At 60.4% G+C, this 56,507-nt stretch carries 53 protein-coding genes and 1 tRNA gene (1 of these 54 running past the window's edge); 43 read left to right on the top strand and 11 right to left on the bottom strand.

The features are described 5' to 3' along the window. Both AQ996_RS04035 and AQ996_RS04030 read left to right on the top strand, forming a co-directional pair. On the top strand, positions 1-822 hold the 3' portion of the coding sequence (locus AQ996_RS04035; protein ID WP_055251267.1) for an undecaprenyl-diphosphate phosphatase. 156 nt of this gene lie to the left of the window's left edge; the window shows 822 of its 978 coding nt (coding positions 157-978); the start codon falls outside the window, past its left edge; the stop codon is at positions 820-822. A 293-nt stretch (positions 823-1,115) separates the two neighbouring features. After that, positions 1,116-4,016, top strand: coding sequence for an ATP-dependent helicase (locus AQ996_RS04030; RefSeq protein ID WP_070097124.1), 2,901 nt, complete (start codon positions 1,116-1,118; stop codon positions 4,014-4,016). Between the two features lie 535 nt (positions 4,017-4,551). Here AQ996_RS04030 and AQ996_RS04025 read toward each other — a convergent pair. Both AQ996_RS04025 and AQ996_RS04020 read right to left on the bottom strand, forming a co-directional pair. Continuing rightward, positions 4,552-5,484, bottom strand: coding sequence for a type I phosphomannose isomerase catalytic subunit (locus AQ996_RS04025; protein WP_055251265.1), 933 nt, complete (start codon positions 5,482-5,484; stop codon positions 4,552-4,554). 75 nt (positions 5,485-5,559) lie between these two features. Beyond that, positions 5,560-6,279, bottom strand: coding sequence for a GntR family transcriptional regulator (locus AQ996_RS04020; protein ID WP_055251263.1), 720 nt, complete (start codon positions 6,277-6,279; stop codon positions 5,560-5,562). Between the two features lie 304 nt (positions 6,280-6,583). On the opposite strand from AQ996_RS04020, the gene AQ996_RS04015 reads away from it, so the two are divergent. From AQ996_RS04015 to nhaA, 7 genes are all read left to right on the top strand, one after another. Beyond that, positions 6,584-7,984 (top strand): glycoside hydrolase family 1 protein, encoded by a 1,401-nt coding sequence (locus tag AQ996_RS04015; protein WP_055251261.1) that lies wholly within the window; start codon positions 6,584-6,586, stop codon positions 7,982-7,984. A gap of 120 nt (positions 7,985-8,104) precedes the next feature. Further along, positions 8,105-9,457, top strand: a complete 1,353-nt coding sequence (locus AQ996_RS04010) for a PTS sugar transporter subunit IIC (RefSeq protein WP_055251259.1) — start codon at positions 8,105-8,107, stop codon at positions 9,455-9,457. Between the two features lie 153 nt (positions 9,458-9,610). After that, the gene (locus AQ996_RS04005) at positions 9,611-9,913 is read left to right on the top strand and encodes a PTS sugar transporter subunit IIB (protein WP_055251257.1); all 303 of its coding nucleotides are present in this window, start codon (positions 9,611-9,613) and stop codon (positions 9,911-9,913) included. A gap of 9 nt (positions 9,914-9,922) precedes the next feature. Continuing rightward, entirely contained in the window at positions 9,923-10,255 is a 333-nt protein-coding gene (locus AQ996_RS04000) for a PTS sugar transporter subunit IIA (RefSeq protein WP_199412282.1), read from the top strand. A 240-nt stretch (positions 10,256-10,495) separates the two neighbouring features. Next, complete coding sequence (locus AQ996_RS03995; protein ID WP_055251255.1) at positions 10,496-11,449, top strand: ROK family protein; 954 nt, start codon at positions 10,496-10,498, stop codon at positions 11,447-11,449. Between the two features lie 127 nt (positions 11,450-11,576). After that, complete coding sequence (locus AQ996_RS03990) at positions 11,577-12,500, top strand: manganese-dependent inorganic pyrophosphatase (RefSeq protein WP_055251253.1); 924 nt, start codon at positions 11,577-11,579, stop codon at positions 12,498-12,500. Between the two features lie 267 nt (positions 12,501-12,767). After that, complete coding sequence (nhaA, locus tag AQ996_RS03985; RefSeq protein ID WP_055251251.1) at positions 12,768-14,126, top strand: Na+/H+ antiporter NhaA; 1,359 nt, start codon at positions 12,768-12,770, stop codon at positions 14,124-14,126. A 149-nt stretch (positions 14,127-14,275) separates the two neighbouring features. Here nhaA and AQ996_RS03980 read toward each other — a convergent pair whose 3' ends face one another. After that, positions 14,276-14,530 carry a hypothetical protein gene (locus AQ996_RS03980; protein ID WP_055251249.1) on the bottom strand — a complete coding sequence of 85 codons (255 nt, stop codon included), beginning with the start codon at positions 14,528-14,530 and terminating at the stop codon, positions 14,276-14,278. 150 nt (positions 14,531-14,680) lie between these two features. Here AQ996_RS03980 and AQ996_RS03975 point away from each other — a divergent pair, with 150 nt between their 5' ends. The 7 genes from AQ996_RS03975 to AQ996_RS03945 all read left to right on the top strand — a co-directional run bounded on the left by AQ996_RS03975 (position 14,681) and on the right by AQ996_RS03945 (position 21,622). Continuing rightward, complete coding sequence (locus AQ996_RS03975; RefSeq protein WP_055251247.1) at positions 14,681-15,985, top strand: aspartate aminotransferase type Ic; 1,305 nt, start codon at positions 14,681-14,683, stop codon at positions 15,983-15,985. 67 nt (positions 15,986-16,052) lie between these two features. Then, positions 16,053-16,367 (top strand): STAS domain-containing protein, encoded by a 315-nt coding sequence (locus AQ996_RS03970; protein WP_055251245.1) that lies wholly within the window; start codon positions 16,053-16,055, stop codon positions 16,365-16,367. Positions 16,368-16,520: 153 nt separating this feature from the next. Next, positions 16,521-17,090, top strand: a complete 570-nt coding sequence (locus tag AQ996_RS03965) for a twin-arginine translocase TatA/TatE family subunit (protein ID WP_172674605.1) — start codon at positions 16,521-16,523, stop codon at positions 17,088-17,090. Further along, positions 17,090-17,872: a twin-arginine translocase subunit TatC gene (tatC, locus tag AQ996_RS03960; protein ID WP_055251241.1), complete on the top strand. Its 783-nt coding sequence runs from the start codon at positions 17,090-17,092 to the stop codon at positions 17,870-17,872. The genes AQ996_RS03965 and tatC overlap by 1 nt, the downstream gene beginning before the upstream one ends. A 6-nt stretch (positions 17,873-17,878) precedes the next feature. Continuing rightward, positions 17,879-18,235 carry a hydrogenase maturation nickel metallochaperone HypA/HybF gene (locus AQ996_RS03955; RefSeq protein WP_055251239.1) on the top strand — a complete coding sequence of 119 codons (357 nt, stop codon included), beginning with the start codon at positions 17,879-17,881 and terminating at the stop codon, positions 18,233-18,235. Between the two features lie 54 nt (positions 18,236-18,289). Further along, on the top strand, positions 18,290-18,973 hold the full coding sequence (hypB, locus tag AQ996_RS03950; RefSeq protein WP_055251237.1) for a hydrogenase nickel incorporation protein HypB: 684 nt from the start codon (positions 18,290-18,292) through the stop codon (positions 18,971-18,973). Between the two features lie 54 nt (positions 18,974-19,027). Next, positions 19,028-21,622, top strand: coding sequence for a DNA topoisomerase I (locus tag AQ996_RS03945; RefSeq protein WP_055251235.1), 2,595 nt, complete (start codon positions 19,028-19,030; stop codon positions 21,620-21,622). A 142-nt stretch (positions 21,623-21,764) separates the two neighbouring features. On the opposite strand, the gene AQ996_RS03940 is transcribed toward AQ996_RS03945, so the two are convergent. Next, positions 21,765-22,748: a zinc-ribbon domain-containing protein gene (locus AQ996_RS03940; RefSeq protein ID WP_055251233.1), complete on the bottom strand. Its 984-nt coding sequence runs from the start codon at positions 22,746-22,748 to the stop codon at positions 21,765-21,767. A 206-nt stretch (positions 22,749-22,954) separates the two neighbouring features. Here AQ996_RS03940 and tmk point away from each other — a divergent pair, with 206 nt between their 5' ends. The 21 genes from tmk (at position 22,955) to nagA (ending at position 44,142) form a co-directional block, all read left to right on the top strand. Continuing rightward, on the top strand, positions 22,955-23,638 hold the full coding sequence (gene tmk, locus AQ996_RS03935) for a dTMP kinase (protein ID WP_055251231.1): 684 nt from the start codon (positions 22,955-22,957) through the stop codon (positions 23,636-23,638). 1 nt (position 23,639) lies between these two features. Beyond that, on the top strand, positions 23,640-24,767 hold the full coding sequence (locus AQ996_RS03930) for a DNA polymerase III subunit (RefSeq protein ID WP_055251229.1): 1,128 nt from the start codon (positions 23,640-23,642) through the stop codon (positions 24,765-24,767). Then, on the top strand, positions 24,758-26,458 hold the full coding sequence (locus AQ996_RS03925; RefSeq protein ID WP_055251227.1) for a PSP1 domain-containing protein: 1,701 nt from the start codon (positions 24,758-24,760) through the stop codon (positions 26,456-26,458). The genes AQ996_RS03930 and AQ996_RS03925 overlap by 10 nt, the downstream gene beginning before the upstream one ends. A 102-nt stretch (positions 26,459-26,560) precedes the next feature. Then, positions 26,561-27,367, top strand: coding sequence for a ComF family protein (locus tag AQ996_RS03920; protein WP_253274600.1), 807 nt, complete (start codon positions 26,561-26,563; stop codon positions 27,365-27,367). Positions 27,368-27,377: 10 nt separating this feature from the next. After that, positions 27,378-28,487, top strand: a complete 1,110-nt coding sequence (locus AQ996_RS03915; protein WP_055251225.1) for a hypothetical protein — start codon at positions 27,378-27,380, stop codon at positions 28,485-28,487. A gap of 750 nt (positions 28,488-29,237) precedes the next feature. Next, on the top strand, positions 29,238-30,245 hold the full coding sequence (locus tag AQ996_RS03910; RefSeq protein ID WP_055251224.1) for a substrate-binding periplasmic protein: 1,008 nt from the start codon (positions 29,238-29,240) through the stop codon (positions 30,243-30,245). Between the two features lie 317 nt (positions 30,246-30,562). Beyond that, entirely contained in the window at positions 30,563-31,147 is a 585-nt protein-coding gene (gene hpf / locus AQ996_RS03905; protein WP_035137685.1) for a ribosome hibernation-promoting factor, HPF/YfiA family, read from the top strand. A 79-nt stretch (positions 31,148-31,226) separates the two neighbouring features. Then, positions 31,227-32,180, top strand: coding sequence for a DegV family protein (locus AQ996_RS03900; RefSeq protein WP_055251222.1), 954 nt, complete (start codon positions 31,227-31,229; stop codon positions 32,178-32,180). Positions 32,181-32,278: 98 nt separating this feature from the next. Then, positions 32,279-33,358: an NAD(P)-dependent oxidoreductase gene (locus AQ996_RS03895; RefSeq protein WP_055251220.1), complete on the top strand. Its 1,080-nt coding sequence runs from the start codon at positions 32,279-32,281 to the stop codon at positions 33,356-33,358. 5 nt (positions 33,359-33,363) lie between these two features. Next, the gene (locus AQ996_RS03890; RefSeq protein ID WP_055251218.1) at positions 33,364-33,792 is read left to right on the top strand and encodes a hypothetical protein; all 429 of its coding nucleotides are present in this window, start codon (positions 33,364-33,366) and stop codon (positions 33,790-33,792) included. 15 nt (positions 33,793-33,807) lie between these two features. After that, positions 33,808-34,506, top strand: coding sequence for a HEAT repeat domain-containing protein (locus AQ996_RS03885; protein ID WP_055251216.1), 699 nt, complete (start codon positions 33,808-33,810; stop codon positions 34,504-34,506). 6 nt (positions 34,507-34,512) lie between these two features. Next, positions 34,513-35,598, top strand: coding sequence for an isocitrate/isopropylmalate dehydrogenase family protein (locus AQ996_RS03880; RefSeq protein WP_055251214.1), 1,086 nt, complete (start codon positions 34,513-34,515; stop codon positions 35,596-35,598). A 126-nt stretch (positions 35,599-35,724) separates the two neighbouring features. Continuing rightward, entirely contained in the window at positions 35,725-36,819 is a 1,095-nt protein-coding gene (locus tag AQ996_RS03875) for a hypothetical protein (RefSeq protein ID WP_055251212.1), read from the top strand. 631 nt (positions 36,820-37,450) lie between these two features. Beyond that, positions 37,451-37,894 (top strand): PTS sugar transporter subunit IIA, encoded by a 444-nt coding sequence (locus tag AQ996_RS03870; protein WP_035137680.1) that lies wholly within the window; start codon positions 37,451-37,453, stop codon positions 37,892-37,894. Further along, entirely contained in the window at positions 37,894-38,175 is a 282-nt protein-coding gene (gene yajC / locus AQ996_RS03865; protein ID WP_022094612.1) for a preprotein translocase subunit YajC, read from the top strand. Before AQ996_RS03870 ends, yajC begins: the two co-directional genes overlap by 1 nt. A 36-nt stretch (positions 38,176-38,211) precedes the next feature. Continuing rightward, positions 38,212-38,694, top strand: a complete 483-nt coding sequence (agaV, locus tag AQ996_RS03860) for a PTS N-acetylgalactosamine transporter subunit IIB (protein ID WP_022094611.1) — start codon at positions 38,212-38,214, stop codon at positions 38,692-38,694. A 90-nt stretch (positions 38,695-38,784) separates the two neighbouring features. Next, on the top strand, positions 38,785-39,585 hold the full coding sequence (locus AQ996_RS03855) for a PTS mannose/fructose/sorbose/N-acetylgalactosamine transporter subunit IIC (protein WP_022094610.1): 801 nt from the start codon (positions 38,785-38,787) through the stop codon (positions 39,583-39,585). Beyond that, a complete protein-coding gene (locus AQ996_RS03850) occupies positions 39,575-40,657 on the top strand; it encodes a PTS system mannose/fructose/sorbose family transporter subunit IID (RefSeq protein WP_055251210.1) in 1,083 nt (360 codons plus the stop codon). Before AQ996_RS03855 ends, AQ996_RS03850 begins: the two co-directional genes overlap by 11 nt. Positions 40,658-40,842: 185 nt before the next feature. After that, entirely contained in the window at positions 40,843-41,574 is a 732-nt protein-coding gene (locus tag AQ996_RS03845) for a GntR family transcriptional regulator (RefSeq protein WP_022094608.1), read from the top strand. A 114-nt stretch (positions 41,575-41,688) separates the two neighbouring features. Further along, on the top strand, positions 41,689-42,855 hold the full coding sequence (locus AQ996_RS03840) for an AgaS family sugar isomerase (RefSeq protein WP_055251207.1): 1,167 nt from the start codon (positions 41,689-41,691) through the stop codon (positions 42,853-42,855). A 117-nt stretch (positions 42,856-42,972) separates the two neighbouring features. Beyond that, positions 42,973-44,142 carry an N-acetylglucosamine-6-phosphate deacetylase gene (gene nagA, locus AQ996_RS03835; RefSeq protein ID WP_055251205.1) on the top strand — a complete coding sequence of 390 codons (1,170 nt, stop codon included), beginning with the start codon at positions 42,973-42,975 and terminating at the stop codon, positions 44,140-44,142. A gap of 74 nt (positions 44,143-44,216) precedes the next feature. On the opposite strand, the gene AQ996_RS03830 is transcribed toward nagA, so the two are convergent. Next, entirely contained in the window at positions 44,217-44,801 is a 585-nt protein-coding gene (locus AQ996_RS03830) for a flavodoxin domain-containing protein (protein WP_253274599.1), read from the bottom strand. Positions 44,802-44,957: 156 nt separating this feature from the next. On the opposite strand from AQ996_RS03830, the gene AQ996_RS03825 reads away from it, so the two are divergent. From AQ996_RS03825 to AQ996_RS03815, 3 genes are all read left to right on the top strand, one after another. Next, complete coding sequence (locus AQ996_RS03825; RefSeq protein ID WP_055251201.1) at positions 44,958-45,839, top strand: aldose 1-epimerase family protein; 882 nt, start codon at positions 44,958-44,960, stop codon at positions 45,837-45,839. 59 nt (positions 45,840-45,898) lie between these two features. Beyond that, positions 45,899-46,834, top strand: a complete 936-nt coding sequence (locus tag AQ996_RS03820; protein WP_055251199.1) for a hexose kinase — start codon at positions 45,899-45,901, stop codon at positions 46,832-46,834. A 197-nt stretch (positions 46,835-47,031) separates the two neighbouring features. Continuing rightward, positions 47,032-47,505 carry a NanQ anomerase/TabA/YiaL family protein gene (locus tag AQ996_RS03815; RefSeq protein WP_055251197.1) on the top strand — a complete coding sequence of 158 codons (474 nt, stop codon included), beginning with the start codon at positions 47,032-47,034 and terminating at the stop codon, positions 47,503-47,505. A gap of 215 nt (positions 47,506-47,720) precedes the next feature. Here the strand turns inward: AQ996_RS03815 and AQ996_RS03810 are convergent. After that, a tRNA-Thr gene (locus tag AQ996_RS03810) sits at positions 47,721-47,796 on the bottom strand. Between the two features lie 207 nt (positions 47,797-48,003). Between AQ996_RS03810 and AQ996_RS03805 the strand changes: the two genes are divergently transcribed. Beyond that, positions 48,004-48,483 (top strand): PTS sugar transporter subunit IIB, encoded by a 480-nt coding sequence (locus tag AQ996_RS03805; RefSeq protein ID WP_055251195.1) that lies wholly within the window; start codon positions 48,004-48,006, stop codon positions 48,481-48,483. An 84-nt stretch (positions 48,484-48,567) separates the two neighbouring features. On the opposite strand, the gene AQ996_RS03800 is transcribed toward AQ996_RS03805, so the two are convergent. Further along, positions 48,568-49,620 carry an aldose epimerase family protein gene (locus AQ996_RS03800; protein WP_055251194.1) on the bottom strand — a complete coding sequence of 351 codons (1,053 nt, stop codon included), beginning with the start codon at positions 49,618-49,620 and terminating at the stop codon, positions 48,568-48,570. Positions 49,621-49,827: 207 nt separating this feature from the next. On the opposite strand from AQ996_RS03800, the gene AQ996_RS03795 reads away from it, so the two are divergent. Beyond that, entirely contained in the window at positions 49,828-50,592 is a 765-nt protein-coding gene (locus AQ996_RS03795) for a DeoR/GlpR family DNA-binding transcription regulator (RefSeq protein WP_055251192.1), read from the top strand. Between the two features lie 201 nt (positions 50,593-50,793). Here the strand turns inward: AQ996_RS03795 and AQ996_RS03790 are convergent, their stop codons facing one another. The 4 genes from AQ996_RS03790 to AQ996_RS03775 all read right to left on the bottom strand — a co-directional run bounded on the left by AQ996_RS03790 (position 50,794) and on the right by AQ996_RS03775 (position 55,008). Then, positions 50,794-51,099, bottom strand: coding sequence for a type II toxin-antitoxin system RelE/ParE family toxin (locus AQ996_RS03790; RefSeq protein ID WP_055251190.1), 306 nt, complete (start codon positions 51,097-51,099; stop codon positions 50,794-50,796). Then, complete coding sequence (locus AQ996_RS03785; protein ID WP_055251188.1) at positions 51,089-51,355, bottom strand: hypothetical protein; 267 nt, start codon at positions 51,353-51,355, stop codon at positions 51,089-51,091. The genes AQ996_RS03790 and AQ996_RS03785 overlap by 11 nt, the downstream gene beginning before the upstream one ends. Before the next feature lie 377 nt (positions 51,356-51,732). Beyond that, positions 51,733-53,154, bottom strand: a complete 1,422-nt coding sequence (lacG, locus tag AQ996_RS03780) for a 6-phospho-beta-galactosidase (RefSeq protein WP_216594992.1) — start codon at positions 53,152-53,154, stop codon at positions 51,733-51,735. A 75-nt stretch (positions 53,155-53,229) separates the two neighbouring features. Then, a complete protein-coding gene (locus AQ996_RS03775) occupies positions 53,230-55,008 on the bottom strand; it encodes a PTS lactose transporter subunit IIBC (RefSeq protein WP_055251186.1) in 1,779 nt (592 codons plus the stop codon). Between the two features lie 284 nt (positions 55,009-55,292). On the opposite strand from AQ996_RS03775, the gene AQ996_RS03770 reads away from it, so the two are divergent. Beyond that, positions 55,293-56,294, top strand: a complete 1,002-nt coding sequence (locus tag AQ996_RS03770) for a LacI family DNA-binding transcriptional regulator (RefSeq protein ID WP_055251280.1) — start codon at positions 55,293-55,295, stop codon at positions 56,292-56,294. The last annotated feature ends 213 nt before the right edge of the window (positions 56,295-56,507 follow it).

The following is a 56,507-nucleotide window of genomic DNA, read 5'->3' as shown; positions in this document are numbered from 1 at the left end:
ATCCAGCTTGGCGCCATTTTGGCCGTCTGCGTCCTGTTCTTCTACGACCTTAACCCGTTTTCTCCCAGCAAGGGCAAGGAGGGCCGTCGCGACACCTGGGTGCTGTGGGGCAAGATTGTGCTCGGCTGCATTCCCGCCGCGGCAATCGGTCTGCCGCTCAACGACTGGATGGAGGAGCATTTCTACAATGCTCCCGTCGTGGCACTGGCGCTCATCGTATACGGCGTGCTGTTTATCGTGATCGAGAACTGGCGCGCGAACAAGCGCGAGCAGGCTGCTCTTGCCGGTTCGTTTGGTTCTCGTGCCGTGACGTCGGGTGGGCGTCCCGCTGGCGCACACTTTGCCGCACCCGCTGCGACTGCCGCTGCAGACGACGATGACGATAACCTGGACTTTGGTTCCATCGCTACGCTCGAGGACCTGAGCTGGAAGACCGCACTGGGCATCGGTTGCTTCCAGGTGCTCTCGCTGGTGCCGGGTACGTCGCGCTCTGGCTCCACCATCATCGGTGGCCTGCTTTTGGGCTGCACGCGTTCGGTGGCGTCCAAGTTTACGTTCTTCCTGGCCATCCCTGTCATGTTTGGCGCGAGTGCGCTCAAGCTGGTCAAGTACTTTATTAAGGGCGGTACGTTCGGTGCCAACGAGGTCGCTATCTTGGGCGTGGGCTGCGTTGTGGCCTTTGTGGTTTCGCTCATCGCCATCAAGTGGCTCATGGGCTTCGTTCGCCGTCACGACTTTAAGTGCTTCGGTGTTTACCGCATCATCCTGGGCATCGTAGTGCTCGCATATTTCTTCGTTCTGGAGCCTATGCTCGGCCTATAACTTGGTTGACGCTGCGCGGCGGCCAGAGCGACAACTTGTCATTCAAAGAGGGCGGCATGACCAATAGGTCTATGCCGCCCTCTTTTCATGCCGATTTGTTCGCTCTGGCCGCCGCTCGCTACCGTTGCCGTGACATCGGTGGCTCCGTGATTGGTCCAATGGGGTCAGGTTTGGCGGCGGCGCACGGAGTCGTGGTGTGATTTGCGTCGGTGTCCGTGCGGCTCGGTATACTGGTACGGCTCAAACTATGGCGCTGCCCGCAGGCGCGCCGTCCGTCAGATGAGGAGTCGCCCATGACCCAGCCCTTGCCCTGGGAAAAGAACACCGCGGTACCCGTGCCGCCCGCGCCGGAACCCGTGCCACTCGATGCATACGCCGCCCCCGCCGCGCCGGAACCCGAACTTGTCCCGCTCGACATCTACGACGCCCCCGCGCCGGCTCCTGCGCCCGCAAAGCCGCTTGTCGACATCGACAGCCTTAATCCCGCCCAGCGCGAGGCGGTGCTCACCACCGAGGGTCCGTTGCTGGTACTTGCCGGCGCCGGCTCGGGCAAGACCCGCGTCCTGACCTTCCGTATCGCACATATGCTCGGCGACCTGGGCGTTAAGCCTTGGCAGGTTCTTGCCATCACGTTTACCAACAAGGCCGCGGCCGAGATGCGCGAGCGTCTGGCAGCGCTCATCCCCAGTGGCACCCGCGGCATGTGGGTGTGCACCTTCCACGCCATGTGCGTGCGCATGCTGCGCGAGGACGCCGACCTGCTGGGCTACACCGGTCAGTTCACCATCTACGATGATGACGACTCAAAGCGCATGGTGCGCGACATTATGCAGGCGCTCAGCATTGAGCAAAAGCAGTTCCCCATCAACATGATCCGCAGCAAGATCAGCTCGGCTAAAGACGCCATGATCGGGCCCGAGGACATGCTCAAATCCGCCGACAGCCCCAATGACAAAAAGGCCGCGCAGGTCTACCTGGAGCTGGAGCGCCGCCTGCGCGCCGCCAATGCGATGGACTTCGACGACCTGCTCGTGCGCACGCTCGAGCTGCTGCGCACCCGCCCCGAGGTGCTCGATAAGTACCAGGAGCGCTTCCGCTACATTAGCGTCGACGAGTATCAGGACACCAACCACGTCCAGTACGAGATCGCCAACCTGCTGGCAGCCAAGTACCAAAACCTCATGGTCGTGGGCGATGACGACCAGTCCATTTACAGCTGGCGCGGCGCCGACATCACCAACATCCTGGACTTTGAGCAGGATTTTAAAAACTGCAAGACCGTCAAGCTGGAGCAAAACTACCGCTCCACGGGGCATATCCTGAGCGCCGCCAACGCCGTGGTGCGCCACAACTCGCAGCGCAAGGACAAGCGCCTGTTTACGGCCGAGGGCGATGGCGAGAAGATCCAAGCCTTCCAGGCGAGCGATGAGCGCGACGAGGGCCGCTGGATTGCCGGCGAGATCGAGAAGCTGCATGCCAAGGGTACGAGCTACGACGATATCGCCGTGTTCTACCGCACCAACGCCCAGTCGCGTATTCTCGAAGATATGTTCCTGCGTGCGGGCGTGCCCTACAAGATCGTGGGCGGCACGCGATTCTTCGACCGTGCCGAGATCCGCGATGTCATGGCCTACCTCAAGATGATCGTGAACCCGGCCGACGAGATGAGCGTCAAGCGCGTCATCAACACGCCGCGTCGCGGCATCGGCTCCACTTCGATCCAAAAGATTGAGCAGCTGGCGCGCGACAACCGTTGCTCGTTCTTCCAGGCCTGCGAGATTGCGACAGCCGAGACGGGCATGTTTAGCGCCAAGGTGCGCAATGGCCTGTCGAACTTTGTGGCGCTGGTGCGCGAGGGCCGTCGCATGGACGGCGAGCTCAAGGACGTCGTCGAGATGATCGTCGATAAGACGGGCCTGCTGCGGGCTTTTCGCGCCGAGGGCACCATGGAATCCGAGAGCCGTGCCGAGAACATCCAGGAATTCCTGGGCGTCGCCGCCGAATTTGAGGAGACGCACGAGGATATCGAGGGCACGCTCGAGAGCTTGGAGGAGTTGCGCGCTGCCGGCGTTGCCGACGTGCCTGCCGGCGCCGAGCCCGAGCCCGTCGTGGTGAGTGCGCCCGCGCCCGAGCCGGGACCCTCCGCCCCGGCATCTTCGTTTGAAGTGCCCATCGGCGCACGTGACGCCGCGGGCACCAATCCGCTCGATAGCCTGGCCGCTCCGGCACTCTCGCCGCAGGACGCCCTGGCCGCCGCCATCGCGGGCAACGCATATGCCGCGCCGACGGAGTTGCCGGCGGGTGCCGTGCATGCCGATGAGATTGAGCGCACCTATGGCCCGCTTACCTGCAAGGCGCTGCCGGCGCTCATGGAGTGGCTGGCCCTACGTTCCGACTTGGATTCCCTGGCCGGCGAGACGCATGCCATCACCATGATGACCATCCACTCCGCAAAGGGCCTGGAGTTCCCGGCGGTGTTCGTGGCCGGCATGGAGGAGGGTATCTTCCCGCATGTGCACGACTTTGGCGGCAGCGATGATCCGGGCAAGCTCGAGGAGGAGCGTCGCCTGGCCTACGTCGCCATCACGCGTGCCCGTAAGCGCCTGTTCTTGACCTATGCGGCCACGCGCCGTACGTACGGCTCAACTTCTGCCAACCCGCGCTCGCGCTTCCTCAACGAGATTCCGTTTGAGGATATCGAGTTCAGCGGTATCGGTTCTGCCGGTTTTGAGGGCACGGGCTGGGAGAAGCGCGGCGACCGTCGCGGCACCTTTGGCTCGGGCATGGGCTCGGATATGTACGGCGGCAAGGTGTTTGGCTCGCATACGCGCTCGACCGGCGGTTCCGCCTCGCGTGGCGGATCGAGCTTCGACGATTTCTTTGGCGGCAGCAGTTATGGGACCGAGCGTCATCGCGGGGTCTCGCCCGACGCCGGCCGTGTCGCCTCGACCTTTGGCTCGGGTGCATCGCGAGCCAAAAAGCCGTCGTCCAAGGTGTCGCCGACGGTGGAGCGCAAGGTCGATCGCGCGAGCGCGTCGCAGGACTTTGCCGCGGGCGATACCGTGAGCCACAAGACCTTTGGCACGGGTACCGTGATCTCGGTCGCCGGAGACATGATCGAGGTTCAATTCGAAAAGACCGGCCAGACCAAAAAGCTAATGAAGGGCTTTGCACCTATAGTGAAACTGACCTAGGCGGCTTTCCCAGGCACGGCACCTCGGCCTTCAATCGTCGGGCATGGCCTCAAGGTCTATGCCCTCCTCTTTCAGGCCGATCTGCCGCACCTGGAAAACCCGTACATCCGGCTGGCGGGCACGCCGGGGGCTTTGGTCGCCTGCTCGGGCAGTCCTGCGCAAGACGGAGAGCACATTAAGTGCTCTCCTTTGCGTGCGGAACTCGCGACCGATGTTGCCCTATACGCCCACCCAGGTCCTCAGGTAACGTTGCTTGCGAACAACGCTCTGCTCGTTCGCTTTTTGGTCTGGAGAGCCGGGTGGGCTGATAAATGGATATGAGTAGGGGCTCCCCCGTTGATGGACGGGAGAGCCCCTTGTTGCTTTTAGGTTGTTGCTGCTGTCCAGAGGTTCGCCGGGATGGGCGCGGGGTTTGGTCGATCGCGAGTTCCGCACGAGCCGGAGAGCACTTAATGTGCTCTCCGTGCGAGCAGGACTGCCCGAGCAGGCGATCAAACCCCGCGCCCATCCCGGCGAGCACTTGGGGACCGGTGGCTTACAGGTGCGAGATGATCAGTTCCATTTTGCCTTCGAGGTCGATGGAGGTGACGGTGCTGGGGGCTAGCAGATGGCTTCCCTTGTGGACGGGGTCGCCGCAGACGGTGCCTTCGCCGTCGATGACCGACAGGCACATGAAGGGCCAGCGCTGGTCGAGGGTCTTGCTGCCGTTGACACGCACGCGATCGACGGTGTAGCAGGAGTTAGACTCGAGCTCGGTCACGCCATCGATCTCGGGCGCGGTCACCGTGCCGTCGGTCGGAGCCTGAACGTCAAAATCGATGCAGTCGAGGCTCTGCTCAATGTGCAGGGGACGCAGTTTGCCGTCGGTGCCGGGACGGTCGTAGTCGTACAGGCGATAGGTCACATCGCTCGACTGCTGCGTTTCCAAAATGAGCGTGCCGGTCTTGATGGCGTGCACGGTGCCGGAGTCAATCTGGAAATAGTCGCCCTTGTGAATCGGCAGCACGTTGAGCATGTCGTCCCAGCGGCCGTCCTTGATCATCTGTGCGGCCTCGGCGCGATCCTTGGCGCGCTGCCCGACGATAATCGTGGCGCCGGGCTCGCAGTCCAGCACATACCAGCACTCGGTCTTGCCCAGGCTGCCGTTCTCGTGCTCGGCGGCGTACTCGTCGTTGGGATGAATCTGGATCGAAAGGTCGTCCTTGGCGTCCAGAATCTTAATGAGCAGCGGGAACTCCTTGCCCTCGCAGTTGCCAAAGAGCTCGCGGTGCTCGGCCCACAGCCACGAGAGCGTGTGACCGGCATACGGGCCCTCCGCAATCTGGCAGTCGCCGTTGGGATGGGCCGAGATGGCCCAACACTCACCGATGGGACCCTCGGGAATGTCGTAGCCAAATACGGTTTCGAGCTGGCGACCGCCCCAGATCTTCTCGTGGAAAATCGGCGTCAGTTTAATCAAATCGGACATGTTCATACCCCCATGGCGTTGCGCGGCCGCCCGCTCTAAATGAGCCAAAACGAGCGCCCGCATGACTACAAAAATCTATGCCAACGTTACGTTGTGCAGCTCAAAGCGGTCGCCGACGTTGTGCGAGATCGAATGCTCAAAGGCGATGCCGCTATCTAAAAAGCCAATCTGGCTGAGTTCGAGTAGGGGAGAGCCGGGCTTGGTGCCCAGGCGCTCAGCTTCTTCCTCGGTTGCCGCTACGGCGCGGATGGTGCGGTGGAAGCTCGAAATCTTCAGCCCACATTGCTCGCGGATGAAGCTGTAGACCGATCCGTACAGATCTTTCTTTTTAAGGCCCGGGATCAATTCGAGGGGCATGTAGGTGTACTCGATAACGATGGGCTTCTCGTCCACCTGGCGCACGCGCACGATGTGATAGGCAAAGTCATCCTCGGCAATTCCCAGCTGAGCGGCGACGTCCGCTGGTGGATTGACAATCGAGAAATCGTAGACTACCGAGGACACCTTCTCCCCGCGGTGCTCATGCGAAAAACCCGCGGCGCGGTCGTTCTTGCCCTGGAAAAACGCCTTGCCGGGAAGCCCCGCCGTGTCCTTGACGTAGGTGCCCGATCCGCGCCGGCTGGTAATAAGACCTTCCTCGGTAATCTGCTCAATCGCTCGTTTAACGGTGATTTTAGAAACGCTATAGAGCTCACAGAACTCAACGACGGTGGGCAGCTTGTCACCCGGCTTAAGAGCGCCGTCCTCGATGCTTCGACGGATATCCGCAGCTATCGCCTCGTATTTGGGAATCATGGAACCCCCTTTCCGACATACATGGATACAAAAGTAAGTATAACCCTCTGCGAGGCATCCATATAATTCTTATCTAAGAAGTTCGAGAAAGAAAAAAGAAAAAGACGCTTTACTTATAAAATTAGAGCGCTATAGTTGTAGCCAACGAACGGAACCCTGCCGAACGGCAGGACCGACCGTTTGGGGACGGTTTTGTTTTGGCGGGCTGAATATCCAGATATCCGGTGCGCGCCCGCGCCGGATAACCTGCCAAGGCAAACCCGTCTCCAACCGGAAGCTCTAGAACACGAAAGCGAGGACTTCGATGGCACAGTATCAGCTGCCCCGTGACTTCTTCTTTGGCGCCGCTATGTCCGGCCCGCAGACTGAGGGTCAGTGGAACCAGGGCGGCAAGCTCGAGAACCTGTGGGACACCTGGTCCATCCAGGATCTGGATTCGTTCTATAACCGCGTTGGCTCTTATGCTGGCAATGACTTTATGGCTAAGTACCAGGAGGACCTTCGCATTTTGAAGGACTTGGGCCTGGATACCTACCGCACCTCCATCCAGTGGAGTCGCCTGCTCGATGCTAACGGCAACCTCAATGAGGAGGGCGCCGCGTGGTATCACGAGCTGTTCCGTGCTTCTCGCGAGGCCGGCCTGGAGCCGTTCGTCAACCTGTACCACTTTGACATGCCCACCTACCTCTTTGACCGTGGTGGTTGGGAGAGCCGCGAGGTCGTCGAGGCTTACGCTCATTACGCCGACGTCGCCTTCCGCGAGTTTGGCCAGGAGATCAAGTACTGGTTCACCTTTAACGAGCCCATCGTCGAGCCCGAGCAGCGCTATCAGGAGGGCGTGTGGTACCCGCAGCTCCATGACTATAACCGCGCTCGCACCGTGCAGTATCACATCTCGCTGGCGCACGCGCTGGCCGTGGCCAACTACCGCCGCGCCTATGACGAGGGCGCCGTTCGCGCCGACGCCAAGATCGGCATGATCAACTGCTTTACCCCGGTCTATACCAAGGAGAACCCCAGCGAGGCAGACCTCGAGGCCGTGCGTATGACCAGCGGTATCAACAATCGCTGGTGGCTCGACCTTATTACCAAGGGCGAGCTTCCCGCCGACGTGCTCGACAGCCTGGCCGAGGGCGGCGTTAAACTTCCGTTCCGTGCCGGCGACCAAGAGATCCTCAAGCAGGGTGTTGTCGACTGGCTCGGTTGCAACTACTACCATCCCACGCGCGTTCAGGCCCCGGCGAGCAAGATCGACCAGTACGGTCTGCCGCACTTTGCCGACGAGTACGTGTGGCCTGACGCCGTTATGAACGAGAGCCGCGGCTGGGAGATCTACCCGCAGGGTCTCTACGACTTTGGCATGGACTGCGCTAAGAATTACCCCGATCTTGAGTGGTTTGTGTCCGAGAACGGTATCGGCATCATGGACGAACACAAGAACCGTGACGCCGAGGGCACCATTCAGGACGATTACCGCGTCGACTTTGTGCGCCAGCACCTGGAGTGGGTTGCCAAGGCAATCGCCGAGGGCGCCAAATGCCGCGGATACCATTATTGGGCCGTCATCGATAACTGGTCTTGGGCTAATGCCTTTAAGAACCGTTACGGCTTTGTCGAGGTCGACCTTATGGACGGCTACAAGCGCCGCCTTAAGAAGTCGGCAGCTTGGCTCAAGCAGGTCGCAACGACCCACGTGGTTGACTAGCGACCAGGCGAACGCCCAGACCGCGCGCCGCCGCGCGCAAAACATGGCACATCTGGTGGCAAAGGGCGACAGACCACCGTGCGCATAGGAAAAGGCCGGATTTGATAGTTAGGAGCAATCATGGCCAGTGAAAACGGAAAGAGCTTCCTCGACAAATTTGCCGAGGTCTCTGCGAAGGTGGGAAACCAGGTTCACCTGCGTTCCCTGCGCGATGCCTTCGCAACCATCACGCCGCTCTATATCCTTGCGGGTATCGCGGTTCTTATTAACAACGTCGTGTTCCCTCTGTTCCCGCTCGATGCAGCGGGCCTTGCCAACCTTCAGACCTGGGGCTCGGCAATTACGCTGGGCACCCTCAACGTCTCTGCCATTATCTTGGCCGGATTGATCGGCTACAGCCTCGCTAAGAACGAGCGCTTCGATAACCCGCTTGCCTGCGTGGTCGTCGCCATCTCCGCTTTCGTTATCATGATGCCGCAGCAGATCACCGCCACGCTTGCCGCCACGAGCCCGCTGCTCACCGACAAGATCACCTCTGCCGAGGTCACGGGCGCCCTTTCGACTGCCAACACCGGTACCAACGGTCTGTTCGCGGCTATTATCATCGCCCTGCTCTCCGTCACGCTCTTCATCAAGATTTCCGGCGTCGAAAAGCTTAAAGTAAAGCTGGGCGAGGGTGTGCCCCCCGCGGTCTCCAACTCCTTTAACGTCATGATCCCGATGCTGCTCAACCTCTCGATCTTCGCCATTGCCGCGGCTCTGCTCGCCGTGTTTGCCGGCACCGATCTGTGCACCATCATCTCCACGTGCATTTCCAACCCGCTCAAGAGCATCATGAACGCCGGTCCGTGGGCTGTTATCCTCATCTACACTCTTGCGAACCTGCTGTTCTGCGTCGGCATTCACCAGTCCACCATCTCTGGCGCTACCGTCGAGCCGATCCTGACCATGCTCATCGTCGACAACATGGCTACCTTTGCCGCCGGCGGCACCATCCAGCCCGATCACTACATGAACATGCAGATCGTCAACAGCTTCGCCCTTATCGGCGGCTCGGGCTGCACCCTCATGCTCCTGCTCGATACCTTCCTGTTCTCTAAGAACAAGGCTTCCAAGACCGTTGCCAAGATGGCTATCGTTCCTGGCCTGTTTAACATCAACGAGCCGGTCATCTACGGTTACCCCGTCGTGTACAACCTGCCGCTCATGATTCCGTTCGTGCTTCTTCCCGACCTGTTCATCGGCATCACCTATGGCCTGACCTGCGCGGGCATCATCAGCCCCTGCATCGCCCAGGTGCCTTGGACCATGCCTCCCGTCATTAACGCCCTGCTTGCCACGGGCTTTGACTGGCGCGCCGGCGTGTGGCAGGCTCTCGAGCTTGTCATCGGCATGGCTGTCTACCTGCCCTTTATGAGGATCTCCGAGAAGGCCATCGCCAAGCAGGAGGCCCTTGCCGAGCAGAACGCCTAAACGGTTCGTTTTCCCTTTCATTGTTGCGGGCGCCGGTGCGCGGTGCCGGTGCTCGCGGCTCCCCCTGCGTAAAGACGCAGGGGGTGGGTACAGTAGCCGCAAGGAATAAAACCAGTTGTCGTCTGCGCGCCGCGCAGTTATAAGGAGGAAACCATGAAGAAGATCATGCTTTGCTGCAATGCCGGCATGTCCACGAGTCTGCTGGTCCAGAAGATGCAGGCCGAGGTCGCGAACCGCGGTCTGGACATCGAGGTCGAGGCTCGTCCCATGAACGAGGCTCACGATCACCTGGACGAGTGCGACATCCTGCTGCTCGGTCCGCAGATTGGCTACACCAAGGGCGATTTTGAGAAGGAGGCCGCCGGTCGTTTCCCGGTCGAGGTCATCAACATGGTCGATTACGGCCGCATGAACGCCGCCGGCATCATCGACCACTGCGTCAGTGTGATGGGCTAGGTGCAGCACATGGAGGATATGAATGAGCTGCAGATGACCTGCTTCGAGATCATCAGCTACGTCGGCACCGCCAAGAGCATGTATATCAATGCCGTGCAAAAGGCCAAGGAGGGCGATTTTGACGCCGCTGAGGAACTTATCAAGCAGGGCGACGAGGCTTACAACGGTGGCCACGATGTCCATATGGGGCTCCTCAAAAAGGAGGCCAACGGCGAGCGTAACGGCGAAGCCCCGCTGATTCTGCTGCATGCCGAGGACCAGATGGCCGGCACCGAGACCATGCGCGTCATGGCCACGGAGCTCATCGAGGTCCACAAGCTGCTGCAGGCGCTTAAGGCCTAGTCGGCGTTATCGCCGCGACGGAGTGTGCGGTTCACCAGACAATTCAGTCCCTTTCACGGGCGCTGGGAGTTTTCCGTCTCCCGGCGCCTTTGTATTTGGCGAAGGCCTGCGCGACCTGTTGGGCGGGCCTTCGTGTTTTCCCAGATAAAACCTGCCAAAACAAACCTGTCCCTTTTTGGCAGGTTTTTGTCTTGGGAGCGGTACCATACAGGCAATGTTTAAACGAGAAAGGTGGCTCCCATGGAACCTAAGCAGTACTACATCGGCATTGATGTCGGCGGCACTTCGGTTAAGGAGGGCCTGTTCGACGAGGACGGTAACCTGCTGGCCAAGGCCAGCGTGCCCACGCCGCCTATCGTTGACGCCGCGGGCTTTGCCGCGGTGACCGAGGCTATCGACCAGGTGGTCGCCAAGGCCCAGATTCCGCGCGCCTTTGTGTCGGGCATTGGCCTGGCCGTTCCGTGCCCCATCCCGGCATCGGGCGATGCCAAGGTCAAGGCCAACATTGCCATTATCCTGCCCGAGCTCAAGATCGCCATTCAGGAGCACTGCCCCGACGCGGTCGTTAAGTACGAGAACGACGCCAACGCCGCTGCTATGGGCGAGGCCTGGCTCGGCTCTGCCAAGGGCGTACAGAACGTGGTGATGGTCACCATTGGTACCGGCGTGGGCGGCGGCGTTATCGTTAACGGCGACGTGGTATCGGGCGTTGTGGGCGCCGGCGGCGAGATTGGCCACATGTGCCTGAACCCGGCTGAGGAGCGCACCTGCGGCTGCGGCGGCCATGGCCATCTGGAGCAGTATTCCAGCGCCACCGGCGTGGTGAGCAACTACCTTGCCGAGTGCAAGAAGGCGGGCGTCGAGCCCATCGAGCTCACCGGGCCTTCTGATTCCAAGGACGTGTTCCAGGCCTGCCGCGAGGGTGACAAGCTCGCGCTGGCAGCTGCCGATACCATGGCCGACTATCTCGGCCGCGCCCTGGCGCTTATTGCCAACGTGGTCGATCCCGAGATGTTCCTGATCGGCGGCGGTGCTTCCGCTTCGGCCGATGTCTACCTCGACAAGGTCCGCGAGCACTTTAAGCAGTACGCGCTCTCCGCCTCGCGCGAGACGCCCATTAAGGTCGCTTCGCTCGGCAACGACGCCGGCATCATCGGTGCCGCCTACGTAGCCCTGCGCGCCGCCGGCAAATAGCTGGTGCAAAGTAACCTGTCCCCCGTGCCTGCCCCAAAATATGCCGTGACCCTTCCGTCTGCGAAGGCTCGGCATCGGCGTGCTACCATAGCTACGTCCAAGTACACATATCAAGTGGAGGATATCCATGGCAAACGTTCTTGTCTTTGGTCACCAGAACCCCGATAACGACGCCATCATGAGCGCCGTCGTCCTGTCCCAGCTGCTCAACCAGGTTGAGTATGCCGGCAACACCTACGAGGCCTGCGCCCTTGGTCAGCTTCCGGCAGAGTCTGCCAAGCTGCTCGCCGACGCCGGCATTGCCGAGCCCCGCGTGATCGATTCCGTCGAGGCCGGTCAGCTCGTCGTCCTCACCGACCACAACGAGTCCGCCCAGTCCGTCGCAGGCCTTAAGGACGCCACGGTCTTTGGCGTCGTCGACCATCACCGCATCGGCGACTTCGAGACCGCCGGCCCGCTGCATTACATCTGCCTGCCCTGGGGCTCCAGCTGCACCATCGTCACCAAGCTCGCCGGCGTGCTCGGCGTTGAGCTTTCCGACGTCCAGGCCAAGCTGCTGCTCTCGGCCATGATGACCGACACGCTCATGCTCAAGAGCCCCACCACCACCGATGTCGACCGCGCCGTCGCCGCCAAGCTCGGCGAGCAGGTGGGCGTCGATCCGGTCAAGTTTGGCATGGAGGTCTTCCTCACCCGTCCGTCCGGCTCCTTCACCGCAGCCGAGATGGTCGGCAACGACATCAAGATGTTCGAGCCCGCTGGCAAGAAGCTGCTCATCGGCCAGTACGAGACCGTCGACAAGAGCCGCGCACTCGGCATGATCGACGAGATCCGCGAGGCCATGCGCGCCTACGCCGCCGAGAAGGGTGCCGACGGCATCGTCCTGTGCATCACCGACATCATGGAGGAGGGCTCGCAGGTCCTGCTCGAGGGCGAGACCGAGGCCGCTCAGAAGGGCCTGGGCATTGCCGACGAGCACGACGGCGTCTGGATGCCGGGCGTCCTCTCCCGTAAGAAGCAGGTCGCCGCCCCCATCATGGCCGCCTGCTAGGTTTAGTTGACCGAACGCCACGACCGGATCGCGGACGCCCCGCGCTCCGGTCGTTTTTTGTGCACGGCGCCGCGTCGTCTCTTGGGCAGGCACGCCCGTGCCGTTGAGCAAATAATGTTCAACCTGTGGTTCCGCTTTTCGGCCGCGCTTGTGCGCTTGTCGCGCAGGGTAGGCTAGATGCAAGCGTAATACGTTGGAGCGCGGCGCCGCCATTTGGGCGGGCCGTGCTTTTTTAAGACGGGAGCCTTCCCGTGAAAGGAGCCGCCCATGGCAGCACCCGAGCAGCTGTTTAACGTTCGTGAGCGCAAGCGTTTTGAGCGTCACGACATTTGGGAGCGCATTGCCGAGAACGGCACGATTTCCGCCGCCGTCATGGTGATCGCTGCCATCGCCGCAGTCATCTGTGCCAACACCGATGCCTACGAGGCCATTCATCACTTTTTGGAGACCCCGCTGTATGTGGGTCTTGGCAGCCTTACGGCCGGCCTCACCGTCGAGGTCTTTGTCAACGACTTTCTCATGGCGATCTTCTTTTTGCTGGTGGGCATCGAGCTTAAGTACGAAATGACGGTCGGTGAGCTTAAGAACCCGCGTCAGGCCATGCTTCCCATGTTGGCGGCCGTGGGCGGCGTCGTCGTTCCCGCCTGCATCTACCTGATCTTTAACCATGCCGGCGCGCACAACGGCTGGGCTATTCCCATGGCAACCGATATCGCCTTTGCGCTGGGCGTGCTATCGCTTTTGGGCAACCGCGTGCCCAACGGCGTGCGCGTGTTCTTCTCGACGCTCGCCATCGCCGACGATCTCATCTCCATCGCCGCCATCGCCATTTTCTACGGTCAGAGTCCCAACCCGTTTTGGTTGGGCGCCGCCGCGGTTGTGACTTGCGCGCTCGTGTGGCTCAACAAGACGCAGCATTACCGCCTTGCCCCGTATTCGGTGCTGGGTCTGCTGCTGTGGTTCTGTATGTTTAAGAGTGGTGTGCACGCCACGCTCGCCGGCGTCATCTTGGCCTTCACCATTCCGGCCAAGTGCGGCGTCAAGCTCGATAGCCTCACCGATTGGCTGGGCGAGTGCCTGCCGTTGCTCGACGACCGCTACGACGACGAGGCGCACATCCTGGGTCAGCACGACTTTACCGTCTCGACTACCAGAGTCGAGCGCGTCATGCACCGCGTGACCCCGCCGCTCATTCGCATGGAGCGCCTGATCTCCACGCCGGTCAACTTTGTGATCCTGCCGATCTTTGCATTTGTCAACGCGCAGGTTCGCCTGGTGGGCGTGGATATGGGCACGCTGCTGACCGACCCGGTGACGCTCGGCGTGTATTTTGGCATGCTGCTGGGCAAGCCGATTGGCATCTTTGGCATGACGTTTGCCCTGGTTAAGCTCAAGATCTCCGAGCTGCCGCGCAACGTTAACTGGCACATGATTGCCGGCGTGGGCATTCTGGGCGGCATTGGCTTTACCATGTCGATTCTCATCAGCGGCCTTGCCTTCCCGACGGCCGAGTTTGAGGTCCTGGCCGCAAAGGCCGCCATTCTTGCCGGATCCGTTACCGCCGCGGTGCTGGGCATGATCTACATGAGTGTGGTCTGCAAGCACCCCGCGTCCAAGGACGAGTAAGGGCACATGCAAGTTTGAAAACGCCGCCTGTGAACACCATCACAGGCGGCGTTTTAGTCACTGGGTAGTCGTTGGGGACAGACTTAAATGACTACCCAAGTGCCGGCAGGTTGGGACTACTCATTTAAGTCTGTCCCCAATGAGTGGTTCTATTCCACGGTGCCGTAGACGGCGCCCCAGCCGTGGGCGGCTAAGGCGGAGTTCAGCTGGTCGCAAAGTGACTGGCGGTCGTAATAGCCGGGCGGCAAAAGGTTCACGATCTCCATAAGGTCGGGCGCCAGGTCCAAGATTTCGGCCTGCACGATTAGGTCCAGGCGGTCGATGGCGTGGCGGTCGTAAAACAGCCCGTCGATCAGGCGCTGCAGGTCGCCGAATTCCTCAGCCCTAAACGAACCGTATTCCATAATGCCTCCTTGGGCGCCCCACGCCGGCATGCGCGGCGATGTCGTAATTCATTGCGATGAACTTAATCTATCACGGCTTCATACCGTTGCGGCGGTGGCGGTCTATACTTAGACGAACTGCAACGTCCCGCTTCGCGAAAGGTCGCACCCATGCAGACGATCTACCAGAAGATGGAAACCACCGAACTCGATGCCGCCATCGAGGCGCTCAAAGCCGAGGTCGCCGAGGTCAAGGCCAAGGGCCTGGCGCTCGACATGGCCCGCGGCAAGCCGTCGCCCTCCCAGGTGGACATCTCGCGCCCCATGCTCGATATCCTCAATGCCGAGGCCGATCTGCACGACGGCAACGTCGACTGCTCCAACTACGGCTGCTTCGAGGGCATTCCCTCGGCACGCAAGTTGGCAGGGGAGTTCCTGGGCTGCCCCGCCGAGCAGACGCTCGTGCTGGGTTCGTCGAGCCTTTTGATCGAGCACGACATCGCCGGCATGTTCTGGCGCTGTGGTTCGTGCGGCAGCGAGCCCTGGGATGCCTACGAGGCCGCGCACGACGGCAAGAAGGTCAAGTTCCTGTGCCCCGTTCCCGGCTACGATCGCCACTTTGGCATCACCGCCGACTTGGGCATCGAGAACGTCCCCGTTGCGATGACCGACAACGGCCCCGACATGGACGAGATCGAGCGCCTCGTTGCCGCCGACGATTCCATCAAGGGTATCTGGTGCGTGCCCAAGTATTCCAACCCTACGGGCATCACCTTTAGCGAGGACACCGTGCACCGCCTGGTCGAGATGCCCACGGCCGCGCCCGATTTCCGCATCTTCTGGGACAACGCCTACTGCGTGCACGACCTGTACGACGAGACCGACGAGCTTGCCAATATCTTTGACCTCGCTCGCGCGGCGGGCACCGAGGACCGCGTGGTGGCCTTTGCCTCGACGTCCAAGATTACCTTCCCGGGCGCCGGCATCGGCTTTATCGGCGCGAGCCCTGCGGTCATCGCGGAGTTCTCCAAGCGCCTCAAGGCCGGCTTGATCAGCGCCGACAAGCTCAACCAGCTGCGTCACGTGCGTTTCCTTCCCACCATTGAGGCGGTCAAGGAGCATATGAAAAAGCATGCCGAGTTTTTGCGCCCGCGCTTTGAGGCCGTTGAGCGCAAGCTCACCGAGGGTCTGGGCAACACGGGTTGCGCCACTTGGACGCATCCCCGCGGCGGCTACTTTGTGAGCTTCGATGGTCCTGAGGGCTCGGCCCAAAAGGTCGCCGCGCTTTGTGCCGATCTGGGCGTCAAGCTCACGCCGGCTGGTGCCACCTGGCCCTATGGCAAGGACCCGCGCGACACCAACATCCGCATCGCGCCGAGCTATCCCACGGTCGAGGACCTGGAGGCCGCGCTCGACGTACTGGTGCTGGCCGTCAAGCTCGTCGCTGCCGAGATCGCGCGTGCCGAGCGCGCCTAGCGCGCAGAGCTCTGCAAGTCCGCGCCGCGTACTTTTCCGCACTTTCGATACGCAAAGGAGCGTATACATGGATTTGGGTATTTCCACCAACCCCACGCCGGAGCTCTACACCATTAAGGTGACCGGCGAAATCGATATCTCTAACGCCGACAGTTTGCGTAACGCCATCGACTTGGCGCTTGAGCAGCCCACCGAGGCCGTTGAGCTCGACTTTGCCCAGGTGAGCTATATCGACTCGACGGGCATTGGCGTGCTTGTGGGCGCCGCGCACCACGCAGTCGATCATGGCAAGCGTTTTAGCTGCGCCAACGTGCAACCCCCGGTGATGCGCGTGGTTCAGCTGTTGGGTGTCGACCAGGAGATTTCGATCACGGCCGCATAAGCCCTGTCCCAAAAGGGGCGTGCCGTTTGGCATATGTTTGTGATGCGCTCGAACGTTTTGGCGTCCGGGCGCTATACTTGACCGAATGAATAGACGAGTTCCGGCCGAATGGCGCGGTGCGGGCTCGACTCACATCGAGCCTTGGAGGTATGTGTGTTTGGTATTGGAGAGGGTGAGCTCGCAATCATCGTGGTCTTCGGCTTTTTGCTGTTTGGCCCGGATAAGCTCCCGCAGATGGGCCGCACGATCGGCCGTGCCATCCGTCAGTTCCGCGAGACGCAGGAAAAGATGACGGCAGTTGTTCAGTCCGAGATTATCGATCCGGTGAGCGAGGCCGCTTCGGCGCCGGTCAAGCCCAAGAAGGCTGCTGTCGATGACGATTCCGATGCGGATGAGGATGCCATCGAGACGGCCGCGCCCGCAAAGAAGGAGACCTTTGCCGAGCGCCGTGCGCGCCTTGCCGCCGAGAAGGCTGCGAGTGAGGGTGCTGCTGAGGACGAGAATACTGCCGAGGAGCCTGCGACCGAGGGCGCCGATGCCGCCGCCGAGTCTGCTTCCGCTGCAGAGCCGGAGCCCGAGCCCGAGCCGGCAGAGCCCACGACGGCCGACCTCTACGCCCGTCGTCCCCGCAAGCGCAAGGCCGTCGTCGACCAGCTCGCTCGTGAGCTCGAGGCCGAGGACGAAGCCGCTGCCGCCGACGCCCCGAAGGGAGGCGATGAGTAATGCCTATCGGACCTGCGCGCATGCCGCTCTTCGATCACCTGGGAGAGCTCCGTCGCCGCCTGACCATCGTGGTCGTATCGGTGTTTGCCGCCGCCATCGTGCTGTATTTCGCCACGCCCGTGGTGCTCGACATCCTGGAAGACCCCATCCGCTCCTTTGTGCCGGACGGTAAGTTCTACATCACCACCACGCTCGGCGGCTTTGGCCTGCGTTTCTCGCTGGCCATCAAGATGGCTGTGGTCATGTGCACGCCCATGATCATCTGGCAGATTCTGGCATTTTTCCTGCCGGCACTGCGTCCCAACGAGCGCAAGTGGGTCGTACCCACGGTGCTCGCCTCGACGGTACTGTTCTTCCTGGGCGCCATCTTCTGCTACTTCATCATCATTCCTGCGGGCTTTGAGTGGCTCATCGGCGAGACCTCTGCCGTCGCAACTGCGCTGCCCGATCTGGAGAACTACGTCAACATGGAGCTGCTCTTTATGATCGGCTTTGGTGTGGCGTTTGAGCTGCCGCTCATCATTTTCTACCTGTCCGTTTTCCACATCGTGTCCTACGCGGCTTTCCGCGGCGCCTGGCGCTACGTGTACGTGGGCCTGCTCGTGGGCTCGGCTGTGATCACGCCCGACGGCTCGCCCGTCACGCTGGGCCTTATGTACGGTGCCCTGCTTTCGCTCTACGAGATTTCGCTCGCCATCGCTCGCGTGGTCATTACTGCGCGCGAGGGCAAGGAGGGCCTGTTCGTGAGCCGTCTGGACCTGTTCTCGGACGACGAGGAGTAAATAGGTATGCACGAGGTTGGCATTGTCAACGGCATACTCGATACAGTGATTCGCGCGGCGCGTGGGGCGGGGGCCTCGCGCGCCGTTTTGGTAACGCTGCGTATCGGGGATATGACCGAGGTCGTGCGCGAGGCGCTCGACTTTGCGTGGGAGACATTTCGCGACGAGGACCCGCTCACGCGAGGCTGCGAGCTTGCCGTGGAGGAGGTCCATCCACAAAGCGAGTGCCTGGACTGCGGCGAGGTCTTCGACCACGATCGCTTCCACTGTCGCTGTTCCCAGTGTGGTGGTGCCAACGTGCGCCTACTGCACGGTCGTGAGCTCGACATCGCCAGCATCGAAATTGAGACCCCCGACGATTAATGCGCCAGCCACTTGGGAGTGGGCATAAAGGTGTGGAAGTAAGGAGTGCCGAGTATGGCCGAGAAAACGATTGATATCGCATCGCCGATCCTGTCGCGCAACGAGCGTCTGGCAGACCAGCTGCGTCAGCGATTTAATGAGGCAGGCACCTATGTGATCAATGTACTGTCGAGCCCCGGTTCGGGCAAGACCACCACGATCCTGGGCACCAACGAGCGCCTGCGTGACAAAGCCGGCCTGCGCTGTGCCGTCATCGAGGGCGATATCGCCTCGGACGTCGACGCCATCATCATGAAGGAAGCCGGCATGCCCGCCATCCAGATCAACACGGGTGGTCTGTGCCACCTCGAGGGCAACATGATCATGGAGGCTGTCGATGCCTTCGACCAGGCTGTGGGTCTGGAGAACATCGACGTCATCTTTATCGAAAACGTGGGTAACCTGGTCTGCCCGGTCGACTTTGACCTGGGCGAGAACCTGTCCATCATGATTCTCTCGGTGCCCGAGGGCGACGACAAGCCCATCAAGTATCCGGGCATCTTCCAGCACGCCGGCGCGCAGCTGCTCAACAAGGTCGACGTGGCCCCGGCTTTCGATTTTGACATGGATAGGTATACTAAGACACTCGATGACCTCAATCCGCAAGCGCCGCGGTTTGCCGTGAGCGCGCGCAAGGGCGAGGGCATGGATGCCTGGTGCGATTGGCTCATCGGGCAGATTGAGCAAGCAAGGGCGTAAGTCGGCCGCCATACGGGCGGGCGTAGCCGCAGAGATACGAGATAGGAGCCTCTTTTGAAGCTCATCATCGCCGAGAAAAACGATGCCGCGCGTCAAATCGCCGAGCGGCTGTCCACGGGTAAGCCCAAAAAGGACAAGGTGTACAACACCGCCATCTACCGTTTTGAGTGGAAGGGCGAGGAGTGCGTGACCATCGGCCTTGCCGGTCACATCCTGGCACCCGATTTTTGCGACAGTGTGCTGTTCGATAAAAAGCTGGGTTGGTATTCGGTCACCGAGGACGGCGAGATGTTGCCGGCCGATATGCCCGATGGCCTGGCCCGCCCGCCGTACGACACCAAGCGCAAGCCGTTCCTTGCCGATGGTATCTCCATCAAGGGCTGGAAGCTTGAGAGCCTGCCTTACCTTACCTGGGCGCCCGTCATTAAGCTGCCGGCCGAGAAGGAGCTCATTCGTTCGCTCAAGAACCTTGCCAAGAAGTCCGACAGCGTCATCATCGCCACGGACTTCGATCGCGAGGGTGAGCTGATCGGCTCGGACGCCCTCAACAAGGTGCGCGAGGTCGCGCCGGACTTGCCGGTCGCCCGCGCTCAGTATTCTTCGTTTACCAAGGCCGAGATTACGCAGGCCTTCGATAATCTTGTCTCGCTCGACCAGAATCTGGCCGACGCCGGCGAGAGCCGCCAGCACATCGACCTCATTTGGGGTGCGGTGCTCACGCGCTACCTGACGCTCGCCAAGTTTGGCGGCTTTGGCAACGTGCGCTCCGCCGGCCGCGTGCAGACGCCGACGCTTGCCCTGGTGGTCGAGCGCGAGCGCGAGCGCATGGCGTTTGTGCCCGAGGACTATTGGCAGATTCGCGGCATGGGTGCCGCTCAGGGTGCTGCCGAGGATGACCGCTTTAAGATTGCGCACAAGACGGCACGTTTTACCGATAAAGATGCTGCCGAGACGGCGTACGGCCACGTCGACGGCGCTACGACGGCAACCGTCGCCGCGGTGACCAAGCGCTCCCGCAAGCAGCAGCCGCCCACGCCGTTTGCGACGACCTCGCTGCAGGCTGCCGCCGCGGCCGAGGGCATCTCGCCTGCGCGTACGATGCGCATCGCCGAGTCCCTCTACATGGCGGGCCTCATCAGCTATCCGCGTGTCGACAACACCGTGTACCCCGCGACGCTCGATCTGGGCGCCGTGGTGAGCGACCTGGCAAAGATCAACCCGGCGCTGGCGCCCGTGTGCAAAAAGGTACTCGCCGGCCCCATGAAGCCCACGCGCGGCAAAGTCGAGACCACCGACCACCCGCCCATCTACCCCACGGGCGAAGGCGATCCGTCCACGCTCGATGGCGGCCAGCGCAAGCTCTACGACCTCATCGCCCGCCGCTTCCTGGCGACGCTTATGGGTCCCGCGACCATCGAGAATACCAAGCTCGAGCTCGACGTGAACGGTGAGCCGTTCGTGGCTTCGGGCGATGTGCTCGTGACCCCGGGTTTCCGCGAGGCGTACCCGTACGGACTCAAGCGCGACGAGCAGATGCCGCCGCTGGAGCAGGGCGACACGGTCGACGTGTTCGACATTAAGCTCGAGGCCAAGCAGACCGAGCCGCCCGCGCGCTACAGCCAGGGCAAGCTCGTGCAGGAGATGGAAAAGCGCGGCCTGGGTACCAAGTCCACGCGCGCGAGCATCATCGAGCGCCTGTATGCCGTGCGCTATCTCAAAAACGATCCCGTTGAGCCGAGCCAGCTGGGCATCGCCATCATCGACGCGCTGTCGCAGTTTGCCCCGCGCATTACGAGCCCCGATATGACCAGTGAGCTCGACGGCGACATGACCCGCGTGGAGCGCGGCGAGGACACCGAAGAGCATGTCGTGACGCACTCGCGCGCGCTGCTGGCCGGCGTGCTCGACGAGCTGCTCAAGCACACGCAGGAGCTGGGCGACGCCATCAGCGACGCCGTCACGGCCGATGCGCGCGTGGGCGCCTGCCCCAAGTGCGGCAAGGATCTGGTTATGAAGACGAGCGCCAAGACCCGCGGCAGCTTTATCGGCTGCATGGGCTGGCCCGACTGCGACGTGACCTATCCGGTGCCGAGCGGCGTTAAGGTGAGCCCGCTCGAGGGCGAGGCCGCCGTGTGTCCCGAATGCGGCGCGCCGCGCATCAAGTGCCAGCCGTTCCGCCAGAAGGCCTTCGAGATTTGCGTGAACCCGACGTGCCCCACCAACTACGAGCCAGACCTTAAGGTGGGCGAGTGCAAGGTGTGTGCCGAGGCCGGACGCCATGGCGACCTGATCGCGCACAAGAGCGAGAAGAGCGGCAAGCGCTTTATCCGTTGCACCAACTACGACGACTGCGGCGTGAGCTATCCGCTACCGGCGCGTGGCAAACTCGAGGCAACGGGCGAGACCTGTCCCGAGTGCGGCGCCCCCATCGTGGTGGTCAACACGGCGCGCGGTCCGTGGCGCATCTGCGTCAACATGGACTGCCCGACCAAGGAGAAGAAGCCAGCCCGCGGCCGCAAGACGACGACCAAGGCGAGCACGACAAAGAAGACCACGGCGGCCAAAAAGACGACGGCTAAGAAAGCCGCTGCCGCCAAGAAGTCGACCGCGAAGAAGTCGACTGCCAAGAAAACAGCCGCCGACAAGTAACGGCGCAGTCGAAACATTGCCCAAAAAAACGAGCGAGGACCCCGCGATCCTCGCTCGTTTTTTTGACCGGCAGTTAGGGACGTTCCTTTTCTGCCGGCAGTTTAGGAACGTCCCTAACTGCCGGCTCGGGAACGACAAAGCGCTAGTTCACTTCGACGGGTTTGGCGCCGGGATAGCGCTCCTCAAAGTCTAGGCGGTACTTATTGTCATTGGTGCCCGCCACGTTGTCGCGCGACAGCGGCGCCACGATCTCATTCTTGTGGTCCGCAGGCTTGGCGTATTTCAGGCTGATCTCCCAGGCATCACAGATTGCGTCAATGCGGTGATCCAGGTCGTCGTACAGGGCGATGATATCCTTCCAGGAGCTGTAGTTCTTGGAGCTCGTCGGGACGTCCAGGTCCTCGACGATGTCGTAATACTGCTCGATGGTGTCCTCCGTGCGCTCGGCGACGTCGGCGAGATTTTGACGGGTGGTTCGATCCTCTTCCAGATAGCTGCCGTTGAAGTTCTGTGCGCAGCCACGGACCTGGCTGTCGAGGTCTTCGAGCAGGTCGTAGTATTCGCTCAGGCGACGGTAGAGGTTTTGCTCGGAGAGCGTTACTTCGCCGTCATCCTCGTCGTCATCGTCATCCTCGTCGTACAGGCTGTTGGGATCGCCGAGAGGCTTTAGGTCATCGTCGTCGACGTCATGGTGCAGCTTAGCTACCTCGGCAGGCGTCTGCGTGGCGGCGTTGTCGAACGGTCTGATTGCAAAGAAGATGACCAGGGCGATGATGATCGCCACCAGCACAACGATAACGGCGATAAGCGGCCCGGTGCCGCTCTTTTTGGGAGCGGGGGTCTGTGGCGAAGTGGGAGCGTATGCGGGAGCCGGCTGCTGTTGGGACGAGCTGCTCGCGACGGGTATGCGTTGCGTGGTCTCGACGGCCGCGGGGCTTGCGGCGGGGTCGGGGCGATAAGCGAGGGGGTCGTCCGCCTTGGCTTGCGGCGTATCAAGGGAGCCGGTCTGCTCAAAAGCGGGCTGGCTATCGCTCGCGGCTGTTTGCTCAACGGGTGCACCGCACGAGGTGCAGAACTTGGCATCATCTGCAAGAAGCTTGCCGCACGAGGCGCAATACCGAGACATTGCCACTCCTTTCGCCACATTTCAATGCAATACGACGATTATACCCACTGCCCCAAGAAGCCGGCAGTTAGGGACGTTCCTTATCTGCCGGCAGTTTAGGAACGTCCCTAACTGTCGGCTAATCGTTGGGACGTGCCGAGCACTGGGGTATCATGACTTGGTTGATATATCTGCATTTACGCGCCTTGTAGGAAGGGGCTGCGCCCATGGCTTTTGAGCCTGCTCAACATAGCTTTATCACGCTCGAGGGCGTCGACGGTGCCGGCAAGTCCACGCAGGCGCGCCTGCTTGCTCGCGCGCTCGAGCTCGCTGGCCACCAGGTTGTGAGCCTGCGCGAACCGGGCGGCACCGCCATTAGCGAAAAGATCCGCGCCCTGCTGCTCGACCCCGCCAATATGGCGATGGGCGATACCTGCGAGCTGTTGCTCTACGAGGCCGCGCGTGCCCAGCTGGTGCACGAGGTCATCGCGCCCGCCCTCGCTGCCGGCAAGGTGGTCCTGTGCGATCGCTTCTACGATTCCACGACCTGCTACCAGGCGTTTGCCGACGGCCTCGATCGCCAGATGGTGCGCGACGCCAACAACCTGGCCGTCGCGGGAACGCACCCGGCGCTCACACTCGTCTACCACATCACGCCCGAGCAGGCGGCGCTACGCATGGCAGCCCGTGGCGCGGCAGATCGCATGGAGGCTAAGGGCATGGCATTCCAGGAGCGTGTCTACGAGGGGTTTTGCGCCATTGCTGCCGAGGAGCCAAACCGCGTAAAGCTCATCGACGCCACTACGACCGTCGAGGAAGTTTTCGAGAAGACGGTCGAGCAGGTTCGCGCGTACGGTCTCGATATCCCCCAGGATGCTGTCGCCGCCGCGCTTGCCAAGGAGGCCGAGTAACATGGCCCCCGCTCAGGCAAGCCTGCTGGCCAAGCTCGACACCCAAGAGCGCGTGCGCGACTTTTTGACCAACGCCGTCGCCAGCGGCCGCGCATCGCACGCCTACCTGTTTTTGGGCGCTCCCGGCGCGGGCAAGCTCGACGCCGCATGGGCACTCGCCCAGGCCTTCCTGTGCGAGCAGGACGGCTGCGGCGCATGCGATAGCTGCGTGCGCGTCTCTCGGCACACGCATCCCGACGTGCACTATTACACGCCCGAGAGCGCTACGGGCTACCTCATCGCCCAGACCCGCGAGCTGCTCGATGACGTGCCGCTGGCACCCATTCGCTCCAAGGCCAAGGTCTACATCATCGACCGTGCCGAGCAACTGCGCGCCAACACCGCCAACGCACTGCTCAAGACACTCGAGGAGCCGCCCGAGGGCGTTATGTTCATCTTGCTGGGCACCTCGGCAGACGTGATGCTGCCCACCATCGTGAGCCGCTGCCAGTGCGTGCCGTTTCGGCTGGTGTCGCCCGCCGTCGCCGCGCAGGCCGTGAGCCGCGCCACCGGTCAGGACCCTGCGCGTTGCCGCATGGCGGTCGCCGTGGCGGGAAGCCCCACACGCGGCATCGAGTTTCTTAAGAGCGCCGAGCGCCAGGACGCCCGCCGTCAGATGGTCCGTGCCATCGACTCACTCATTGCCGCCGACGAGGCCGACGTGCTCAGTCGCGCCAAGTCGCTCATCGTCGCCGTCAAGGCGCCGCTCGCCGAGGTCAAGTCCACGCAGGAAAAGGTACTCGAGCAAAATGCCGACTACCTGTCGCGTGGAGCATTGAAGCAGCTTGAGGACCGCAACAAGCGCGAACTCAACGCGCGCGAGCGTTCGGGTATCATGGAAGCGCTGGCGAGCGCGCGGACGCTCATGCGCGACGTGCTGCTGACACTTCAGGACGAGGCAGCCGACGTGGTGAACGAGGATGTGCGCGACACGATCGGTCGGCTTGCCGCCGCGACCAATGTTGCGGGTGCCACCCGGGCGCTCGAGGCGGTCGCGACCGCCGAGCGCAACATCGCCAGAAACGTTACTCCCCAGCTGGCCATCGAGGTCATGCTGTTCGATATCAGGAAGGCACTGAAATGCCGTTAGTCGTACCCGTTAAGTTTACCTACGCCTCGCGCGACCTGTGGTTTGACCCGCAGGACCTGGATATCCTCGAGGCCGATTATGCCATTTGCTCCACCGAGCGCGGAACCGAGATCGGCTTGGTTACGGCCGATCCCTTCGAGGTGCCGCAAGACGAGATCGGTCAGCCGCTCAAGCCCGTGCTGCGCGTGGCGAGCGACATCGACCTGCAGCTTGCCGACGATCTTGCCATCCAGGGCGACGAGGCCATGGTCGATTTCCGCCGTCTGGTCAAAGAACTCGACCTCGAGATGAAGCCGGTGGGCGTCGAGTACCTGTTTGGCGGCGAGAAGGCCGTGTTCTACTTTGCGGCCGAGGAGCGCGTCGATTTTCGCCAGCTCGTCAAGGATCTGTCCTCGACGTTGCACATTCGCGTCGACATGCGCCAGATCGGCGTGCGCGACGAGACTCGCCTGGTGGGCGGCTATGCCCAGTGCGGCCAGGAGCTCTGTTGCACGCGCTTTGGCGGACAGTTTGAGCCCGTCTCGATCCGCATGGCAAAAGAGCAGGACCTGCCGCTCAATTCCTCCAAGATCAGCGGCGTTTGCGGCCGCCTGATGTGCTGCCTGCGCTATGAGTTCGAAGCGTACAAGGACTTTAAGAGCCGTGCGCCCAAAAAGAAGACGCTCATCGATACGCCGCTCGGCAAGGCGCGTATTCAGGAATATGACACGCCGCGTGAGCAGCTGGTGCTGCGCCTGGAGAACGGCAAGGTCTTTAAGGTCAACCTGGCCGATATGACCTGCTCGGAGGGCTGCAAAAAGAAGGCCGCCGAGCAGGGCTGCAACTGCCGCCCCGACTGCGTGACGCGCGACGTGCTCGAGCGCATCGAGTCGCCCGAGATGCGTCTGGCGCTTATGGAGCTCGACCGCGAGAACGGCGTCGACGTGGGCGATGGCCTGTCGAGCGCCGACCGTCTGGCCGGTACGTCGGTGCCCAAGCGCCGTCGTCGCGATGCTGAATCCGATGCTCGCGCCGGTCAGGGGCAGGGCGAGGGCCGTGGCCGCGGAAAGGGTCGTGGCAATGCCGCAACGTCCGAGGCCGAGGAGGCCGCTGGCGGCCGTCGCCGCCGCAAGCGTGCGGGCTCTGCCGATGCCGGCGAGGCCGCAGCCGCCGGCAAGAACGGAGCTCGCGAGCGCGAGGTTCAACAGCCCCAGCAGCAGAATCGCGGCGGTGGCATGAACCCCACGCGCCGTCGTCGCCGTCATCTGTCGAGCGAGGAGCGCGAGGACGCCTTCCGCGCCGCAGCTGCTCGCGAGGCCGGTGCCGCTTCCAAGGGCTCCTCGGGTTCCGATGCGCCTGCCGACAAGGGCGGCAAGTCACGTGGCGAGGAGGAGCGCGCACCGCGTCCGCGTCGTCGCCATTCCTCGGGCGCGCAGCAGAAGCCCTCAGTGCCCTCCGTTGCCGATCAGGTCTCGGATGGCGAGGTCAAGGTCACGCGCCGTCGTCCCGGAGATGGCGGGGGAGCGGCTGCCAAGGCTTCGCGTGGCGCCGCTCGCGACGAGCGCGAGCCGCGCGAGGATCGCGGTGGCGAGGGCTCGGCCGACCAGGGCCAAAAGCGCCGTCGCCGTCGCCGTTCCCGCAAGCCGCGCCAGGATGGTGGCGAGGGCTCGACCCCGTCTTCGTCTGCACCACAACCGCCTACCGGCGAATAACGCCCGCGAGCGGATTTAACCTGCCTGACCCCAAACGCGTCGGGGTACCATAGCGCTGAATCAACAACCCTCCCTGCGACCGAACGTAGGGAGGGTTGTGTCTTGAAGAGTCATCTGAACATATTGAGTCGTCTGCAGGGTCCCGGCGCCCTACCGTTTGCGGACGGATTGCTACCGTTTGCCGAGCGGGTGGCACGCGAGGCGCTCGAGGCATTGTCGCCCACGCGATGCGCCGGCTGCGAGCGCGCCGGTGCGCTTATTTGCCAAGACTGCCTGGCCGCGCTTGCGCTCATCGACCCACGTCATAGCTGCACCCGATGTGGCGCCCCGTTTGGGGATTTGCTGTGCACTGAGTGTTCGGTCGAGGGCACGTCCTCGGCAATGGCGGAGGCACTCGACCGGTGCCTGGCGTGCTCCGTCTATGCGCATCCGCTGCCGCGCATCATTAAAGCGTACAAGGACGCGGGCGAGCGACGCCTGGCGCCGTATCTGGCGGAGCTGCTCTACGACACCGCCCTGCATGCCCAGGCCGTAGCGCCCGAACGCTTGGGAGGTGTGCTGTCCGGTGCGGACGCGGTGGTATTTGTGCCCGCGACGGCAGCGGCGTTTCGGCGTCGTGGATTCGATCACATGGAGGCCATTGCGCGCCCATTTTGCGAGCTGTCGGGTGTTCCCCTGCTCGATGCCCTCGTCAAGTACGGGCATGGCGACCAGCGCGAACTCGGTCGTGAGGAGCGTCGCGAGCGTGCCCAAGGCATGTACGAGACGGTTGAGGACGTGCACGGCCGCCGCCTACTGCTTATCGATGACGTTATCACCACGGGCGCGACCATGGCAGCAGCCTCGGCGGAGCTCAAGCGTGCCGGCGCTGCGGCAGTCGATGGCCTTGCTATCGCACGTGTTTGGTAGGGGTGGTTTTGTGGCAGTGAAGATTGAGCGGCGCAACGAGCCGACAGGCGAACAGCTAGCGGCTTCCGTAATCCTAACAGGCGCTTCAGCGCTGCGCATGATGCGCGCCGAGCGCCGGCAGATGGGCTATATCAGCTGGAAGGACCTTAATCCCGATGAAGAGCGCCGTGTGCTGCGCACGTCGTCGCCCTCGACCGAGGATATCTATCTTCCTGACTTGGTGCGAATTGGAGCCAAAAGTGGCGAGGTGCAAGAAGATCTGTGCTTGCTGGTGGGATCTGCGACGCAGCGCCGCCGTATGCCTGGCGTAGGCTGGTCCGTGTGTTCCAGGTTGCCCGCCGACTCGATTCTAGAGGTGGAACCGGGGGTGTACAGCCTATCTCCCGAGGCCCTTTGTGTTGCCGTTGCGCGCGAGGTCGGCTGCATCCAGGCGTTTGCCCTGGCCCAGGAGCTGTGCTCTAAGATTTCACTGAGCGACCGCGGGAAGTATCTGCCTCCTTACACCTCGCCTGTTACGAATAAACTTGCAAAGGACAAGGACCAACCGGCAGACGTGGGCTACTTTGAAGTCGAGCCGGTGCTGATGCCCGATCGTCTGGCAGATTATCTCGCGGTATACAGGGGGAACACGGCCAAACAACTGCAGCGTCTGTTTCCCTATCTTTCGGAAAACCTGCGCTCACCCATGGAGTGCATCATGCTCGCTTTGTTTTCGCTTCCGTTTTCCTATGGCGGATTTGCCTGTGGTCCCTTTAAGACCGACTACAAGATCGAGTTCGATGACCGCGCGCAGGCAATCTCGGGGATGCCTCATGCAGTTTGCGATGCGTATCAAGAGGCAGCCCGGTTTGACCTGGAGTACAACGGTGAGCTGGGCCATTCCTCCCGGAGGGGACGTATCCATGATGAAAAACGCAACATGGGCTTGATTACTATGGGAATCGAGGTCGCGACGGTCAACAACGAAATGCTCTGCGACATGGAAGCGATGGAAGCACTCGCATGGCGCATGCACCAGCGTATGCGAAAGCGGTACCGGAATCGTGTCGATGCCCGCAGGAAGAAGCAAGAGGCGTTGCTTAACACGCTGCGGGCGTGTTTTGGGCTTAAGCCGGTCTAATTCACGTCGAAAATAGGGGGTTAATCATATGCTCTGGCCAAAATATGGCAAATATGAGTACTGTCACTAAATCAGTAACAGCAAAATCAAGGAATTTAGGACTCGGAGGCGGCATAAAGTAAGAAGATAATAAACAAATGTGGAATAACTAAGCATCAGGTTGGCGACACTGAGCGCAAAATCTGTCCGTGAGGCCAAAATTGCCTGTTACTAAATTGGTGACAGTACTCATATTTGCCATTTTTTGGCCACGGCACCCCAAGAAGGACGCTCCGGAGCTCCCCGTAGGGGGGCTCCGGGCTTCATAGGGGCACGAATAGCCCACTCCGACCTGCGAAATCTGTACTCGCGATGCGAATGACGCCCCTAACCTTAAACTTTAGCTTGAACTTAGCTATAATGCGCTACGTTCCTACCAGGCTGTGGTTGCGGACGGACGAAATGCCCGCCCTAGTCCAAGACAGACGCGGTCAAAGGGATCCACGTAAGCGACCGCGTGCGCGCGGCGCGATCATGGCGCGTCCTAGATGTAAGCCGCACCGTCCGTTCTACTTTCTTTGGGGCAATACCGCCTCGCGGGCGAGCGGGCCAGTCGTGAAGGTGGCTGCGGCCTCCCGAGCAAACACCCCGGTGCGCAAGTGTGGGGTCAAATACCAGGTCAGCTGGTGGGAACAATCTGATATTCCGCGCAACGCACGGATCGTATACGACACAGAAGGCAGGGTAGTGGACATGGTGAGGGGCAGCTTGATGCACGCGGCTCGGTTAGGTGCTGGGACCGCAGCGGTCATCGCCGTTTTGGGCCTGAGCGGATGCGCGTTCAACCCGCTGTCTACGTTCACGACTCCCACGATCGACCAGATCGAGTACGAGACCGTCACGCCCGCGGTGTCGGATGATGCCCTGGTCACCCCCGGTACCCTGACGGTTGCCCTCGATACCTCCGATGCGCCGCAGGCCATGCAGGGCGCTGACGGCGAGCTCACGGGGTATGCAGTCGACGCTGCCCGCGCCCTCGCAAGCCGCATGGGCCTTAAGGTCGCCTTTGTCGATGCGTCCTCGGCAGGTTCCGCGCTCGGTGACAAAAAGGCTGATATCTTTATCGGCGAGATCAACTCCACGGATGGGGACGTTAGCTCGCTCGGCACCTGCCTGTACGATGCCGCTTCCGTGTTCGGTAAAACCAGCGATGGTGGGTCGCTGAGCGTTTCCACCGATACCCTTAACACGTCTACTCTGGGTATCCAGATGTCCTCGGCCTCGCAGGAGGCGCTTGCTAAGCAGAGCATCACCGCCAACCAAAAGACTTACTCCAACATCAACGAGTGCTTTGAGGCGCTCGAGTCCGGCGAGGTCGACTATGTGATCTGCGACTCCACGGCTGGCGGTTACCTTGCGCGCCTGATGAGCGAGATCTCCTATGTCGGTGCGCTCGAGGCGCCCTCGACGCTTGGTGTTGCGGGCCTCTCGTCCAATGACGAACTGTGCCGTGCCGTGAGCGATGCCCTCGACGGTATTACGGCCGACGGCACGCTCGAGGCGGTCCACTGCGTCTGGTACGGCACGATGCCCTACGACCTCACCACTAAGACGGTTTCGGGCGCTAACGTGCAGCCGGGCGACTCTGAGTCCAGTGAGACCACGTCTTCCGGCAGCGAGTCCTCCGATTCCAACAATGAGACCGCATCCTCCGAGGACAAGTCGTCCAGCCAGGAAGGCACCATCACCGACGACGACATTAACAAACTTAATAGCTAGTTATTGCTAGGGGTGGTGTCTCCTATACGTTGGAAAGGACACCTCTTCACGGTTTCAACACGCACTGCCGGGCTTCCCCAATAGGGGAGCCCGGCTTTTTCATCCCAATAAAACCAGCAGGTCAAAGCCAATTTTCAGGACCAAATACAAAGTCGCCGGCTCCCTCCTATAGCGCACTTTGCCACAGAAAAGTGCGAGACTTCGGTATGCGGTATCAAGCAATCGTTATTCGGGTCTTTGAGAATCCGCGTGATTAAATGCACGGCAATGGGTACATAGCCAGTACAGTAAGTCCCCGAGGCAGATTGGAGCCACGTATGGATATCAAGGTTTCTGGACGCAAGACGACGGTAACCGATGCTCTGCGTGCGCATGTGGATGAGAAGATCGGCGAGGCGCTCAAGGTTTTCGATATCGAGCCCATGACGGTCGACGTTGTACTTCGCTATGAGAAGAACCCCTCGAACCCCAACCCGGCAATCGTCGAGGTTACGGTTCGCGCCCGCGGTTCGGTGATTCGCGTTGCCGAGCACGGTGCAGATATGTACGCCGCCATCGACCTCTCCGCCGATAAGGTCACCCGCCAGCTGCGCAAGTTCAAGACCAAGGTCGTGGACAACCGCCAGGGTGGTGCCAGCGCAGCGGATGTTGCACCGGTCGAGCGCGTCGAGGATCTGGCCGACCTGCTGCTGCCCGAGGAGGAGGATGACCTGCTCGTCCGCGAGAAGGTTATCGACGTCACCCCGATGACTGAGGAGCAGGCGCTGGTGCAGACCGATCTGCTGGGCCACGACTTCTACGTGTTCGAGAACGCGACGACCGGTCTCATCAATGTGGTGTATCACCGTAAGAATGGTGGATATGGCATCATCAAGCCCCGCATCGAAACACTTGACGAGTAAAATACGTTAACTTGCATGAGTTAACGGTTGGCGGCCATCCCATGCGGGTGGCCGCCTTTTTACGTAAGGAGTCGCTTTGATGGACAAGGCCGTATCCGCCGGTCATTCGGACCGTTGCCGCATCGTTGTCGATACCTGCTGCGACTTTAGCCCCGAGGTCGCCGCGAACCTCGATGTCGATATCTTGGGTTTCCCCTTCATTATCGATGGCGAGGAGCGCACGGACGACATCTGGTCGAGCATGAGCCCTAAGGAGTTCTACGACCGCATGCGCGCCGGCGCCCGCGTGTCCACCTCGGCCGTGTCGCTCGGTCGCTATATCGAGTTCTTTACCGAGTGCGCCAAAGAGGGCACGCCCACGGTCTACCTGTGCTTTACCTCGGCGCTGTCGTCGAGCTACAACTCCGCGTGCCAGGCGGCAGATGCCGTGCGCGCCGAGTATCCCGACTTTGAACTGTACGTGGTCGACAACGCCCTACCCTGCGCGACCGGCGGGCTCCTGGCGCTCGAGGCCGTGCGCCAGCGCTCGGCGGGACTGACTGCCAAGCAGCTGGTCGATTGGGCAAACGAGGCCAAGACCTACGTGCACGGTTACTTTACGCTCGAGAGCTTCGATGCGCTGGCTGCCGGCGGCCGCATTCCGCCCGCGGCGGCGCAGCTCACGGCAAAGCTCGATGTCAAGCCCGAGCTCTCCTACGACCTGGCCGGCTCGCTGTCGCTGATCGGCGTCAACCGCGGCCGCAAGAAGGCGCTCAAGTCCATCCTCAAGTCGTTCCGCGAGAACTACGTGCCCGACCGCACCATGCCCATCGCCATCATGACGGCCGATGCCGATAAGGACGGCGACTGGCTCGAAGCCGCCATCCGCAAGGAGGAGGGCTGCGCCGACGTCACGATCATTCGAAGCTCCGTGGGCCCTACCATCGGCTCGCACGTGGGTCCCGGCATGGTGGCCTGCGCGTTTTGGGGTAAGAACCGCGCCGACAAGGCGTCTCTTTCCGACCGCATCGCTCGCCGCGTGCGCGGGCAGTAGGCAAGTAACGCGGTCGTAATCGATCCCAACTCACAGCCCAAACGCTGGCACCGAGTATTCAACCTGGTAATAACACCCAACCCAAAAGGAAAGGTTTCATGGCAAATAAGCTCTCTGTCGCATTTATCGGCACCGGAATTATGGGTGCCCCCATCGCCGGCCACATTCTGGACGCTGGCTATCCCGTCACGGTCAACAATCGCACCAAGTCCAAGGCCGCAGCGCTCGTTGAGCGCGGTGCCGTCTGGGCCGATACGCCGGCAGATGCCGCGGCGAACGCCGACGTCGTCTTTACCATGGTGGGTTATCCCTCCGAGGTCGAGGAGCTCTACCTGGCGGGTGACGGTCTGCTCGCGTGCACTAAGCCCGGTGCGGTCCTGATCGACCTTACCACGAGCTCGCCCGAGCTGGCGCGCGATATTGCCGAGGCCGCCCAGGTCTCCGGTCGCATGGCGTTTGACTGCCCCGTCACCGGCGGCGAGTCGGGTGCCATCGCCGGCACGCTCACGGCTATCGTGGGCGCCACCGAGAACGACATCGCGCCGGTCCGCGACATCCTTTCCACTTTTGCGGCAACCATCTGCTGCTTCGATGGCGCCGGCAAGGGCCAGGCTGCCAAGCTCGCCAACCAGGTGTCGCTGGGCGCCTGCATGGTCGGCATGGCAGACGCGCTGGCGTTTGCCGAGCTGAGCGGCCTTGATCTTGAGAAGACCCGTCAGATGATCCTGGGTGGCACCGGCAAGTCCGGCGCCATGGAGAGCCTGGCGCCCAAGGCGCTCGACGGCGACTACAAGCCCGGCTTTATGGTCGAGCACTTCATTAAGGACCTGCGCTTGGCGCTCGCCTATGCCGACGACCGTGAGCTTGCGCTGCCCGGCGCCGACGTGGCCTTTACGCTCTACGACATGCTCGATGCCATCGGTGGTGCCAAGCTGGGCACCCAGGCCGTCACGGTCCTCTATAAGGAGGAGGCCGATGCCATCGCCGCCGGTCTGGACTGGTCGCAGTATCGTCCCGAGGAGCACGGTGCTCACGAGGAAGGCTGCGGTTGCGGCGAGCGTGGCGACGACCACGAGTGCGGTTGTGGACACCACCATGGCGAGGACCACGAGTGCTGCGGCGGTCACGGTCATGACGACGGCCACGAGTGCTGCTGCGGCCACCATCACGGGGAGTAGCGCCTATGAGCTTGACGTTCGTGGTGCTTGCGCTGGTGCTCTTTCTCTTTGCGATCTACATCGGCTTTTTGTGCGGCCAGTGGGCGTGCGAAAAGCGCGTCATCACCAAGCGCGACTACTGGATTGCCAACTTTGCGGGAGCTGCGGCAGTCGTCCTGCTGACCTGGGTGTTCTCGCTGTTCCCGCTGGTGCAGTTTGCGCCGATCGGCTGGCTCGGCGGCTTTATCGCCGGCCTTAAGATGAGCTTTGGCGAGTCCGTCGGTCCGTGGCGCAAGCACGACGAGGTCTTTAACGTCAACAAGGCACACCGCGCCGCCGCCGACGCGGGCGATGCCGAGGAACGCCGCCGTGCGCGTCGTAATGGCGCTGCCGACCGACAGCTCATCTCGGTCACCGATGACAGCAAGGGTGCTGGCAAGCACGCTAAGAAATAGTAAAAAGAGGTAACTATGGCAGAAAACAAAGACGAACAGCTCACCGACGAGGAGCTGGCACAGCTTCAGCTGGCAGAGGAGAACGAGAATGCCGTCGACCGCCTGGTCCAGGAGCTCGGCTGCCCCACGCGCCGTATCCGCCAGTTTGCCGCCCGCGTGCTGCACCTGCTTGCCGAGCGCGATCCGCAGCGCGTGGTGCCCTGCGTGCCCGCGCTGATCGAGGCGCTCGACCGCCCCGAGGCTCAGACCCGCTGGGAGGCCCTCGATGCCCTGACGGCGCTCGCCACCACCTGCCCCGAGCAGCTGGGCGATGCCTTTGAGGGCGCCGAGACCGCACTGTTCGACGAGATTTCCTCCACGCTGCGCTATGCCGCCTTCCGCCTGCTGTGCGTGTGGGGCGCCACGAGTGCTGAGCGTTCACGCGAGGCTTGGCCCATCCTAGACGAGGCCATCCAGTGCTACCACGGCGACCTTGAGTATCGCGATATGCTCGGTTGCCTGTACGAGTTTGGCCAGGGCGAGATCGACGCCGAGGTCGCCGAGAAGCTTGCGCTGCGCCTTAAGTTCGACGCCGAGAACGGCAAGGGCAGCTATCTCAAGGCCCGTTCGAGCGAGATTTGCGAAATGCTTGTTAAACGTTTTGGCCTGGATCTCTCCAAAAAGAAGAAGCGTGCTAGCGTTAAAAAATCTGACGACGCCGAAGACGAGGAGTAACAGATTATGGCGCACGATGTAGTCCTGATTCCCGGTGACGGTATCGGTCCCGAGATTACGCAGGCCATGCGCCGCGTGGTCGAGGCCACCGGTGTCCAGATCAACTGGAACGTCCAGGAGGCAGGTGCCGGCGTCATGGACGAGTTTGGCACGCCGCTGCCCCAGCACGTGCTCGATGCGGTCGCCGAGACCAAGGTTGCCATCAAGGGCCCCATCACCACGCCGGTCGGCACGGGTTTCCGCAGCGTTAACGTGGCCCTGCGCAAGCACTTCGACCTGTACGCCTGCGTGCGCCCCTGCCTGTCGCAGCCGGGCGACGGCTCGCGCTTCCGCGACGTCGACCTGGTCATCGTGCGTGAGAACACCGAGGACCTCTACGCCGGGATCGAGTTCGATGAGGGCGCTGCCGAGGTCGAGGAGCTCTCACAGCTTGTCGAGCGCTCGGGTCAGAAGACCTTCGCCGCCGATTCCGCCATCTCAATTAAGCCCATCTCCATCGCCAAGAGCCGCCGCATTGTGGAGTACGCCTTTGAGTACGCCCGCCGCTGCGGCCGTAAAAAGGTGACGGCCGTGCACAAGGCCAACATTATGAAGGCGACCGATGGCCTGTTCCTGCGCGTTGCGCGCGAGGTGGCCGCCAACTATCCCGATATTGAGTTCAACGACAAGATCGTCGACGCCACCTGCATGGGCCTGGTCCAGAACCCCAACGACTTCGATGTCCTGGTGCTGCCCAACCTGTACGGCGATATCGTCAGCGACCTGTGCGCCGGCCTGGTAGGTGGCCTGGGTATGGCCCCCGGCTCCAACATCGGTGCCGACTGCGCCATCTTCGAGGCAACGCATGGCTCCGCGCCCGATATCGCTGGCCAGGATATCGCCAACCCCACGGCCGAGATTCTGTCTGCGGCTATGATGCTCGATCATCTGGGCGAGAACGATGCGGCCAATCGTATCCGCGCCGCCGTGTCCGCCACGCTCGACGAGGGTAAGCAGGTTACCGGCGACGTATGTCGTGCCCAGACCGGCTCCGTCGAGGGCGCCGTGGGCACGCAGGCCTTTGCCGATGCCGTTATCGCGCACCTGGCCTAAGACATGCAGGCTGCAAACGCCTAAATGGTACTTAAGTGTTTGCGTATAACCTAAGAATCAATACGCCCGGCACTCTGTCGGGCGTATTCTATTGAAGACTATGTTTCCTAACAAGGAGTAACTGATATGGGTCTGATTCAAAAGAAGGACGAGAAGGACGAGATCGACGGCATCCAGATCATCGAGCGCGGCGAAGGCCCCGACGGTGACGAGGACGAGAAGATCGATCTGGTCGCCGGTACGTCTGCCGAGCACATTGCCGCCGGCACGACGGCTGAGGAGGAGGATGCTCGCCTGGAGGCAAAGATCGCCGCGGACGCCGCCGACGAGAACCTCATGCCCGAGGAGCAGGACGAGGACGACGATATCCCGGCATCCAATGAGGGCGGTTGCGCATCCAAGCACAAGAAGACGATGATTGCCGCCTTCGTGGTCGCAGTCGTGATCGCTGCCGTGGTCGGCTTCTTTATTGGCAATGGTGGCTTTGGTGGCAAGGGCGTCGGTTCGTCGACCCTGACCGAGGATCAGCTCGATTCGACCGTGGCAAGCTATAGCTACAACGGCAAGAAGAGCGACATCACCGCGCGCGAGGCTATCGAGAGCCAGTACAGCCTCGATACCGTCAAGGATAGCGATGGCAACTACACCGCTCCCTCTGCCGACGTCATCCTGTCCTATGTGCGCAACAAGATTCTGCTCGATGCTGCCGAGGACGAGGGCATCACCGTCTCTTCTAAGGAGATGAAGCAGTACGCCGAGGATTCCATCGGCACTTCTGACTACAAGACCATGGCCACGCAGTACGGCGTGTCCAAGGACCAGGCCAAGCAGATCGTCCGTCAGTCCGCGACGCTGCAGAAGCTCTACAAGAAGAAGGTGGGCGATAGCTCCGCAAGCATGCCGACCGCCCCGACCGAGCCTTCTGACGGCAACGAGGAGACCGCGAGCAAGGATTACGCCGATTACATCATCAACCTTGCCGGTGACGAGTGGGATAGCGAGAAGGGCACCTGGAAGGACGCCGATAGCACCTACGCTAAGGCCTTTGCCGACGATGCCTTTACTGCCGATAGCGCTACCTATAAGCAGGCCATGACCGCCTATTACACCGCCTACCAGCAGTACTCCTCGCAGGCTTCGAGCGCCAGCTCCAAGTGGACCGAGTATGCTAACGGCCTCTACGCCAAGGCCAACATCAGCATCTACGGCCTGTTTGCGTAAGGTTTGCCTGCACTACTGCGCGCTAGCCGATCTGCCTGATTTAGCCCGCTAGAACGGACAACGTTCTAGCGGGCTTTTTGCTGCCGAAACCACTGGGGTAGGCCTTGCGCCCGCGCAAGCGCTCCATTGTGTTTCCCTAATTCATATGGGAAAACAACTGCAAACGATTGCAAGTAACCGGTGAACGGTCGAAAACTACCGTTCACCGATAATCTCAAAACTGGTTCTAACTGGTATTAAGTCAAAAAGACCAATTCACATATCTTCACAATGACCTGCAATTTTTCAACACGCTATTTTTTGCCGCCCTGCGTTGTTTAGACACAAAAAAAGTTCCGATCTTTTGCCAAAGCGTTTCGAAACGGTTTCAAAACCGCAGGTAGAAGTGTTAACGAGCGGTAAACGGTCGATTTATCACCGTGAACGGTGCAAAAACGTTTTACCGTATGAATCAACGGAAGCGGCCTCTTCTGGGGTGATATAGTGACAACAACACGTCACGTGGTTACTACCAGTTTAGAAACCACTGGTCTTCAAAGAACGCTTTCCAAGAAGCTTTAAGGGCGAGCGCCCGCTGGCTTCCGAAAATCATCGGACTCAGATTGTACACACCTTCGGAAGGGAAATTTGAATGGTTGGCTTTATTCTTACCGGTCATGGACAGTTCGCACCCGGCCTTGCAAGCGCTATCGCGATGGTTGCTGGCGACCAGCCTGCTTTTACCGTCGTTCCTTTTGAGGGCGACCAGGCCGCATCCTACGGTGAGGATCTCCGCGCCGCTATTACCGCCATGCGCGAGGAGTGCGATGGCGTGCTCGTCTTTACCGACCTGCTTGGCGGCACCCCGTTCAACCAGTCGATGATGATTGCCCAGGATGTCGACAACGTCGAGGTTCTGACTGGCACCAACCTTCCCATGGTTATTGAGCTTCTGTTCCTCCGCGGCAATGCCACGCTCGCCGAGCTTGGCGAGCAGGCCGTGACCGTTGGCCAGACGGGCGTCACCGCCCAGACGGTCGCATCCGTTGCCGGCTCCGAGGAAGAGGATATCTTCGGCGACGAGGACGGCATCTAATGGCCGATTTCGGAGCCAACGTCCTGAGCTCCTCGGTCGCCCTTTTAGGCCTGCTTGTCATCATGGGCTTGATTTACACCATCTGGTCGCAAATCAACATGAAGAAGAAGCAGAAGTACTTCAAGGAGCTGCACACCGAGCTCAAGCCGGGTCAAGAGGTTCTTTTCGCCGGCGGTATCTACGGAACCGTCAAAGGCATCGAAGGCGAGAAGGTCCAGATCAAAGTCCGATCCGGAGCCGTCGTAGATGTTTCGCGTTACGCGATTCAGGAGATCAAGTAACTGTCGTCAGCAAATAACGAAAGGAAGCTGATCAACATGGCAGAACCCAACATTCTTCTTACCCGCATCGATAACCGACTGGTTCATGGTCAGGTTGCCACCCAGTGGAACTCCACTCTGGGCTCCAACCTCATCCTCGTCGCCAACGACGACGTGGCGTCCAACACCATGCGCCAGAACCTCATGAAGATGGCCGCTCCCGCCGGCGTCGCTACGCGTTTCTTCTCCCTGCAGAAGACCATCGACGTCATTGGCAAGGCGAGCCCGCGCCAGAAGATCTTCATCGTGGCCGAAACACCGGAAGACGTGCTTACGCTCGTCAAGGGCGGTGTGCCTATAAAGAAGGTAAACATCGGCAACATGCACATGTCGGAAGGAAAGCGCCAAGTCGCCACCTCCGTCGCAGTTAACGACGAGGATGTCGCTGCGTTTAAAGAGCTGCAGGAATTGGGGGTGGAGTTGGAGATCAGGCGCGTTCCGAGCACGCCTGTTGAGGACACGAGCAAGCTCTTCTCGTAATCCTCGTGATCCACGTTGTCAGGAGTGAAACCCTGACGTTCTGTACGTGATATCCAAAGTGCGTACATACATTTTGAAAGGAGGAGCAAGATGGAATACTCGATCATCCAGATCGCTCTGGTCTTCGTCGTCACGTTCATCGCGGCAATCGACCAGTTTGACTTCCTCGAGTCTCTCTATCAGCCCATCGTCACCGGCGCCGTCATCGGTCTTATCCTTGGCGACCTCAACACCGGTCTTCTCGTGGGTGGTACCTATCAGCTCATGACGATCGGCAACATGCCGATCGGAGGCGCTCAGCCGCCTAACGCCGTCATCGGCGGCATCATGGCAGCCATTCTCGCTATCGCTACGGGTCTCGAGCCCAACGCGGCAGTCGGCCTTGCCATTCCGTTCGCCCTGCTTGGTCAGCTCGGCGTTACCCTGGTCTTCACGCTTATGTCCCCGCTTATGTCCACGGCCGATAACATGGCTCATAACGCGGACACCAAGGGCATCGAGCGCCTGAACTACTTCGCCATGGCTCTGCTCGGCCTGATCTTCGCTGTCGTCGTCACCCTGTTCTTCATCGCTGGCGCTACCATTGGTCAGACCATCGCTTCTGCCATCCCGACTTGGCTGCAGACCGGTCTGTCCGCTGCAGGCGGCATGATGCGCTTCGTCGGCTTCGCCGTCCTGCTCAAGGTTATGATGAACCGCGATATGTGGGGCTTCTTCCTCATGGGCTTTGGCCTCGCGCTCATCACCGTTGCCAACGATTCGCTGGCAACCCCTGCTCTGCTCATCCTCGCTCTCATCGGCTTCGGCATCGCTTTCTGGGACTTCCAGCAGCAGACCGAGCTGAAGGGTGCAGCTGTTTCTGACGGAGGTGACTTCGAAGATGGCATCTAATGAGTATGTGATCCCGGAGCACTACGAGGATCTCACTCCTGCTCCGCAGCTCGACCAGAAGACCCTCAACAAGATGGCTTGGCGCTCCTGCTTCCTGCAGGCATCGTTCAACTACGAGCGCATGCAGGCCGCTGGCTGGCTCTACTCCATCATCCCCGGTCTGGAGAAGATCCACACCAACAAGAACGACCTCGCGGCTTCCATGAGCCACAACCTGGAGTTCTTCAACACCCACCCGTTCCTTGTCACCTTTGTTATGGGCATCGTGCTTTCGCTCGAGCAGAACAAGGTTGACATCCCCACGATCCGCGCCGTCCGCGTCGCCGCAATGGGCCCGCTCGGTGGTATCGGTGACGCCCTGTTCTGGCTGACGCTCGTGCCTATCACGGCCGGCATCACCTCCAACATGGCCATCAACGGCAACGCCGCTGCACCGATCATCTTCCTGGTGATCTTCAACGTCGTCCAGTTCGCTCTGCGCTTCTGGCTCATGAACTGGTCCTACAAGCTTGGCACCAGCGCTATTGACGCTCTGACCGCCAACATGCAGGCCTTCACGCGTGCCGCTTCCATCATGGGCGTCTTCGTCGTCGGTTGCCTGGTCGTCACCATGGGTGGCACCCAGATCAACCTCCAGATCCCCAACGGCACCACCCGTGGTCTCTCCGCTACTACCGTGATCGTCTCCGAGAAGGAGGCCGAGAACTTCACCGGTATGGAGGGCATCGATACCGAGACCGCTGAGGCCGGTACCATCGCCATGACCGATAAGGACGGCAACGCCCTTACCGCTTCCGATGCCGACGGCAACGCTGTCGAGTGCGGCGTCACCGATCTGGGTAACGGCATGGAGTCCGTGACCTACGGCACCGTTACCGAGGATCCGGTCAACTTCTCTGTTGCCGACACCCTCAACACCATCGTCCCGAAGCTCGTCCCGCTTATGCTTACGCTGCTGCTTTACTACATGTTCGCTAAGCACAGCTGGACCCCGACCAAGGGCATTCTCCTGCTCTTCGTCCTTGGCATCCTGGGCGCTGGCCCGCTTGGTCTCTGGCCGAGCATCTGGTAAGGCTCTAGCTTGAGGGGTGTGTCCCTACGCGGCTCACACCCCGACCCCTTAAGCCATGTGTATGTTAAAAGCCGCGTGCTCGAAAGAGCGCGCGGCTTTTGTTTTCTTAATGATTCGGGTGTGGCAGACAGATAATGCATAACACCCTAGGTAGTTAGCCGAATTCGAGCAAAAGGGAGGATAGGATGGCGATCGGAGCGCGTAAGCAACCGCTGTACGATCAGCTGGTCGATATTCTGACCGAAAAGATTGACCATGAATATCGCGCCGGTGACATGATTCCTTCCGAGCGCGAACTTTCGGAGCGCTATGGTCTCTCGCGCACTACGGTACGCCTGGCTCTGCAGGAACTGGAGCGTTTAGGACTGGTGGTTCGGCAGCACGGTCGCGGTACCTTTGTGACCGACCGTTCGGCAAAAGCAACCAATCTTATGCAGTCCTACAGCTTTACCGAGCAGATGCGCGCGATGGGTCGAGAACCCGAGACCACGATTCTCGAGTTTTGCGAGATGGAGGCCGATAAGAATCTGGCCGAGCATATGGGATTGCGCATCGGTGATCGCATTTTTAAGCTCAAGCGCCTTCGCTCTGCCGACAACATGCCCATGATGGTCGAACGCAGCTATCTACCGGTTCGTCAATTTCTGTCCCTAAAGCGACCGCTGCTGGAGCGTAAGCCGCTTTACGATGTGATTGAGCAGGACTTTCAGCAAAAGATTCGCGTGGCCGAAGAGGAGTTCTATGCGAGCATAGCCCGTCCCACCGATGCCCACCTTTTGGGAATTGTCGAGGGCTCGCCTGTGCTCGATTTGGTCAGGACTACGTATAACGAGTCAAACGAGGTAGTGGAGTACACACTCTCGGTTGCTCGTGCCGATCAGTTTAAATACAAGGTTTACCACCAGCGCAGTAACTAGTGCTCGCATCGTTTCCATATGGTGATTCTTTGCATTTAACTGGTTACTACCAGATAACCAACCGAAGTGTATAATTGCACGTCAGAGGATTACTTCTAGAGAGAGGTATTAGAAATGTTCGAGAAGAGTGTCGAGGAGCTCACTGAGCTCGGCGCCCAGATCACCACGGCCGAGATTGCTCAGCAGCCCGAGCTTTGGCGTGATACGCTCAACATCTATCGCGAGAACAAGGAGGCCATCGAGGCCTTCCTGGCCGAGGCTCGCGCTATGGGCGAGGGCCGTCTGTCCGTTGTCTTCACCGGTGCCGGTACGTCCGACTACGTTGGCGATACCTGCGCTCCGTACCTGCGTCACGCTGGCAACACTGATCTCTACGACTTTAAGCCCATCGCCACGACCGACATCGTGAGCGCCCCGCGCGACTTCCTGCGCGCCGAGGATCCCACGCTCGTGGTTTCCTTTGCCCGCTCTGGCAACAGCCCCGAGAGCCTTGCCGCCGTTGCCGTTGCCAAGGAGCTCGTCCACAACGTCAAGTTCCTCAACATCACCTGCGCTCCCGAGGGCAAGCTTGCCGTCGAGTCTGCCGATGATCCCAATGCGCTGACGCTGCTCATTCCGCGCGCCAACGACAAGGGCTTCGCCATGACCGGTTCTTATTCCTGCATGACCCTGCTCTCCACCCTTATTTTCGACACTGCCTCTGACGAGCAGAAGGCCGAGTGGGTCGAGACGATTGCCAAGATGGGCGAGGAGGTCATCTCCCGTGAGCCTGAGATCGCCGATTACCTGGCTGGCGATTTCACCCGCGTGACCTACTTGGGTTCTGGCTCCTTCGGTGGCCTTGCTCAGGAGAGCCAGCTCAAGATCCTCGAGCTCGCTCACGGTCTGGTCGCTACTTCCTACGACACCTCCATGGGCTATCGTCACGGACCTAAGTCCTTCGTCGACGATAAGACGCTCGTCTTTGTGTTCGTCAACAACGACGCCTACACCCGTCAGTACGACATCGACATCCTCAACGAGATCGGTGGCGACAAGATCGCTCAGCACACTGTCGCCGTTCAGCAGGAAGGTGCCACCGTCTACGAGGGCGAGTCCTTCACCTTTAAGGGCTACGAGGCGCTTCCCGAGGGCTACCTTGCTCTGCCGTTCGTGATGTTTGCCCAGGCTATCAGCCTGCTCAACTCCGTCCGCGTGGGCAACACGCCCGATACGCCGAGCCCCACCGGCACGGTCAACCGCGTGGTTAAGGGCGTGACGATTCACCCCTTCACCGCTTAATCGCGTCCCCCTGTAAGGGCGCCCGTCCGCTCATAACGGCGGGCGGGCGCTTTTTGTTTTACGTGAGCTGGGTATAAGCATTACCACAGTCAACTGCTTTAGAAGCGAGGAGTGCATATGAGCACGTACGCAATTAAGGCTGACAAGTTCTTCTTGCCGGCAGGCCCGCAACTGGGCGGCTATCTTATGGTCGAGGATGGCGTTTTTGGCGCCTGGCAGGCCGACGAGCCCTCTTGCGAGATTAAGGACTACACGGGATCGTGGATCGCACCGGGTATGGTCGATACTCACATCCATGGCTTCTACAACCACTCAACTACCGATAACGATCCCGAGGGCATCGATATCAGCTCAACCGAGCTCGCCCGTCGCGGTACCACCAGCTGGCTGCCCACGACGTTCACCGATGGCGTCGAACAGATCAAGGACGCCTGCGCTGCTATCGCCAAGGCGGACGAGGGCCGCGGCCCCGACTTCTGCGGTGCCCGCATTCAGGGCATCTACCTGGAGGGCCCCTTCTTTACCATGAAGCACGTGGGCGCGCAGAACCCCGCTTACCTGATTGACCCCTCCGAGGAGGTTTTCGACCAGTGGCAGGAGGCTGCGGGCGGTCGCATCGTTAAGAGCGCCATGGCCGCCGAGCGCGACGGTGCCGCTGCTTATGCGGCTGCTCTGAACGCCAAGGGCGTGGTGACCAGCATCGGTCACTCCGACGCCACCTACGATGAGTGCATCGCCGCTATCAATGCCGGTGCCAGCTGCTTTACGCATACCTATAACGGCCAGCGCGGTCTGCATCACCGTGAGCCCGGTGTCGTGGGTACTGCCATGTCTACGCCCGAGACCTACGCCGAGATCATCTGTGACGGCAAGCACGTAAACCCTGCCGCCATCAAGGCGCTGCTGCAGGCAAAGGGCTGGCAGCACACGGTACTCATCACCGACTGCCTGGGTTGCGGCGGCATGCCCGAGGGCAGCTACACCAGTGGCGGCATGGACGTCATCATGAAGGACAACCTGTGCTGGCTCGCCGACGGCAAGAGCATTGCCGGCTCGGTGCTCACGCTTGCCCAGGGCGTCAAGAACATCGTCGACTGGGGCATCGCCAGCGCCGATATCGCCATTCGCATGGCAACTGAGGTGCCGGCACGCTCCGCGCACATCGAGGATAAGTGCGGCAGCATCATGCCGGGTCGCGACGCCGACTTTGTCGTGTTCGACCATGAGCTCACCCTCGTCGAGACGTATGTTGGCGGCCAGAGCGTCGGCAACGCCTTTACCGAGTAACGATAGAAAAGACGGCGGGCCCGAATCTGCTCGGACCCGCCGTATGGGTTAAACGCTCAAAAGCACCTTTACAGTTACAGCTTGCTAGCGATCTTCTTTGCCGTGCGCTTAACGCCGGCTACCAGGCCTCCTGCAGGATGCTCTTTCTCGTATGCTAGGCGCTTCTCGCGCTTGGCGTACTCTTCGACGATGATATCGCCGTACTCATCTTCGATTTTGTCGAAGAAATCGACGGCTCCCTTAATCTCTTCGGCAGTTGGGTGTCCCTTCTGGACGCCGCCGGCGAGCTTGAACGGCCCCCACGTATCAAAGCCGGGGCAGCCGTAGACACCCATAAAGATGGCCTGCCTCATGCGGCAGATGCCATCGATATCCTTGCCGTACCACTTGTTTTTGCCACCGTAGGTCATAAGGCCAAACACCTTGTCCTGCGGCTGCAGCACGTTCGTGAGCACGCGCGCCATATCTTTGTCGATCTCGGAGTAATAGATGCCCGTGGCGACGCCGATCAGATGGTATTCGTGCAGGTCGGGGTACTCGTTTTTACCGAGTGACTTCACGTCGAGGGTATCGATCTCGGGGTGCGCCTCGACGATGGCGTCCACGAGCTTTTTCGTATTGCCGTGGTGGCGTGAGGCATAAAGGATGATGGTTCGCATAAGAAGGCCTTTCAGCTGTAATTGCATCAATGTCTGTATGGTACCCCGTTGCATGGCTGGGAAACCGGACGCATCGATGAACGTGCGGGTTTGTCCTTTGGTCAGGGCCGAGACGGGTTCTTGCGAGCAAAAAGCAGTTGTTCGAAAGGATGGACAATGGAATACGCTCTCTCCAACGATTCGATTTCTATCAAGGTCTCCACGGCCGGCGGCTCGTTTACCTCGATTGAGGCTGGAGGTCGCGAGTACTTGTGGCAGGGCGATCCCGCCGTGTGGTCCGGCCAGGCACCGATTTGCTTCCCGATTTGCGGAGGCTTGCGCGATAACAGCGCCATGACGTTTGCCGGACATCATGTGAAGCTCGCCCGCCACGGCTTTGCGCGCAAGCAGGAGTGGAAGCTGTTGAGCCAAAACGTAAACGAGTTGGCGATGTGCCTGGCATCCGAGGATAACGCTGCATTGCTGAGCGATTATCCGTATCCGTTTAAGCTTGTCGCCCGCTATACGCTCGAGGACGCCGCCGTGCGCGTCTCCTATGAGGTTACTAACGAGGGCACCGAGGACATGCCGTTCTTTATCGGTGGACACCCCGGCTTTAGGTGTCCGCTCGACGAGGGCGAGGCCTATACGGACTACGAGTTGCGTTTTGAGAAAGACGAGGCTGCGGAGCTCTGCACCGCCGTTCCCTCGACCGGATTGATTGATGTGGACAGGCGCTCCAAGAACCCCATGGTGGGAAAGACGCTGCCTTTGTCGCATGAGCTCTTCGATTTTGCGGAGACCATCTTTGACGTGCTCGAGAGCCGTCAGGTCACGCTTTCCAAAAAGGGCGAGGACAAGGGCGTTCGCCTGAGCTTTGAGGGCTTCCCGTACCTCATTGTGTGGAGCAAGCCCGAGGGTGATTTTGTGGCAGTTGAACCCTGGGGCGGCCTCTCGACCTGTTCCGATGAGGATGACGTGCTTGAGCACAAGCGCGGCTGCCTTATCGCCAAGCCCAAAGAAACCATCGTGCGCTCGTTCACAATCGAGATTCTGTAGTCGCATGTAGCCAATTCGTTTTGCAAGGCATAAGGAGCCTGCGAGATAAGGAGCTAGAAATGATCCTCACCGTTACGATGAACCCGTCCGTCGATACGCGCTATCAGCTCGATGAGCTCATTATCGACGACGTCAACCGCGTGACGCCCGAAAAGACCGCCGGCGGTAAGGGCCTCAACGTGGCCCGCGTCCTGGGCCAGCTGGGCGACGATGTCGTGGCAACCGGCCTGCTTGGTGGTCATATGGGCGCCTATATGGCCGAGCTCATGGATGCCAACGGCATTAAGAATGATTTTGTGCCCATCAAGGGCGAGACCCGCATCTGCCTCAATATCCTTCATGCCGGTAACCAGACCGAGCTGCTCGAGAGCGGCCCGACGATTGCCCCCGAGGAGCTCGATGCCTTTACCGCCAAGTTCGCCGAGCTTGCGAGCAAGGCCGATGTCGTTACCATCTCGGGTTCGCTGCCCCGCGGCGTCGAGGCGGACTACTATGCCAAGATCACGGGCATTGCCGAGAACGCCGGCGCCAAGGTGCTGCTCGATACCTCGGGTGCCTCGCTTGAGGCTGCGCTCAAGTCCGAGGTCAAGCCCGAGCTGGTTAAGCCTAACCTGACCGAAATTAACGGCCTTCTGGGCACGAGCTTTACCACCGACGATGTGGACGAGCTCCGTTCCGCGCTCGCCTCTGACGCCCGCTTCTCCGATATCCCCTGGGTCGTCGTATCCATGGGCGCTGCCGGCTCCGTTGGTTTCCATAACGGCCGTGCGTTCCGCGCCAAGACCCCCGATATCCCCGCCGTTAACGCTACGGGCTCTGGCGATTCGACCATTGCCGGCTTCGCACATGCGATTGCTGCCGGCGCCGACGACGAGACGGTGCTGCGTACCGCCAACACCTGCGGCAAGCTCAATGCCATGGATCCCATGACTGGCCACTTGGTTATGGATCGTTGGGACGAGGTTTACAACGGCGTTGTCGTGACCGAGCTGTAGGAGCTTGTGCTGCGGCCCCGGCATCGGTTGCTAGCTCATGTCGACGACAAGTGCAGTAGCATTATGCCGGGGCGCGACGCCGACACTGTCGTGTTCAATCCCGACCTTACCCTGGTCGAGACGTATGTGGGTGGCAACAGCGTCGGTAATGCGTTTGCCGAGTAGCCGCCAAAGAAACGATCCGAGAGGGGATTTAGATGATTTACGGTGCACTGGGCGATATCGAGGAATACCGCGGAATGCTCAAGGGCCTCGACGTGCTGATCGATTGGCTCGAGGAGAACGATCCGGCGGAGCTCGAGGTCGGCAGCCATCCGATTCTGGGCGACAAGGTCTTTGCGAACGTCATGGCTCCCACGACGCGTCTCGAGGCCGAGGCTCACTATGAGACGCATCAGCGCTATCACGACCTGCAGATTGACGTCGAGGGTCGCGAGGCCTTTAAGGTTGCCACGGGCAGTCTGACGCTCGTTCAGGAGTTTGACGAGAAGGACGACTACGATCTGGTCGATTCCGACGCCTCAATCGCCGGCGATCTTGCTGACGACAAGTTTGCGCTGTTTGTTGCCGGCGAGCCTCACATGCCCACGCTCGAGTTCCCGGGCGATGGCGCACAGCCGGTCAAGAAGATCTGCTTTAAGCTGCTTGCAGATGCCTACTGGGAGGAGTAGCGAGCTGCCCGGCTGAGCTGTTCGTCTGATGGCGTGATTTCCCTAGGGGAATCACGCTAGGACCCCGCCAAGCGTGTTTTCCCTAGGGGAATCACGTTTGGCGGGGTTTTCTGTTTATGAATAGGGGAGCTGAAGCCGTGACGATGCTTGGGTTGGCGTACACACACTCAAAATCGGCAACAAAAAAGCCGCCCGAAGGCGGCTATCTTGTGCAATGGAGCCAGCGACCGGGCTCGAACCGGTGACCCCCGCTTTACGAGAGCGGTGCTCTACCAACTGAGCTACGCTGGCGGCCATGTGGTGACGCAACTGAGGCGTCAACGGCTGTCTATAATACGGGACATCGCACATCCGCGCAAGTGTTCTGACGGCTTTTCTCACTTTAAATGCACTAATATTAGAGGCGTGATGTCTGCGGTGCCCATTTGGTGCTTGACCTGCTGTCGAGTTGGTGGCCGACGTCCCGCTCGTATGGGTCTCAAACAGAATGGGGCAGCCATGGCTCAACTCAAGATCCTTCTCACGCGTATCGACGACCGTTTCATTTACGGGCAAGACGTTGAGCTGTGGAACGGGACTGTGGGTTCCAATCTTGTCTTAATCGTCAACGATGAGATCGCGGCGGATTCGCGCCAATGGGCACCCATGAGGGTGGCGGCGCCAGAAGGCGTTTGGATGCGGTTTTTCTCGGTGCAAAGGGCCATCGACATCATACATACCGCAACGCCGCGTCAATGGATTCTGATTATGGTGGCCTCGCCCGCCGATGCGCTCGCGCTGGTTAAGGGCGGTGTGCCGATCACCAAGATCAGTATCGGCCATATGCAGGTAGGGGAGGGCAAGCACCCCATAACGCCCGCAGTCGCCGTAGACGACGCAGATGTCGCCGCCCTCAAAGAGCTGCAAAAGCTCGGAGTGGAGCTGGAAATTCGCTATCTCCCCAGCTCTAATCCCGACTCCATCCAACTGGTCATTTAAGAATGTCCTCAATGACTAGGTAGCAAAGCGCCCGTCGGCGGTGGTGCCGGCGGGCGCTGCTGTGCGAGATGTCGCGTTGTGGGCCTAGTGCCTCATAAAGTGGTATTCGATCATATTGCTGTAGGGGTGACCCGGACCCACAATGCCCTGCGGGAACAGCGGCTGGTGCGGCGTGTCGGGGTACATCTCGGCCTCGAGGGCAAAGCCGGCGCCCCAGCCATAGTTGGCATCGTCCTTGGCGTGCTCGTCGCCCAGCCAGTTGCCGGTGTAGAGCTGCACGCCCGGGGCGGCGGTGTAGTAGTCCAGCTCACGACCGGTCCACATCTCCTCGACATGTAGGGCGCGACGCAGATTGCGGCCGTACTGATAGCCATCGATGCACAGGCAGTGATCGTAGCCACGGGCCTGCTTAATCTGCGGGTCGTCGGCCTCCATGCCGGGTGCGACGGGGCGCAGCTCGCGAAAGTCAAACGGTGTTCCCTCGACCGGAGCGATTTCGCCGGTGGGGATGTTCTGCTCGTTAATGGGCAAGTAGTGGGCAGCGTTGGCGATAAAGAAGTGCTCACAGTCCATGCCGGCGTTATGGCCGGCAAGGTTAAAGTACGTGTGGTTGGTCATGGACACGTAGGTGGCGCGGTCGCTCTCGCAACCATACTCGATGCGGAAGACGCCGGTGCGCGTAACGGTAAACACAGCCGTAAAGGTTCGGTTGCCGGGCAGGCCCAGCTCGCCATCCTTAAGCGAGGTGGTCATGCGCACGGCGTTGTGAGTCTCGTCGAGCTCAACGTCCCACACGCGTTTATGCAGGCCGTGCTCAAGATCGCTGTGCAGGTTGTTGGCGCCCTCGTTGGCCGGCATATGCCAGTCCGTGCCGTCGATGGTGATCGTGGCACCCGCGGTGCGGTTTGCCACGGGACCGATGGTCGCGCCAAAGCAGGCGGGGTTGTCAAAGTAATCCTCGAGCTTATCGAAGCCCAGCACCACATCGCGCACGTTGCCGGGAATGTCGGGCACATCGATACCAAGCACGGTGGCGCCATAGTCCATAATGCGAACGCAGATCTCGGGCCCGTTGAGGGTGTAACGGTGAACGGGGGTGCCGCACGGCGCGGTGCCGAAAAGCTCGGAAGTGATCATTTGGTTCCTAACATCGAGGTATTTCGGACAAACTGTAGCGCGAACAGGCGAGATTATCACTACACCCCACTAAAGCAGGGGGTATTTTTCTCAAAAAAAGTGATGATTGGAGCTGTGCGGGTGTTCATTTTTGACGCGCACGAGTCTGATACAATTTGTTCGTTACTGTTTGAATGATATGCGCGCAAAGAACGGCGAGGATTCATCGTGATTAAGGCAGAACGACAGGATAAGGTTCGGCAGCTGCTCGAGGAACAGGGCACGGTCTCGGTCAAGGAGATTTCGGACGCGCTGGGCGTCTCGGATATGACGATTCGCCGCGACCTTGAGGAACTTGCGAGCCTGGGCGAGATTGAGCGCGTGCACGGTGGAGCCCGTAGCGCGCAGGGCCGTCCCCACGCTATGTTGCGCCACGAGTATTCGCACAGCGAAAAGCGCACTAAGCATGCCGAGGAAAAGCTGCAGATCGCGCGCCGCGCCGTTGAGCTCATCGAGGAGGGCTCGACCATCTTTTTGGGTACGGGTACCACGGTTGAGCAGATGGCCTCGATGCTGCCGGCGTTTCGCCTGCGCATCGTGACCAATTCGCTTTCGGTGTTTAACTTGCTTGAGGCGCGCGAAGACTGCGACCTGTGCCTCGTGGGCGGTATGTACCGTCGCCGCACCGCCGCTTTTGTGGGACCAACGGCCGAGGATACCCTGCGCGCGCTGGGCATCGATGCGGCGTTTATCGGCGCCAACGGCATTCTGGATGGTGACGTGTCTACGTCCAATATGGATGAGGGCCGTATCCAGCAGCTCGCTTTTAGCAAGGCAGACTCGCGCTATCTGATCGCCGATTCCAGCAAGATCGGCAAGCGCGACTTCTACACCTTCTGCCGCTTGGACAGCCTGGACGCCGTGGTGTGCGAACCGGGTATCGCCGCCGAGAATCGTGCCGCCATCGAGGAACACACGCAGGTCATCTGCTAGCTAGCGCTGCAGGCGATGCTTCTGCCCTCTGCCGGCGCGGGGGTTATTGCATCAATATGGCGTGCAGAATGACACATAAAAGTTAAAACGTCATTTACGCGTCAAAAAATATGAGACGTAAAAATTTGCGCGTCATTTTACGCGTCAATGTGACGTGAAATGACACGCAAATGCGCTCGGGCCAAGTATTCAGCTTGTGGGCTATACCAGGCGGGCGTAGTCCTGTGACTGATGAAAGATGTGGGCGATATAGATTGTTTCGTGCTCAAACTTGTATAGACACACGTAGTTGTTGACGGGAAACGATCGGTAATTACGTGCCGCCAGCTCTTGCATGTGCGAGAGGGGACGTAAAAGCGGCTGCTCGCGAAGCAGGTCAAGCTGATATTCAAACTCAGCGACAAAATTGCCTGCTGCACGCGGATTCTTGAGGATTTGAGCAAGGTATCCGACAATACTCTCGTACTCATATCGCGCGCTTTTGAGGATTACGACGTTATAGGCCATATTTGTCTCGTATCGAAGCCGCGAAGGATTCGTAGTCGCTGTAGTCGCCTTGCGATATTTCGTCTTCTGCCAACATCATACGAGACAGCAGTTTTGCCTTGGCGATTTCTTCTTGCATGAGGCGATACTGGTCGCTGCTGATGCAGTGCATGGCCTCGTAGCCGTTCTTAGTTACGGTGACGTCGCGCTCAGACTCAACAAGCGTGGTGAATGCAGCAGTGTCCTTCATATCTCGGACGGGCACACAAGCTGACATGGGTACCTCCTTTGCGTTGGGACACAATTGTACCACGGTATATTAAAACGTCGGCGTCGTCGAATTATCTTAATCTGTAACAGTTGGGAGTAGAAAACCGGGTTAGATGTTACAGATCGAGATATTCTGCTTCGGGCTACCCGTTTGTCTCGATCTGTAACAGGTAGACGTGAAAAAACGGGCTACGTGTTACAGATCGAGATCTTCAAGTTCGGGCCGCGCGTTTGTCTTGATCTGTAACAGGTAGGACCAAAAATCCCTGCTAGATGTTACAGATTGAGACAAACGGCCTGCTCGGGCCGAGCCAAAATAAAAAAGGCCGCATGCGAACCCGTGGAGGGATTCGCATGCGGCCGACAGGGGGTACGCGGCTTGAATTAGGCCATGAGCAGGCCGGTCTCCGCGACGTTCTTGTACCAGTACGCGCTCGCCTTGGGATAGCGCTTCTGGGTCTCGAAGTCGATGTAGAACAGGCCGTAACGTTTGTTGTAGCCGTTGGTCCAGGAGAACTGGTCCTGTAGCGACCACACAAAGTAGCCGTCGACGTTCACGCCGCCGTCGATTGCCTTGAGGATCCACGCGAGATGCTGGCGCATGTAATCGATGCGAGGGGCGTCGTCGATAAAGCCGTCCTCAAAGTCGTCCTTATAGCCCATGCCGTTCTCGGTGATGTAGATCTTCTTGTAGTTGGGGTAATCGTTCTTAATGCGCAGCAGCAGGTCGTAGAGGCCCTCGGGATAGATAATCCAGTCCCAGTCGGTGGTGGGTACGCCTTCGCGCACGCATGACTCGCCCACGCCCTTGAGGAACCAGCGCGAGGAGCCCTTGTCGCCGGTGCCATTGTGGTTGATGTCGTTTTCGCCCTCGGCGGCACGCAGGAACTGGCACTTGTAGGTGTTGACACCCAGGCAATCGTTGTAGGGGAGCGCGGCGGTCAGCGCGGCGATGTCCTCGTCGCGGACGTCGAGCTCGCCGCCGGCGATATGGGCCAGCTTGGTCGCAGCCTCCATGGTGTCGGCTGCATAGTGGCCGCGGAAGGTGGCGTCGAGTACCCAGCGGTTGTTGATGACGTCGGCCATGCGAGCTGCCTCGCAGTCGGCGGCGTTGTTGGGGTCGAGGGGATACTTGGGCTCCAGGTTCTGGACAATGCCGATCTCGCCCTCAAAGCCGCCCTCATGGAAGGCGACGACAGCCTTGGCGTGGGCCACCATCATGTTGTGCATGAGCTGGAAGGCCTTGTCCAGGCGATACTTCTCGCCGTGCGGCCAGTTGCCAACAATAAAGCTGCCCTCGGCGGTCGCGGGAATCTCGTTAAAGGTAAACCAGTGCTTGACCTCGGTGAACTCGGCAAAGCAGAACTTGGCGTACTCGACAAAGGCGTCGATGGTCGTGCGCGTCAGGAATCCCTCGCCGCCGCCCTGGTAGAAGGCCTCGGGTGTATCAAAGTGATCGAGCGTGACATAGGGGATAACGCCGGCTTTGTTGCAGGTGGCAAAGAGCTCGTGATAGAAGGCGACGCCCTCGGGGTTGATCTCGCCGGTGCCGTTGGGGAAGATGCGGCTCCAAGCGATGGAGACACGGATGCCGTTGATGCCGAAGCGCTGGCACAAGTCGATATCGACCGGATATTTGTTGTAGAAGTCGCTTGCAGGATCGGGGGAGAAGCGACCCTGAGCAGCCAGGAAATCGTCCCAGGGCACTTTGCCCTTGCCGTGCGTGCGGGTTTCGCCCTCAACCTGGTAAGCGGCGGTGGCGCCGCCAAACACAAAGCCGTCGGGGAACTGCATGGGGTTGGTCATGAGTCATCCTTTCTGTGGGATACGAAAAGGGAGAGGTGCCCAAACTGGGGGTCCGGGCACCAACAGAGGGAGGAACTAGTCGAGGTTCTCGCGGAGCCACTTGATGGCGCCAGCGGGGTCGCGGGTAAGGTCGATATATTCCTTACCGCGCGGGGCGAGCAGCTTAATGCCCAGGCGATCGGTGTCGGCCTTCATGTCGTTGTAGTAGCTACGAACCTGCGGGGCAAGCACGATGACGTCGTACTGATCCATGATGGCAGTGTGCTGGCCATAAGCGCCGGCAGAGGAAGCGATGTTCTCTCCGGTCTGCGCAGCGCCTTCCTTGATGGCGTTGGCAAGCATGGCAGAGGTGCCGGCGCCGGCGCACAGGACGAGGACCTTCAGGCCATCGACGTCCTTTTTGGTGGATGCGTCGGCGGCGGGCTCGAGCTGATCGGCGACAGGCTTGCTGTCGGCGACAGCGGCGGTCGGCTCGACAGAAGCGGTAGTCTGCTCGACAACGGGCGCAGAGGCGTTGGCGGCGATGGCGGCAGCACCATCGGACTCAAGACCCAGCTCGGCGGCGCGCTCGGCCTCCTGGTCGCAGAGCAGCTTATCGTATGCCTTCAAGAACGGCAGGTAGATGATGGCGTCCAGCAAAATGATGATCGCGACAAATACCAGGGCAATAAGCTGGAAGTTCGTGGTGATGAAAATGCCGATGGGGGCGGGGGTGGCCCAAGGCACCACGAAGGAGAAGCCGTTCATGCCCACGTTATCGATAAAGAACTTGGCAACACTCACGTTGACGCAGCCGGCGGTAACAAAGGGGATGAGCATGTAGGGGTTAAGGATCATCGGCGCGCCAAAGAGCAGCGGTTCGTTGACGGCGAAGGCAACAGGAACAATCGAGGCCTTACCGACGGCCTTGAGCTGCTTGGACTTCATAAAGAGAATCAGCAGAAGCGGCACGATGAACGTGGCGCCGGTGCCTCCGAACTCACCCACGAGCGACATGTTAAAGGTGAGGGAGTGGGCGGGGTGGCCGCCTGCCAGCAGAACCTGCAGGTTCTCGGCCTGGTTGGCAAGACGGATGGGGTCGATGCCCGGCTGGACGATCGAGGGGCCGTGGACACCGATGAACCAGAAGAACGCGGTGGCTGCCTGGATAAGGATAAGGCCAGGATAGGTTTCTGCAGCGGTAAAGAGCGGGGAGAGCAGTTTGATAAGCAGCTCGGAGAACGGAACGCCCATGAGGTTGCGCACGATGACATCGATGATGCCGCAGATGATGACGGCGCCGCCAAAGGGGATGATGTCGCGGAAGTTCTGAGCGATGGCGCCCGGGACCTCCTTGGGCAGCTTGATGGTCAGATCGCGCGAGACGCAGAACTTATAGACCCACACGGTAATGAACGCGGCGATATAGGCCGAGAACAGACCGCGCGTACCCATGCTGGTGCAATCGAAGACCGAAAGCTCGGAGCCGTCGAGCTTGGTGGTGAACTGCGTGACTGCGAGCAGCAGCATACTGCATTGGGCGGCCACCATGGTGGAACCGTCGTTGAGCACTTTGCCGGCGGGCATGCGACGGTTCATGGATGCCGTGAAGTTCTTGGCGGTGGTGCCGGCAACCATGATGCCCATGACGCCCATGGTGAAGTTGTACAGCTTGTTGCACCAGTCGAGGAGCGGCTGGGGCAGCGTGATGCCGACCACGCCGGGAAGCGTGGCGATCAGCAGGAAGATCGAAGAGGTGAGGACAATGGGCATGCACCCAAGGAATCCGTCCTTGATGGCCTGGAGGTAGATGTTCCTCGAGATCTTCTCAAAGAACGGTTGATGCTTTTCGAGCATCTTTACGATGGCGTCCATAGAGCTCCTTTGCTGCTTGATGCGCGATGCATGTGGATGGAACTGGTCGTCGATGGATGGTCAGGACTGCCCGGAAACCTTCCTGCTTAAGGAAGGCATTGCGAAATGACAACGTTGTCATTTCGTTAATGACAACGTAAGACATTTTTGGAAGAGCAACAAGGATTTACGGGTGAACGGTCGATATTGTCCGATAAACGGCTGATTTGTCAGTCGGGCAGGTAGTGTATGCTAGAACACAAAAAACAAGCGATGCAAAACCAACTGGAGAAGTAGTGGCAACGATGGACAAGAAAAATGTCTCGATGAACGATGTGGCAGTTGCCGCGGGCGTTTCTCTCAAGACGGTGTCGCGCGTGATCAACGAGCCCGATAGTGTGCGAGAGTCGACGCGCGATAGGGTCCATGCGGCCATGGAGGAGCTTGGGTTCCGGGCGAACTTTGCCGCGCGTTCACTCAAGTTGGGCCGTTACGGGTGCATCGGCGTGGTGGTGTTCCACTTGTCGGGCGGCGCCGTGGACATGATCGACGGTATCGCCGATGCCGCCGAAGAGCGAGGCTTTGCTCTCACGGTGATCAAAAAGCGGGCGGGGGAGAAGATGACCCTTGCCGAAGCGGCGCATAGGATGTCGCAGCTTCCCGTCGACGGCATGATTTTCAACCTGCGCCAGATGGTCGATGACTTTGATACCTTTGAGGCGCCGAAAGACCTCAAGACGGTGATTATCACACCGATGGAGCATCCTACCTGCTCCACCGTCAGTGACGATCAAGAGGGCGGCGCGCGCATGGCGTGTGAGTACTTCTTGAATCACGGGCACAAGAACGTGTACTTCGTCTCTGGTAAGAAAGAATCGCTGTCGAGCCAGTGTCGTATGAAAGGTTGGCGTGCGGCACTCGAGGCGCGTGGCATTGAGCCGCCCGAGCCTCTGCAAGGCGATTGGAATGCGGATAGTGGCTATGCCGCGGGCCTTGTGCTTGCCGATAAACCCGATTGCACGGCGGTCCTCGCTGCTAACGACTGCATGGCAAACGGCGTGATGATGGCTCTACGTGACAAAGGGCTCAGTGTGCCCGAAGACGTGTCCGTGATCGGCTTCGACGATGAGCTTTACAAGACGATACCCAATTCGATTCTGACGTCGGTGAAGTTTCGCCACCGCGAGCTGGGCATCCGTGCGCTTAACGAGGTCGTCGCAGGTCTGGAAGCCCCGAGCTCCAGAAGCCGCACGCTCGTCTCGGGCGTGTTGGTCGAGCGTTCCAGCGTAAAGGACCTGCGGGCATAGACGTGCTCGGCTCGTTCATCTCGATCTGTAACAGGTAGGACCAAAAATCCCTGCTAGATGTTACAGATCGAGACAAACGGCCCTCGAACCGCCCAAAAACAAAAGGCTCTGTTAGACCGGAATTGACACGACCGGCCGCTCCCTTGCCCTCAAGTTGATCTATCGCGGCCGTTGGGGCGAGCCGGTGCCATCCTCGTCGGCCTTCTCGGCGGG

This window comes from Collinsella aerofaciens, from assembly GCF_001404695.1.
In the GTDB taxonomy this organism is placed as follows: Bacteria; Actinomycetota; Coriobacteriia; order Coriobacteriales; family Coriobacteriaceae; genus Collinsella; species Collinsella aerofaciens_E.
Note: the sequence above shows the minus strand (reverse complement) of the source record. Positions and strands in the feature narration are given on the sequence as shown.

Excerpts from the sequence above, each read along its gene's own strand:
- nhaA (WP_055251251.1), top strand. The coding sequence starts at position 12,768 with ATGGCAGCACCCGAGCAGCTGTTTAACGTTCGTGAGCGCAAGCGTTTT.
- agaV (WP_022094611.1), top strand. The coding sequence starts at position 38,212 with ATGGCAGAACCCAACATTCTTCTTACCCGCATCGATAACCGACTGGTT.
- tatC (WP_055251241.1), top strand. The coding sequence starts at position 17,090 with ATGCCTATCGGACCTGCGCGCATGCCGCTCTTCGATCACCTGGGAGAG.
- AQ996_RS03790 (WP_055251190.1), bottom strand. The coding sequence starts at position 51,099 with ATGGCCTATAACGTCGTAATCCTCAAAAGCGCGCGATATGAGTACGAG.
- tmk (WP_055251231.1), top strand. The coding sequence starts at position 22,955 with ATGGCTTTTGAGCCTGCTCAACATAGCTTTATCACGCTCGAGGGCGTC.
- AQ996_RS03930 (WP_055251229.1), top strand. The coding sequence starts at position 23,640 with ATGGCCCCCGCTCAGGCAAGCCTGCTGGCCAAGCTCGACACCCAAGAG.
- AQ996_RS03900 (WP_055251222.1), top strand. The coding sequence starts at position 31,227 with ATGGACAAGGCCGTATCCGCCGGTCATTCGGACCGTTGCCGCATCGTT.
- AQ996_RS03775 (WP_055251186.1), bottom strand. The coding sequence starts at position 55,008 with ATGGACGCCATCGTAAAGATGCTCGAAAAGCATCAACCGTTCTTTGAG.
- AQ996_RS03845 (WP_022094608.1), top strand. The coding sequence starts at position 40,843 with ATGGCGATCGGAGCGCGTAAGCAACCGCTGTACGATCAGCTGGTCGAT.
- AQ996_RS03910 (WP_055251224.1), top strand. The coding sequence starts at position 29,238 with ATGCACGCGGCTCGGTTAGGTGCTGGGACCGCAGCGGTCATCGCCGTT.
- yajC (WP_022094612.1), top strand. The coding sequence starts at position 37,894 with ATGGCCGATTTCGGAGCCAACGTCCTGAGCTCCTCGGTCGCCCTTTTA.
- lacG (WP_216594992.1), bottom strand. The coding sequence starts at position 53,154 with ATGACCAACCCCATGCAGTTCCCCGACGGCTTTGTGTTTGGCGGCGCC.
- AQ996_RS04015 (WP_055251261.1), top strand. The coding sequence starts at position 6,584 with ATGGCACAGTATCAGCTGCCCCGTGACTTCTTCTTTGGCGCCGCTATG.
- AQ996_RS03885 (WP_055251216.1), top strand. The coding sequence starts at position 33,808 with ATGGCAGAAAACAAAGACGAACAGCTCACCGACGAGGAGCTGGCACAG.
- AQ996_RS03785 (WP_055251188.1), bottom strand. The coding sequence starts at position 51,355 with ATGTCAGCTTGTGTGCCCGTCCGAGATATGAAGGACACTGCTGCATTC.
- AQ996_RS03840 (WP_055251207.1), top strand. The coding sequence starts at position 41,689 with ATGTTCGAGAAGAGTGTCGAGGAGCTCACTGAGCTCGGCGCCCAGATC.
- AQ996_RS04005 (WP_055251257.1), top strand. The coding sequence starts at position 9,611 with ATGAAGAAGATCATGCTTTGCTGCAATGCCGGCATGTCCACGAGTCTG.
- AQ996_RS03975 (WP_055251247.1), top strand. The coding sequence starts at position 14,681 with ATGCAGACGATCTACCAGAAGATGGAAACCACCGAACTCGATGCCGCC.
- AQ996_RS03890 (WP_055251218.1), top strand. The coding sequence starts at position 33,364 with ATGAGCTTGACGTTCGTGGTGCTTGCGCTGGTGCTCTTTCTCTTTGCG.
- AQ996_RS03870 (WP_035137680.1), top strand. The coding sequence starts at position 37,451 with ATGGTTGGCTTTATTCTTACCGGTCATGGACAGTTCGCACCCGGCCTT.
- AQ996_RS03990 (WP_055251253.1), top strand. The coding sequence starts at position 11,577 with ATGGCAAACGTTCTTGTCTTTGGTCACCAGAACCCCGATAACGACGCC.
- AQ996_RS03830 (WP_253274599.1), bottom strand. The coding sequence starts at position 44,801 with ATGCGAACCATCATCCTTTATGCCTCACGCCACCACGGCAATACGAAA.
- AQ996_RS03805 (WP_055251195.1), top strand. The coding sequence starts at position 48,004 with ATGGCTCAACTCAAGATCCTTCTCACGCGTATCGACGACCGTTTCATT.
- AQ996_RS03895 (WP_055251220.1), top strand. The coding sequence starts at position 32,279 with ATGGCAAATAAGCTCTCTGTCGCATTTATCGGCACCGGAATTATGGGT.
- nagA (WP_055251205.1), top strand. The coding sequence starts at position 42,973 with ATGAGCACGTACGCAATTAAGGCTGACAAGTTCTTCTTGCCGGCAGGC.
- hpf (WP_035137685.1), top strand. The coding sequence starts at position 30,563 with ATGGATATCAAGGTTTCTGGACGCAAGACGACGGTAACCGATGCTCTG.
- AQ996_RS04030 (WP_070097124.1), top strand. The coding sequence starts at position 1,116 with ATGACCCAGCCCTTGCCCTGGGAAAAGAACACCGCGGTACCCGTGCCG.
- AQ996_RS03800 (WP_055251194.1), bottom strand. The coding sequence starts at position 49,620 with ATGATCACTTCCGAGCTTTTCGGCACCGCGCCGTGCGGCACCCCCGTT.
- AQ996_RS04000 (WP_199412282.1), top strand. The coding sequence starts at position 9,923 with ATGGAGGATATGAATGAGCTGCAGATGACCTGCTTCGAGATCATCAGC.
- AQ996_RS03925 (WP_055251227.1), top strand. The coding sequence starts at position 24,758 with ATGCCGTTAGTCGTACCCGTTAAGTTTACCTACGCCTCGCGCGACCTG.
- AQ996_RS04025 (WP_055251265.1), bottom strand. The coding sequence starts at position 5,484 with ATGTCCGATTTGATTAAACTGACGCCGATTTTCCACGAGAAGATCTGG.
- AQ996_RS03850 (WP_055251210.1), top strand. The coding sequence starts at position 39,575 with ATGGCATCTAATGAGTATGTGATCCCGGAGCACTACGAGGATCTCACT.
- AQ996_RS03980 (WP_055251249.1), bottom strand. The coding sequence starts at position 14,530 with ATGGAATACGGTTCGTTTAGGGCTGAGGAATTCGGCGACCTGCAGCGC.
- AQ996_RS04010 (WP_055251259.1), top strand. The coding sequence starts at position 8,105 with ATGGCCAGTGAAAACGGAAAGAGCTTCCTCGACAAATTTGCCGAGGTC.
- hypB (WP_055251237.1), top strand. The coding sequence starts at position 18,290 with ATGGCCGAGAAAACGATTGATATCGCATCGCCGATCCTGTCGCGCAAC.
- AQ996_RS03770 (WP_055251280.1), top strand. The coding sequence starts at position 55,293 with ATGGACAAGAAAAATGTCTCGATGAACGATGTGGCAGTTGCCGCGGGC.
- AQ996_RS03995 (WP_055251255.1), top strand. The coding sequence starts at position 10,496 with ATGGAACCTAAGCAGTACTACATCGGCATTGATGTCGGCGGCACTTCG.
- AQ996_RS03940 (WP_055251233.1), bottom strand. The coding sequence starts at position 22,748 with ATGTCTCGGTATTGCGCCTCGTGCGGCAAGCTTCTTGCAGATGATGCC.
- AQ996_RS04020 (WP_055251263.1), bottom strand. The coding sequence starts at position 6,279 with ATGATTCCCAAATACGAGGCGATAGCTGCGGATATCCGTCGAAGCATC.
- AQ996_RS03825 (WP_055251201.1), top strand. The coding sequence starts at position 44,958 with ATGGAATACGCTCTCTCCAACGATTCGATTTCTATCAAGGTCTCCACG.
- AQ996_RS03855 (WP_022094610.1), top strand. The coding sequence starts at position 38,785 with ATGGAATACTCGATCATCCAGATCGCTCTGGTCTTCGTCGTCACGTTC.
- AQ996_RS03875 (WP_055251212.1), top strand. The coding sequence starts at position 35,725 with ATGGGTCTGATTCAAAAGAAGGACGAGAAGGACGAGATCGACGGCATC.
- AQ996_RS03970 (WP_055251245.1), top strand. The coding sequence starts at position 16,053 with ATGGATTTGGGTATTTCCACCAACCCCACGCCGGAGCTCTACACCATT.
- AQ996_RS03880 (WP_055251214.1), top strand. The coding sequence starts at position 34,513 with ATGGCGCACGATGTAGTCCTGATTCCCGGTGACGGTATCGGTCCCGAG.
- AQ996_RS03820 (WP_055251199.1), top strand. The coding sequence starts at position 45,899 with ATGATCCTCACCGTTACGATGAACCCGTCCGTCGATACGCGCTATCAG.
- AQ996_RS03815 (WP_055251197.1), top strand. The coding sequence starts at position 47,032 with ATGATTTACGGTGCACTGGGCGATATCGAGGAATACCGCGGAATGCTC.
- AQ996_RS03955 (WP_055251239.1), top strand. The coding sequence starts at position 17,879 with ATGCACGAGGTTGGCATTGTCAACGGCATACTCGATACAGTGATTCGC.